The 55854-nt window shown below is 72.4% G+C and carries 56 protein-coding genes (1 of these 56 only partly in view); 23 read left to right on the forward strand and 33 right to left on the reverse strand.

What is annotated here, in order from left to right:
* Positions 1-145 precede the first annotated feature (145 nt).
* Together ACWD4O_RS23745 and ACWD4O_RS23750 are read right to left on the reverse strand one after the other, a co-directional pair.
* Positions 146-2101, reverse strand: a complete 1956-nt coding sequence (locus tag ACWD4O_RS23745; protein ID WP_451282594.1) for an alpha-1,4-glucan--maltose-1-phosphate maltosyltransferase — start codon at positions 2099-2101, stop codon at positions 146-148.
* Positions 2102-2173: 72 nt separating this feature from the next.
* Positions 2174-2473, reverse strand: a complete 300-nt coding sequence (locus ACWD4O_RS23750; protein ID WP_450947506.1) for a DUF5133 domain-containing protein — start codon at positions 2471-2473, stop codon at positions 2174-2176.
* Positions 2474-2780: 307 nt separating this feature from the next.
* Here ACWD4O_RS23750 and ACWD4O_RS23755 point away from each other — a divergent pair, with 307 nt between their 5' ends.
* Together ACWD4O_RS23755 and glgX are read left to right on the forward strand one after the other, a co-directional pair.
* Positions 2781-3293 (forward strand): pep a2, encoded by a 513-nt coding sequence (locus tag ACWD4O_RS23755; RefSeq protein ID WP_451282596.1) that lies wholly within the window; start codon positions 2781-2783, stop codon positions 3291-3293.
* Positions 3294-3328: 35 nt separating this feature from the next.
* Positions 3329-5446 (forward strand): glycogen debranching protein GlgX, encoded by a 2118-nt coding sequence (glgX, locus tag ACWD4O_RS23760; RefSeq protein WP_451282598.1) that lies wholly within the window; start codon positions 3329-3331, stop codon positions 5444-5446.
* Between the two features lie 29 nt (positions 5447-5475).
* Here glgX and ACWD4O_RS23765 read toward each other — a convergent pair whose 3' ends face one another.
* Both ACWD4O_RS23765 and ACWD4O_RS23770 read right to left on the reverse strand, forming a co-directional pair.
* Entirely contained in the window at positions 5476-6279 is an 804-nt protein-coding gene (locus tag ACWD4O_RS23765) for a VOC family protein (RefSeq protein WP_451282599.1), read from the reverse strand.
* A gap of 99 nt (positions 6280-6378) precedes the next feature.
* Positions 6379-7197, reverse strand: coding sequence for a SigB/SigF/SigG family RNA polymerase sigma factor (locus ACWD4O_RS23770; protein ID WP_451282601.1), 819 nt, complete (start codon positions 7195-7197; stop codon positions 6379-6381).
* Between the two features lie 189 nt (positions 7198-7386).
* Here ACWD4O_RS23770 and ACWD4O_RS23775 point away from each other — a divergent pair, with 189 nt between their 5' ends.
* The 4 genes from ACWD4O_RS23775 (at position 7387) to ACWD4O_RS23790 (ending at position 10254) form a co-directional block, all read left to right on the forward strand.
* Entirely contained in the window at positions 7387-7854 is a 468-nt protein-coding gene (locus ACWD4O_RS23775) for a MarR family winged helix-turn-helix transcriptional regulator (RefSeq protein ID WP_450947511.1), read from the forward strand.
* Positions 7851-8720 carry an ATP-binding cassette domain-containing protein gene (locus tag ACWD4O_RS23780; RefSeq protein WP_451282603.1) on the forward strand — a complete coding sequence of 290 codons (870 nt, stop codon included), beginning with the start codon at positions 7851-7853 and terminating at the stop codon, positions 8718-8720. Before ACWD4O_RS23775 ends, ACWD4O_RS23780 begins: the two co-directional genes overlap by 4 nt.
* Complete coding sequence (locus ACWD4O_RS23785; protein WP_451282605.1) at positions 8680-9540, forward strand: ABC transporter permease; 861 nt, start codon at positions 8680-8682, stop codon at positions 9538-9540. Before ACWD4O_RS23780 ends, ACWD4O_RS23785 begins: the two co-directional genes overlap by 41 nt.
* Before the next feature lie 192 nt (positions 9541-9732).
* Complete coding sequence (locus tag ACWD4O_RS23790; RefSeq protein WP_351920348.1) at positions 9733-10254, forward strand: hypothetical protein; 522 nt, start codon at positions 9733-9735, stop codon at positions 10252-10254.
* A gap of 39 nt (positions 10255-10293) precedes the next feature.
* Here the strand turns inward: ACWD4O_RS23790 and hemC are convergent, their stop codons facing one another.
* The 11 genes from hemC to ACWD4O_RS23845 form a co-directional block, all read right to left on the reverse strand.
* Positions 10294-11229, reverse strand: coding sequence for a hydroxymethylbilane synthase (gene hemC, locus ACWD4O_RS23795; protein WP_451282607.1), 936 nt, complete (start codon positions 11227-11229; stop codon positions 10294-10296).
* A 61-nt stretch (positions 11230-11290) separates the two neighbouring features.
* Positions 11291-12139, reverse strand: a complete 849-nt coding sequence (locus ACWD4O_RS23800) for a hypothetical protein (RefSeq protein ID WP_451282609.1) — start codon at positions 12137-12139, stop codon at positions 11291-11293.
* A gap of 11 nt (positions 12140-12150) precedes the next feature.
* Positions 12151-12615, reverse strand: coding sequence for an N-acetyltransferase family protein (locus tag ACWD4O_RS23805; protein WP_451282611.1), 465 nt, complete (start codon positions 12613-12615; stop codon positions 12151-12153).
* Positions 12612-13130, reverse strand: coding sequence for a hypothetical protein (locus ACWD4O_RS23810; RefSeq protein ID WP_451282613.1), 519 nt, complete (start codon positions 13128-13130; stop codon positions 12612-12614). The genes ACWD4O_RS23805 and ACWD4O_RS23810 overlap by 4 nt, the downstream gene beginning before the upstream one ends.
* A gap of 134 nt (positions 13131-13264) precedes the next feature.
* Positions 13265-14041, reverse strand: coding sequence for an NPP1 family protein (locus ACWD4O_RS23815; RefSeq protein ID WP_451282615.1), 777 nt, complete (start codon positions 14039-14041; stop codon positions 13265-13267).
* A gap of 144 nt (positions 14042-14185) precedes the next feature.
* Positions 14186-15166, reverse strand: a complete 981-nt coding sequence (locus ACWD4O_RS23820) for an ATP-dependent DNA ligase (RefSeq protein ID WP_451282617.1) — start codon at positions 15164-15166, stop codon at positions 14186-14188.
* Positions 15167-15248: 82 nt separating this feature from the next.
* On the reverse strand, positions 15249-15938 hold the full coding sequence (locus ACWD4O_RS23825) for a response regulator transcription factor (RefSeq protein WP_451282618.1): 690 nt from the start codon (positions 15936-15938) through the stop codon (positions 15249-15251).
* The gene (locus ACWD4O_RS23830) at positions 15935-17146 is read right to left on the reverse strand and encodes a sensor histidine kinase (protein ID WP_451282620.1); all 1212 of its coding nucleotides are present in this window, start codon (positions 17144-17146) and stop codon (positions 15935-15937) included. The genes ACWD4O_RS23825 and ACWD4O_RS23830 overlap by 4 nt, the downstream gene beginning before the upstream one ends.
* 61 nt (positions 17147-17207) lie before the next feature.
* A complete protein-coding gene (locus ACWD4O_RS23835) occupies positions 17208-18371 on the reverse strand; it encodes a histidine kinase (RefSeq protein WP_451282622.1) in 1164 nt (387 codons plus the stop codon).
* Between the two features lie 161 nt (positions 18372-18532).
* Positions 18533-19573, reverse strand: coding sequence for a zinc-dependent alcohol dehydrogenase (locus ACWD4O_RS23840; RefSeq protein WP_451282623.1), 1041 nt, complete (start codon positions 19571-19573; stop codon positions 18533-18535).
* A 65-nt stretch (positions 19574-19638) separates the two neighbouring features.
* Positions 19639-20589, reverse strand: coding sequence for an SGNH/GDSL hydrolase family protein (locus ACWD4O_RS23845; protein ID WP_451282625.1), 951 nt, complete (start codon positions 20587-20589; stop codon positions 19639-19641).
* A 461-nt stretch (positions 20590-21050) separates the two neighbouring features.
* On the opposite strand from ACWD4O_RS23845, the gene ACWD4O_RS23850 reads away from it, so the two are divergent.
* The 6 genes from ACWD4O_RS23850 (at position 21051) to ACWD4O_RS23875 (ending at position 26207) form a co-directional block, all read left to right on the forward strand.
* The gene (locus ACWD4O_RS23850) at positions 21051-21569 is read left to right on the forward strand and encodes a MarR family winged helix-turn-helix transcriptional regulator (RefSeq protein ID WP_451282627.1); all 519 of its coding nucleotides are present in this window, start codon (positions 21051-21053) and stop codon (positions 21567-21569) included.
* 223 nt (positions 21570-21792) lie between these two features.
* On the forward strand, positions 21793-22539 hold the full coding sequence (locus ACWD4O_RS23855) for a response regulator transcription factor (protein ID WP_451282628.1): 747 nt from the start codon (positions 21793-21795) through the stop codon (positions 22537-22539).
* 320 nt (positions 22540-22859) lie between these two features.
* Positions 22860-24092 (forward strand): cytochrome P450, encoded by a 1233-nt coding sequence (locus ACWD4O_RS23860; protein ID WP_451282630.1) that lies wholly within the window; start codon positions 22860-22862, stop codon positions 24090-24092.
* A gap of 55 nt (positions 24093-24147) precedes the next feature.
* Positions 24148-24351 (forward strand): ferredoxin, encoded by a 204-nt coding sequence (locus ACWD4O_RS23865; protein WP_451282632.1) that lies wholly within the window; start codon positions 24148-24150, stop codon positions 24349-24351.
* A complete protein-coding gene (locus ACWD4O_RS23870) occupies positions 24348-25517 on the forward strand; it encodes an NAD(P)/FAD-dependent oxidoreductase (RefSeq protein WP_451282634.1) in 1170 nt (389 codons plus the stop codon). Before ACWD4O_RS23865 ends, ACWD4O_RS23870 begins: the two co-directional genes overlap by 4 nt.
* A 177-nt stretch (positions 25518-25694) precedes the next feature.
* A complete protein-coding gene (locus ACWD4O_RS23875) occupies positions 25695-26207 on the forward strand; it encodes a MarR family winged helix-turn-helix transcriptional regulator (protein WP_451282636.1) in 513 nt (170 codons plus the stop codon).
* On the opposite strand, the gene ACWD4O_RS23880 is transcribed toward ACWD4O_RS23875, so the two are convergent.
* Positions 26197-27339 (reverse strand): MFS transporter, encoded by a 1143-nt coding sequence (locus tag ACWD4O_RS23880; protein ID WP_451282926.1) that lies wholly within the window; start codon positions 27337-27339, stop codon positions 26197-26199. The two genes, ACWD4O_RS23875 and ACWD4O_RS23880, sit on opposite strands and share 11 nt — an antisense overlap.
* An 81-nt stretch (positions 27340-27420) precedes the next feature.
* On the opposite strand from ACWD4O_RS23880, the gene ACWD4O_RS23885 reads away from it, so the two are divergent.
* The 4 genes from ACWD4O_RS23885 to ACWD4O_RS23900 all read left to right on the forward strand — a co-directional run bounded on the left by ACWD4O_RS23885 (position 27421) and on the right by ACWD4O_RS23900 (position 31555).
* Positions 27421-28218, forward strand: coding sequence for an AraC family transcriptional regulator (locus ACWD4O_RS23885; protein ID WP_451282638.1), 798 nt, complete (start codon positions 27421-27423; stop codon positions 28216-28218).
* Positions 28219-28249: 31 nt separating this feature from the next.
* Positions 28250-28651 carry a DoxX family protein gene (locus tag ACWD4O_RS23890; RefSeq protein ID WP_451282640.1) on the forward strand — a complete coding sequence of 134 codons (402 nt, stop codon included), beginning with the start codon at positions 28250-28252 and terminating at the stop codon, positions 28649-28651.
* Positions 28648-29115 carry a peroxiredoxin gene (locus ACWD4O_RS23895; protein WP_451282642.1) on the forward strand — a complete coding sequence of 156 codons (468 nt, stop codon included), beginning with the start codon at positions 28648-28650 and terminating at the stop codon, positions 29113-29115. Before ACWD4O_RS23890 ends, ACWD4O_RS23895 begins: the two co-directional genes overlap by 4 nt.
* A gap of 88 nt (positions 29116-29203) precedes the next feature.
* The gene (locus tag ACWD4O_RS23900) at positions 29204-31555 is read left to right on the forward strand and encodes a SpoIIE family protein phosphatase (protein ID WP_451282928.1); all 2352 of its coding nucleotides are present in this window, start codon (positions 29204-29206) and stop codon (positions 31553-31555) included.
* A gap of 18 nt (positions 31556-31573) precedes the next feature.
* Here the strand turns inward: ACWD4O_RS23900 and ACWD4O_RS23905 are convergent, their stop codons facing one another.
* The gene (locus ACWD4O_RS23905) at positions 31574-32404 is read right to left on the reverse strand and encodes an aldo/keto reductase (protein ID WP_451282644.1); all 831 of its coding nucleotides are present in this window, start codon (positions 32402-32404) and stop codon (positions 31574-31576) included.
* Between the two features lie 129 nt (positions 32405-32533).
* Here ACWD4O_RS23905 and ACWD4O_RS23910 point away from each other — a divergent pair, with 129 nt between their 5' ends.
* Positions 32534-33502, forward strand: a complete 969-nt coding sequence (locus ACWD4O_RS23910; RefSeq protein WP_451282646.1) for a TauD/TfdA dioxygenase family protein — start codon at positions 32534-32536, stop codon at positions 33500-33502.
* A 3-nt stretch (positions 33503-33505) separates the two neighbouring features.
* Here ACWD4O_RS23910 and ACWD4O_RS23915 read toward each other — a convergent pair whose 3' ends face one another.
* From ACWD4O_RS23915 to ACWD4O_RS23925, 3 genes are all read right to left on the reverse strand, one after another.
* Positions 33506-34534, reverse strand: a complete 1029-nt coding sequence (locus tag ACWD4O_RS23915; RefSeq protein WP_451282648.1) for an LLM class flavin-dependent oxidoreductase — start codon at positions 34532-34534, stop codon at positions 33506-33508.
* Positions 34535-34637: 103 nt separating this feature from the next.
* On the reverse strand, positions 34638-36143 hold the full coding sequence (locus ACWD4O_RS23920; RefSeq protein ID WP_451282651.1) for a metallophosphoesterase family protein: 1506 nt from the start codon (positions 36141-36143) through the stop codon (positions 34638-34640).
* Between the two features lie 122 nt (positions 36144-36265).
* Positions 36266-37102: an MHYT domain-containing protein gene (locus ACWD4O_RS23925; protein ID WP_358804924.1), complete on the reverse strand. Its 837-nt coding sequence runs from the start codon at positions 37100-37102 to the stop codon at positions 36266-36268.
* Positions 37103-37283: 181 nt separating this feature from the next.
* On the opposite strand from ACWD4O_RS23925, the gene ACWD4O_RS23930 reads away from it, so the two are divergent.
* The 4 genes from ACWD4O_RS23930 to ACWD4O_RS23945 all read left to right on the forward strand — a co-directional run bounded on the left by ACWD4O_RS23930 (position 37284) and on the right by ACWD4O_RS23945 (position 42613).
* Positions 37284-37862, forward strand: a complete 579-nt coding sequence (locus ACWD4O_RS23930) for a hypothetical protein (protein ID WP_451282653.1) — start codon at positions 37284-37286, stop codon at positions 37860-37862.
* 40 nt (positions 37863-37902) lie between these two features.
* Positions 37903-39150 carry a sensor histidine kinase gene (locus tag ACWD4O_RS23935; protein WP_451282655.1) on the forward strand — a complete coding sequence of 416 codons (1248 nt, stop codon included), beginning with the start codon at positions 37903-37905 and terminating at the stop codon, positions 39148-39150.
* Complete coding sequence (locus tag ACWD4O_RS23940) at positions 39147-39836, forward strand: response regulator (protein ID WP_451282657.1); 690 nt, start codon at positions 39147-39149, stop codon at positions 39834-39836. The genes ACWD4O_RS23935 and ACWD4O_RS23940 overlap by 4 nt, the downstream gene beginning before the upstream one ends.
* Positions 39837-40213: 377 nt before the next feature.
* A complete protein-coding gene (locus ACWD4O_RS23945; RefSeq protein WP_451282659.1) occupies positions 40214-42613 on the forward strand; it encodes a M4 family metallopeptidase in 2400 nt (799 codons plus the stop codon).
* A gap of 81 nt (positions 42614-42694) precedes the next feature.
* Here the strand turns inward: ACWD4O_RS23945 and ACWD4O_RS23950 are convergent, their stop codons facing one another.
* The 3 genes from ACWD4O_RS23950 to ACWD4O_RS23960 all read right to left on the reverse strand — a co-directional run bounded on the left by ACWD4O_RS23950 (position 42695) and on the right by ACWD4O_RS23960 (position 45555).
* Positions 42695-43930, reverse strand: coding sequence for a glycoside hydrolase family 64 protein (locus tag ACWD4O_RS23950; protein ID WP_451282930.1), 1236 nt, complete (start codon positions 43928-43930; stop codon positions 42695-42697).
* A 148-nt stretch (positions 43931-44078) separates the two neighbouring features.
* Positions 44079-44834: a dienelactone hydrolase family protein gene (locus tag ACWD4O_RS23955; RefSeq protein ID WP_451282661.1), complete on the reverse strand. Its 756-nt coding sequence runs from the start codon at positions 44832-44834 to the stop codon at positions 44079-44081.
* A gap of 97 nt (positions 44835-44931) precedes the next feature.
* A complete protein-coding gene (locus ACWD4O_RS23960; RefSeq protein WP_351907179.1) occupies positions 44932-45555 on the reverse strand; it encodes an L-threonylcarbamoyladenylate synthase in 624 nt (207 codons plus the stop codon).
* A 223-nt stretch (positions 45556-45778) separates the two neighbouring features.
* Between ACWD4O_RS23960 and ACWD4O_RS23965 the strand changes: the two genes are divergently transcribed.
* Positions 45779-47350 carry a helix-turn-helix domain-containing protein gene (locus ACWD4O_RS23965; protein ID WP_451282932.1) on the forward strand — a complete coding sequence of 524 codons (1572 nt, stop codon included), beginning with the start codon at positions 45779-45781 and terminating at the stop codon, positions 47348-47350.
* A gap of 119 nt (positions 47351-47469) precedes the next feature.
* Here the strand turns inward: ACWD4O_RS23965 and ACWD4O_RS23970 are convergent, their stop codons facing one another.
* The 6 genes from ACWD4O_RS23970 to ACWD4O_RS23995 are packed head-to-tail and all read right to left on the reverse strand — an operon-like array spanning position 47470 to position 52800.
* Positions 47470-48696, reverse strand: a complete 1227-nt coding sequence (locus ACWD4O_RS23970; RefSeq protein ID WP_451282664.1) for a cytochrome P450 family protein — start codon at positions 48694-48696, stop codon at positions 47470-47472.
* Positions 48693-50003: a cytochrome P450 gene (locus ACWD4O_RS23975; RefSeq protein ID WP_451282666.1), complete on the reverse strand. Its 1311-nt coding sequence runs from the start codon at positions 50001-50003 to the stop codon at positions 48693-48695. Before ACWD4O_RS23975 ends, ACWD4O_RS23970 begins: the two co-directional genes overlap by 4 nt.
* Complete coding sequence (locus tag ACWD4O_RS23980; RefSeq protein WP_451282668.1) at positions 50000-50653, reverse strand: GTP-binding protein; 654 nt, start codon at positions 50651-50653, stop codon at positions 50000-50002. The genes ACWD4O_RS23975 and ACWD4O_RS23980 overlap by 4 nt, the downstream gene beginning before the upstream one ends.
* Positions 50622-50987, reverse strand: coding sequence for a DUF742 domain-containing protein (locus ACWD4O_RS23985; protein WP_451282670.1), 366 nt, complete (start codon positions 50985-50987; stop codon positions 50622-50624). Before ACWD4O_RS23985 ends, ACWD4O_RS23980 begins: the two co-directional genes overlap by 32 nt.
* The gene (locus ACWD4O_RS23990; protein WP_450947549.1) at positions 50984-51406 is read right to left on the reverse strand and encodes a roadblock/LC7 domain-containing protein; all 423 of its coding nucleotides are present in this window, start codon (positions 51404-51406) and stop codon (positions 50984-50986) included. Before ACWD4O_RS23990 ends, ACWD4O_RS23985 begins: the two co-directional genes overlap by 4 nt.
* On the reverse strand, positions 51403-52800 hold the full coding sequence (locus ACWD4O_RS23995) for an ATP-binding protein (protein WP_451282671.1): 1398 nt from the start codon (positions 52798-52800) through the stop codon (positions 51403-51405). Before ACWD4O_RS23995 ends, ACWD4O_RS23990 begins: the two co-directional genes overlap by 4 nt.
* A 277-nt stretch (positions 52801-53077) precedes the next feature.
* Between ACWD4O_RS23995 and ACWD4O_RS24000 the strand changes: the two genes are divergently transcribed.
* Positions 53078-53275: a hypothetical protein gene (locus ACWD4O_RS24000; protein WP_451282673.1), complete on the forward strand. Its 198-nt coding sequence runs from the start codon at positions 53078-53080 to the stop codon at positions 53273-53275.
* Positions 53276-53279: 4 nt separating this feature from the next.
* Here the strand turns inward: ACWD4O_RS24000 and ACWD4O_RS24005 are convergent, their stop codons facing one another.
* The 4 genes from ACWD4O_RS24005 to ACWD4O_RS24020 form a co-directional block, all read right to left on the reverse strand.
* On the reverse strand, positions 53280-53747 hold the full coding sequence (locus ACWD4O_RS24005) for a hypothetical protein (RefSeq protein WP_451282675.1): 468 nt from the start codon (positions 53745-53747) through the stop codon (positions 53280-53282).
* 180 nt (positions 53748-53927) lie between these two features.
* Positions 53928-55214, reverse strand: a complete 1287-nt coding sequence (locus ACWD4O_RS24010; RefSeq protein ID WP_451282676.1) for a DUF3500 domain-containing protein — start codon at positions 55212-55214, stop codon at positions 53928-53930.
* A 109-nt stretch (positions 55215-55323) separates the two neighbouring features.
* A complete protein-coding gene (locus ACWD4O_RS24015; protein WP_450947554.1) occupies positions 55324-55692 on the reverse strand; it encodes an ArsR/SmtB family transcription factor in 369 nt (122 codons plus the stop codon).
* 152 nt (positions 55693-55844) lie between these two features.
* A protein-coding gene (locus tag ACWD4O_RS24020; protein WP_351907201.1) for a roadblock/LC7 domain-containing protein crosses the window boundary here: on the reverse strand, positions 55845-55854 show its 3' portion. It continues 365 nt past the right edge of the window; 10 of the gene's 375 nt are visible here — the last part of the coding sequence; its start codon lies off the right edge, out of view; its stop codon occupies positions 55845-55847.

A 55854-nucleotide genomic window follows, 5' to 3' on the forward strand; every position in this document is an offset into this window, starting at 1 on the left:
TGGAAGGAGCGGACGAGGACTTCGTAGAACACGGCGCGTTTGAACCACTCGGGGTCGCGGTCCTTGGCGGGAGTGTCCTCGAAGGTGTCCGGAACGGGCGAGTTGACGGTCATGGCGGTCTGGAGCCTCCGATCGGCGGTGCGGGTCACCGGACGTGGAACACGTGGGCAGGCGTCCGGCCGGGCTCCAGGCGCACATAGTTCGTGCTTCCCCAGGCGTATGCGGTCCCTGTCAGTTCGTCGCGGACGGACAGAGCTGTGCCGTGGTCCAGGCCGAGTTGCGGCATGTCCAACGAGACCGTGGCCTCCTGGGTGTGGTGGGGGTCGAGGTTGACGACCACCAGAACCGTGTTCGAACCCGCGCGCTTGCTGTACGCGATGACGGCAGGGTTGTCCGTGTCGTGGAAACGGAGGTTGCGCAGCCGGTGCAGCGCCGGGTTGGCCCGCCGGATCGCGTTGAGCTTCGTGATCAGGGGCGCGAGGCTGCGGCCCTCACGTTCGGCTGCCGCCCAGTCGCGCGCCTTGAGCTGGTACTTCTCGGAGTCGAGGTACTCCTCGCTCCCCGGCTCGAGCGGGGTGTTCTCGCAGAGTTCGTAGCCGCTGTAGACGCCCCAGGCAGGGGAGAGGGTGGCGGCCAGGACGGCACGGGACTCGAAGGCGGGGCGTCCGCCGTGCTGGAGGTGGGCGTGCAGGATGTCGGGGGTGTTGGGGAAGAGGTTGGGCCGCATGTAGGCGGCGGCGTCCCCCGACAGCTCCGTGAGGTACTCCGTCAGTTCCTGCTTGGTGTTGCGCCAGGTGAAGTACGTGTAGGACTGCTGGAAGCCGATCTGGGCGAGGGCGTGCATCATCGCGGGCCGGGTGAAGGCCTCGGCCAGGAAGATCACGTCGGGATCCGTGCGGTTGACGTCCGCGATGACCCGCTCCCAGAACACGAGCGGCTTGGTGTGCGGGTTGTCGACGCGGAAGATCCGCACCCCGTAGGACATCCAGTGCCGCAGCACGCGGACGGTCTCGGAGATCAGCCCCTTCATGTCGGCGTCGAAGGCGAGCGGGTAGATGTCCTGGTACTTCTTCGGCGGGTTCTCGGCGTAGGCGATCGTGCCGTCGGGGCGGTGGTGGAACCACTCGGAGTGCTTGTGCACCCAGGGGTGGTCGGGGGAGCACTGCAGGGCGAAGTCGAGGGCGATCTCCAGCCCGTGGCCCTTGGCCTGTTCCACGAACCAGGCGAAGTCCTCCAGCGTGCCCAGCTCCGGGTGGACGGCGTCGTGCCCGCCCTCCGGCGAGCCGATCGCCCACGGCACGCCGACGTCGTCCGGCTCGGCGTTCAACGTGTTGTTGCGGCCCTTGCGGAACGTCGTGCCGATGGGGTGGATCGGTGGCAGATAGACGACGTCGAAGCCCATCGCGGCGATCGCGGGCAGTCTGCGCGCGGCGGTGCGGAAGGTGCCGTGCGGGCGCTCGGGGGTGCCCTCGGAGCGCGGGAAGAATTCGTACCAGGCCCCGTACAGGGCCCGTTCCCGCTCGACCAGCAGCGGCAGCGGCTCGGCGGCGGATACCAGTTCCCGCAGCGGGCGACGGGCGAGGAGCGCGGCCACCTCCGGCGTCGAGGCCGCCGCGTAGCGCTCGTCGACCGGCGCGGAGTCGTCGAGCAGCTTCTTCGCCGTCTCCCGCAGGAGGGTGCGCTCCGGGCCGCGCGGGGCCTTGGCGGCGGCGCGCTCGAAGAGGCGGCCGCCCTCCTCCAGGACCAGACCCGGGTCGATCCCCGCCGGGATCTTGATCTCCGCGTGGCGGCGCCAGGTGGCGATCGGGTCGCTCCAGGCCTCCACGACGTAGGTCCAGCGACCCATGGTCTCCAGGGTCACATCGGCGCCCCAGCGGTCGCTGCCGGGGGCGAGTTCGCGCATCGGCGTCCAGGGCCCGCGGTCGCCGTCCGGGCTCTTGAGGACCACGTTGGCGCCGATGGCGTCGTGGCCCTCGCGAAACACCGTCGCGGAGATCCGCACCGTCTCCCCGGTCACGGCTTTCGCCGGCCGCCTGCCGCACTCCACGCGCGGTTCGACGTCCCTCACCGGGATACGGCCGATCGCCCTGGTGGACTTCACGCTTGCACCTCCGCTTGCTGAAAATGGCGTTGTTCGCCCGGTGTTGGGCCAACGACCTGCACCCGCGTGGCGTTACGTCTCCGCGGGCAGGCAGCGCAGCGGGCGGGTCACGGCGAGCGTTGCGACCCCGTTCCGCCGGCTCGGCGCCCTGCGCTGCAGCAGGCGGGCGTCCGCACCGGCCCGCAGATACTGTTCGGCGGCCTCGGCGGCCTCCCGTGCGCAGCGCTTGCCCATCAGCACGCACAACGTGTAGCCGCAGTCCTCGAAGGTCGCCCGCGCCGCGCGGTCGCCGGGGCGCGCGAGCATGGCCCGCTCCCAGGCGCGGTAACTGCGCAGGGTTCTGGCGACTTCGGTCTTCGCTGGTTGCAGCATCGCGCGGTTCACCTTCCGGGAGTTCAAGAGGTACGTCGCTCGAGGCGAGCGGGTCGGCTCATGCAGCGAGGCCCTTCACACAGAGGCGCGAAAGCGTCCAACCTCCCGAGGCCTTCACTTATGGTGCACGGCGCATCACCCAACGTCCTGTTGGATCTTGGTTGTGGTGTGCTCGTGTTGCACGAATGGCGTAGCAGCCCCACTGTGGTTGTGACTCAGAAGCGATTGCCGCTCACGCTTCGTGTCGGGTAACTCGACCTGTCGGGCCGAGGAGGAGCGGGAGCCTCGCCGGTGAGGAGCGAACGAGATGAAGACCGCAGTCCCCTGCTACTACCACCTCGACGTGGACGTGAGTCCGGAACGGGTCGCCCAGGTCAGGCGCATACTGGCCGCTCATCTGAGGTACTGGGACCTCGAGACGCTCGTCGAGCCCGTCTGCCACGGCGCCGAGATGCTGCTGAGGGCCATCGACGAACACGCCACGGACAAACGCATCTCGATCGAGATGTGGTGGAACGGCCAGCATCTGATCACCGCCGTCGGCGGCGACGACCGCCGGCTGCGCCCCGACCAGGACCTGCGCTCCTGTCTGGAGCGGATCGCCGCGATGAGCGACGGCTGGGGGTGCTGCGCCACCGACACCGGCAGCAAGGTCATCTGGTTCTCCCAGCGGGCCCGTTCCGGCGAACGTGTGCCGCTCGTGCCCACCGCGCCGACGCCGAGCCTGCGCGAGGTGCTGCGGGTGCCCAGGGAGCTGCCGGCAGCGGCCCTGGCCGCCCCGGAGCGCGAGGCGTGCGGCGTCCTGGCGGCCGCCCGGTGACCTCACGGCGGAACCGGACACACCGCAGTGCAGGGGTGCCCGCCTGGAGCGGGCACCCCTACCCGTTGGGCGCCGACTTCGACGGACAGGGCACCAACTTCGCGCTGTTCAGCGAGGTCGCCCAGCGCGTCGACCTCGTCCTCGTCGACGACGACGGCACCGCCCGCGAGGTCCCGCTGACCGAGGTCGACGGCTTCGTCTGGCACGCCTACCTGCCCGGGACCGGTCCCGGGCAGCGCTACGGCTTTCGGGTGCACGGGCCGTGGGACCCCGATGCCGGCCACCGCTGCAACCCGGCGAAACTGCTCCTCGACCCCTACGCACGGGCCGTCGACGGGCAGATCGACAACCACGCCGCGCTCCTCGAACGGGCCGGCGAGAGCCCCGACCCCGCGGACAGCGCCGGACACACCCTGCTCGGCGTGGTCACCGACCCCGCCTTCGACTGGGGCGACGACGAACCGCGCCGGCGCCCCTACGCCGACACGGTGATCTACGAGGCCCATGTGCGCGGGCTGACCCGCACCCACCCCGACGTGCCGCCCGCGCTGCGCGGCACCTACGCCGGTCTCGCGCACCCCGCGGTGACGGAGCACCTCACCTCGCTGGGCGTGACGGCGATCGAGCTGATGCCCGTACACCAGTACGTCCAGGACGGCGTGCTGAAGGACCGGGGGCTGTCCAACTACTGGGGCTACAACACCATCGGCTTCTTCGCCCCGCACAACGCCTACGCCGCCCACGGCAGCCGCGGCGGGCAGGTCACCGAGTTCAAGACCATGGTGAAGGCGCTGCACGCGGCCGGACTCGAGGTGATCCTCGACGTCGTCTACAACCACACCGCCGAGGGCAGCGAGAAGGGCCCCACCCTCTCCTTCCGCGGCATCGACAATGCCTCCTACTACCGGCTCGTGGACGGCGACTGGTCGCACTACTACGACACCACGGGCACCGGCAACAGCCTGCTCATGCGGCACCCGTACGTCCTTCAGCTGATCATGGACTCGCTGCGGTACTGGGTGACCGAGATGCACGTCGACGGCTTCCGCTTCGATCTCGCCGCCACCCTCGCCCGGCAGTTCCACGAGGTGGACCGGCTGTCCGCGTTCTTCGACCTCATCCAGCAGGACCCGGTGATCAGCCGCGTCAAGCTGATCGCCGAGCCCTGGGACGTCGGCGAGGGCGGCTACCAGGTGGGCAACTTCCCGCCCCTGTGGTCGGAGTGGAACGGCCGCTACCGCGACGCCGTACGGGACTTCTGGCGCGCGGAACCCGGCTCGCTGGGCGAGTTCGCCTCCCGGCTGACCGGCTCCTCCGACCTGTACGACCACAGCAGGCGCCGGCCGCGCGCCAGCGTCAACTTCGTCACCGCGCACGACGGTTTCACCCTGCGCGACCTCGTCTCGTACAACGACAAGCACAACGAGGCCAACGGCGAGGGCAACCGGGACGGCGAGAGCGTCAACCGGTCCTGGAACTGCGGGACCGAGGGCCCCACCGACCGCCCGGCGGTCCTCGCACTGCGCGCCCGGCAGCAGCGCAACCTGCTCGCCACGCTGCTGCTGTCACAGGGCATCCCGATGCTGTCCCACGGCGACGAACTCGGCCGCACCCAGCGCGGCAACAACAACGCCTACTGCCAGGACAACGAAGTCTCCTGGACCGACTGGCGGTTGACCGACGAGCAGCGGGCCCTCACCGACTTCTGCCGAAGCCTCGTCGCGCTGCGCGCCGCCCACCCCGTGCTGCGGCGGCGGCGCTTCTTCCGCGGCGCGACCGTCAGAACCGCCGGGCAGCCCCTGCCCGACCTGGTCTGGCTGCTGCCGGACGCACGCGAGATGACCGCCCGTGACTGGCAGCGCGCCGACGCGCACAGCGTCGGCGTCTTCCTCAACGGCGACGCCATCGCCGAGCCCGACCCGCGCGGCCGGCCCCTCGTCGACGACTCGTTCCTGCTGCTGTTCAACAGCTACTGGGAACCGGTCGTCTTCCGGCTGCCCGGCGCCGCGTACGGCGAACGCTGGACGGTGTGCGCCGACACCGTGGATCCGGACGGCGGGCCCGACGAGACCGAGTACAAGGCGGGCGCGCAGGTGACGCTGGAGGCCCGCAGCCTGATCGTGCTGGCGCGGCCCCCGAAGCGCTCGGAGTAGGGGAGGAGCAGGGGAGCGGGAGCCGGAGTTCAGTGCTCCCGGCGCGAGGTCACCGTGAACTGGGCGCCGTCCGGATCCCGCAGGACCGCCTCGTGTTCGGTCTCGACCAGCACGCTGCCGCCGTGCTTCTCCGCCGCCCGCGCGCACGCCGCCACGTCCGCCACGGCGAAGTGGACCTGCCAGTGCGGACGGATCGTCGGGTCGGGCGCCGCCTCCAGCGCGCCCGACTCGATCCGCGCCACGACATCGCCCCGGCTGCGCAGCACGACCTCACCGCCCTCGTAGCGGACCTCGCAGGCGCCGGGACGGTCCGTGGCCCAGTCGAGGAGCTCGCCGTAGAAGATGGCGGAGTCGAACGCGTCCCGCGTGTGGAGTCTGATGAAGGCGGGCGCCGCCTGCCGCCAGGCCTCCCAGTTGCCGATCAGCTCCCCCTCCCAGACGCCGAAGGTCGCGCCGTCCCGGTCGGCCAGCAGCACCGCCCGGCCCGGCGGGAGCGAGATCGGCCCCACGGCCACGGTCCCGCCGCGCTCCCGGGCCCGGGACGCCGCCTCGTCCGCGCTGGGCACGGCGAAGTACGGCGTCCAGGCGACCGCCATCTGCCACATCGACGCGACGGCGGCCACCCCGGCGACCGGGACGTTGCCGACCAGTGCCGTGCGGAAGTGGTCGCCGAGCACACCCCGACGCCACTCCCAGCCCAGCACGGCGCCGTAGAAGTCCTGAGTGGTCTCCAGATCGCGGCTGGTCAGGCTCACCCAGCAGGGCGCGCCGAACACGGACTGCGTGGAGACGGCTCTCCGCGCACCGGAGGCGGGGGTCGGGCGATGGTTCATGGCACTCGCGTTCCTGGTCTCTCGGTCGGCGGGCGGGCGGTTCACCACCAGTGTCCGGCCGGAACCGTCCGAGGCGCCTGCCGAGTGATCCGGGCGAGGTCAGTTCGGGGCCGGCGGGTTCGTCTCGGCGGCGATCCCCTCGATCTCCTCGCGCAGCCGTGCGAGGAGACCGCTCAGCAGCCGCGAGACGTGCATCTGCGAGATGCCCAGCTGCTCCGCGATCCGGCTCTGTGTCATGCCCGCGAAGAACCGCAGGTAGAGGATGGTCCGTTCGCGTTCGGGCAGCGCCCGCAGACAGGGTGCGACGGCCACCCGGTCGACGACCGTGTCGAAGCCGGGGTCGGGGACGCCGAGGGCGTCCTCGAGGGCGTAGCCGTCGGTGCCGGGCAGCTCGGCCTCCAGCGACAGCGCGGTGAAGCACTCCAGCGCCTCCGCGCCGGTGCGCACCTCGTCCTCGGTCAGCTGCGCGTACGCGGCGATCTCGGCGTCGGTCGGCGACCGTCCCGGAGTCGTCTGGGCCAGCTCCTTCGCGGCGTGCCGGACCCGGTTGCGCAGGTCCTGGACCCGGCGCGGCACGTGCAGCGTCCACATGTGATCGCGGAAGTGGCGCTTGATCTCCCCCGTGATCGTCGGCACCGCGTATGCCTCGAAGGCGCGGCCGCGGTCCGGATCGTAGTGATCGACGGCCTTGACGAGACCCAGGGCCGCGACCTGGTACAGGTCCTCCAGGGCCTCGCCGCGTCCCCGGAACCGGACGGCTATCCGCTCGGCCATGGGCAGCCAGAGGCGGACCAGCTCGTCCTTGAGCGCCTGGCGCTCCGGCCCGTCGGGCAGCCCGGTCAGCCGTACGAAGGCATCGGTGGTGTCCGGGGCGTCGTCGTGGGGGTGCTGCCTGGATCGGACGGTCGTCGTACGCATGATGCGCGCCTCCCTCAGGAGGGTGCCGGGTCCCACGGACGTGCCTCCTGTCCGAAGCACTTCGTGCCCGATTCCCGGCATCGAGCATTTTGAAACGGTATTCACCTATTTATACAGCGTTGCTCTTGACCCCCGCTCTTGACCTTCCCTTGAGCCGATTACCTCTGACACAGAGGTAATGTCGGATGTGTGGCAGGAGACGCGGAGGACGAGACGTTCCCGGAAGAGCTCGCCGACGCGCTCGTCGGCGTCCAGCGGCTGCTCAGGAGGCGGCTGCGGGCCGGGCTGACCGTGCCGCGGCTGCGGGGCGCCGAGGTCGAGCTGCTCCGGCTGGTCGAGACCCGGCCCGGGATCGGCGTGTCGGAGGCCGCGAAGGAGCTGTACCTCGCGGGCAACTCCGTCTCGACCCTCGTCAACCAGCTGGTCAAGGACGGCTACCTGGTCCGGGAGCAGGACCCGGCCGACCGGCGGGCCGCCCGACTGCTGCTCACCGAGGCGGCCGAGACCCGGCTGCGGGCCTGGCAGGCACGGCGCGCCGCGCTCGTCGGCCGACACGTCGCCCGGCTCGACGCCGCCGACCGGGAGGCCCTGCGCGCGGCGCTCCCGGCCCTGCGCGCACTCGCCGTCGATCTGCACGAGGAGGCCGAGGACTCATGACGACCGACACCGACACCGACGCTGACACCGCCCCGGACGCCGTCGCCTGTACGCGGCTCGCGTACGCGTTCGGCGACACCCGGGCCGTCGACGGGCTGGAGCTGACCGTCCGGGAGGGCGAGGTCTTCGGCCTGCTCGGGCCCAACGGAGCCGGCAAGACCACCGCCATCCGCTGCATCACCACGCTGCTGCCGGTCCCCTCCGGCATGGTGCGCGTCTTCGGCCACGACGCCGCCGGGGACCGGATGGCCGTACGCCGACTGCTCGGCTATGTGCCGCAGCAGCTCTCCGCGGACGCGGGCCTGACCGGCCGGGAGAACGTCGCCCTGTTCGCCCGGGTCTTCGACGTGCCCCGGCGCGAACGGGCCGCACGCGTCGGGCAGGCGCTGGCCGCCGTCGACCTCTCGGAGGCCGCCGACCGGCTGGCCGGCACCTACTCCGGCGGCATGGTCCGCCGCCTCGAACTGGCCCAGGCCCTGGTCAGCGCGCCCCGGCTGCTGATCCTCGACGAGCCGACCATCGGCCTCGACCCGATCGCCCGAACGAGTGTCTGGGAGCACATCACGGCCGTCCGCGAGGCCACCGGCATGACGGTCCTGGTGACCACGCACTACATGGACGAGGCCGACCAGTACTGCGACCGGGTCGCCCTGATGCACCGCGGCCGGATCCGCGCCCTCGGCACCCCCGTCGAGCTCCGGCAGGGGCTCGGCGAACGCCGACGGGCCGAGGGCGCGGCGGCCACGGATCCGCTGCCGACCCTGGAGGACGTCTTCCGGGAGGTCGCCGGCAGCGGCCTCGACGAGCAGGCAGGAGGTTTCCGCGATGTCCGAAGCACCCGCCGCACCGCCCAGCGCGTCGGCTGACCGCGCCCGTGCCCAGGGCATCGAGCTGCTGCTGGTGCCGCCCCGGCCCCGCGCCGGCCGGCTGCTGCTGCCCGCCAGGATCGCCGCCCTGTGCGCCGTCGAACTGCAGAAGCTGCGCCACGATCGCACCGAGCTGTACACCCGGGCCGTCCAGCCCGCCCTGTGGCTGCTGATCTTCGGCCAGACCTTCACCCGCATCAAGGCGATCCCGACCGGCGGCATCCCCTACATCGACTACCTGGCGCCCGGCATCATCGCCCAGTCCGCGATGTTCATCGCCATCTTCTACGGCATCCAGATCATCTGGGAGCGGGACGCCGGCGTGCTGAACAAGCTGCTGGTGACGCCCACTCCGCGCTCCGCGCTGATCACCGGCAAGGCGTTCGCGGCCGGGGTGAAGTCGGTGATCCAGGCGGTCGTCGTGGTCGTCATCGCCGCCCTGCTCGGCGTCGCCCTGACCTGGAACCCGCTCAAGCTGCTCGGGGTCGCCGCGATCGTCGTCCTCGGCTCGGCCTTCTTCTCCTGTCTGTCGATGACCATCGCGGGCATCGTCCTGAGCCGCGACCGGCTGATGGGCATCGGCCAGGCGATCACCATGCCGCTGTTCTTCGGCTCCAACGCCCTCTACCCGGTCGACATCATGCCGGGCTGGCTCCAGGCCGTCAGCAAGGTCAACCCGCTCAGCTACGAAGTGGACGCCCTGCGCGGGCTGCTCCTCGGCACGCCCGCGCACCTCGCCCTCGACTTCGGGGTGCTGATCGTGGCGGCGGCGCTCGGCATCACCGCGGCCTCCTCGCTCCTGGGGCGGCTGGCCCGCTGATCTTGGCCGGGGACGTGATGTGCGGCACGCCCCCGGCAAGCCCTTTCCCGGCCTGTCGGCGGATTGTCCCTGCGCACGGCTTGATCAGTGATCAAAGGGGTTGAATTCCCTGGCCACAGCGCATTCTGCTCATTTGACAGTGCGCTCGGCACACGGATAGGAAGCAGCCGGTAGCAAGTCGAGAGGTGGACTGTGTACGAGCCGAACGTGGTCGGGGACTGGCATGAGTACGACGAGTACGCCGGTCTGCGGGTCCGCGTCCACCGCATGGAGCAGAGCGAGCCGCCGCGGGGGCGCGACGACGCAGCCGAGGGGCTGACCTATTTCAGCCTGCGGGTGACCGTCGAGAACCGGGGCAGCCTGAACCCCACGATCCATCTCGAGGACGGCCAGATCGACGTACGGCTCGGGCCGGACGGCGAGAGCGCGTTCATCGACTGGCGCAACTCGCAGTTCATCGAGGGCTTCGACGTCTATCCGCTGCGCCGGGTCACCGCCGTGCTGTACGCCGCGGGACCCGAGGCGTCCCTCGGGCAGGTGGACGTCCAGATCCAGCTGCGGGTCGACGACGACTGGGCCGACCGACGGCTGTGGACGGGCGGCATGGGGCTGCACGAGGGGGCCTGCGGGGCTTCGGCCGGGGCCGCCCGCGACAGCCTGGCCCGCCAGGTGAGCAACTTCCTGCGCGACCAGGCCGAAGAGGGCACCGCCTGACCGGCGACGCCCTCTCCCGTACGTGCGGCTGTCGAACGGTCAGTGCGGGATGCCGTCGATGATCTCGCGCGCGCCCTGACGCAGCAGCGACACCGCCACCGAGGTGCCGAGCGTCGCCGGGTCGAGGCGGCCCGCCCACTCGTGGGCGTTCAGCCGGGTCTTGCCGTCCGGGGTGAACACACAGGCCCGCAGGGACAGTTCGCCGCTGCGGTCGACCCGCGCGAAGCCCGCGATCGGGCTGTTGCAGTGCCCCTGGAGGACGTGCAGGAACATGCGCTCCGCCGTGGCCTCCCGATGGGTGGCCGGATCGCCGAGCCCGCTGACCGTGTCGATCAGCTCGCTGTCGCCCTCACGGCACTGCAGGGCGAGGATGCCCGCGCCGATCGGCGGCATCATCGTCTCCGGCGACAGCACCTCGCTGATCACGTCACGCCGGTCGATGCGCTCCAGGCCGGACACCGCGAGCAGCAGCGCGTCCGCCTCGCCCGTCGCGAGCTTCTCCAGCCGCCGGTTGGCGTTGCCGCGGAACGGCACGCACTCCAGGTGCGGGTGGGTGGCGGCGAGCTGGGCGATCCGGCGCACCGAGGAGGTGCCGATGCGGGTCCCGGCCGGCAGCTCGTCCAGGGTGAGGCCGCCCGGGTGCACCAGGGCGTCCCGGATGTCGTCGCGCTGCAGGAACGCGGCGAACACCGTGCCCGCGGGGAGCGGCCGGTCGGCGGGGACGTCCTTGACGCAGTGCACCGCGAGATCCGCCTCACCGGCCAGCAGCGCGGCGTCGACCTCCTTGGTGAACGCGCCCTTGCCGTCGACCTTGGACAGGTCGCCCATCCACTTGTCGCCGGTGGTCTTCACCGGGACGACCTCGGTGCGCACGGCGGGATACAGGACGGTCAACTCCGCGCGGACCCGCTCCACTTGGGCCAGGGCCATGGGCGAGTCGCGGGAGACGATGCGGATCAGTTCCGGAACGGACATGCGGGACACGATAGACCCTCGCGGCCCGTGCCCCGCACCGCTTGCAGGTTTCGGCCACGTGTCACCGCTTCGCCCGCCAGTCGAAGGGGTAGAGGTCCGTGGCCCAGTCCGGCGAGACGGCGTCGAGCTCGGCGACGCGCGCCGGCGTGCGCAGCAGACAGCGGTGGCGCAGCAGGTCGATCCGCTCGGCGGGCGTCAGCAGGGCCGTGTGGGGGTCGTCCCGCACCGAATGGGCGTCGTCGCGGCCCTCGGCGTTGAGCAGGTCGCCCTCGGCGGTACGGACGTCCACCCTGAAGTCCGTACGCCACTGGGAGTTGTGCCCCCAGCCCAGGGACTCGTCGACGGTCGGGCGGTGCCGGCGCAGAAACGTCCAGTACAGGGGCGAGCGGTCGGCGACCCCGCGTTCGGCGTGCCGGACGCCCGCGCGCACCCGGACCCCGGCACGGCCGAACAGGACGGGTCCCAGCCGGAGCCCCGGCCAGACCACCCCGGTGATCCGCACCGGCTCGTCCGGGTCCTCGGCCTGCTCCACCGCCACGATCTCGTGCCGGAACGGGTCGAACGCCCCGCTCTCCTCGAAGGGCGTCATCCCGAGCCCGGCGAAGAGGGTCGCGTACTCGTCCGGTCCCACCGTGGGCCAGTGATGGAGGCGGTCCTCCTCGCCGGGGGCGGGCGGCGGCTGGCGGGACAGCAGCAGCACATCGCTGACCCGGCTCAGCGCGTACAGCTCCCAGAGCAGTTCCGCCCGCCGGTCCTGCGGGCCGGTGCGAGCGGCCAGCACACCGGCGCCCGCGAGGAGTTCGGTGCGGTAGGCGCCCTCGGCGCGGGCCAGCCAGGCCGCCATGACCGGGGCGGGGTCGCGGTCCGCCGTTCCGTCGCGCAGCGCCTCGTACAGCCGACGGGCGCCCATCCCCTCGCGTCTCAGGGGTTCACCCGCAGGCTGAAGCGCCGTTTGTCGGTGCCCAGGGCGCCGTTGCGGGCGTAGAAGCGGATCGCGCCGTGGTTCCAGGCGGGGGTCTGCCACTGCACCTCGGCCAGGCCCAGGCTGCGGGCCCGGTCCGCGACCGCGTCCAGCATCAGCGGGCCCAGTCCGAGGCCGCGGTGGCCGGGGGCGAGGAACAGACAGTCCATGTGGAGGTACTCGCGGCCCTCCCAGGTGGAGAGCTCGGGCGCGCAGGTGGCGTAGCCGACCAGCTCGCCGTCGGGCAGTTCGGCGACCAGACAGCACAGCCGGGGGGCGGGGTCGTCGAAGAGCAGCACGGCCAGCCGCCCCGCGAGGTCGGGGGCCGGCGGGGCGGCGCGCTCGTACTCCGCGTGCTGGGCGGCCAGTTCGGCGACCCGCGGCAGATCCGACCGCTCGGCGTGCCGGACCCGGGCGGCGCTCACCTGACGTCTCCCTCGACGATGTCCGCGCCCCACGCGGCGAGCCGCTCCGGGAGGGAGCCGGCGCCGTCGAGGACCTGCCGTGCGAAGGCGTCGCGTTCATGGGCCAGGACGGCGGCCTCCCACACGCACGGGGCGAGCCCCGCTCTCGCGGGCCGCAGGGCCTCCGGTCGGCCGGCCGGACCGGTGAACACCGCCAGGTCCGACATATGGCCCTCGATCCAGTTGTGGATCAGGAGGTAGTCCCCGTCGCCGCCCGCGTGCACCAGCACGACGGCCAGGCCGAGCGAGCCCCGCAGCACGCCGAGCGCCAGGTGGCCCTCGGCGACCCGCAGCGCCTCCCGGGCGTCCCGCTCCGTCACCGTCCGCCCCGGCGCCTCGATCGCGTACGCCTTGACCAGGTGTCCGGCGACCTCCTGGGCGCCCAACGGGCGGACGGCACGGGCATGGTGACCCTCGGCGAGCGCGCGCAGCTCCTTCGCCGGGACGGCCGACGGCAGTTCGTCGTGAAGATCCATCCGAACATCATGCGGCGTACGTGCGCCGCCGTCCACGGTCGAGGTACGGACCGGTCGGTTCAGTGTGGCCGAGGACCGGCCCCGGGACGGCCCCGAACACGGGGTGCTGCCTCGGGGCCGATCCCGGCCCGGGGTCACGCGTTGGGGTCGAAGGAGATCCCGGACGGCTTGGCCGACGACAGGTTGCCGGCGAAGCTGGCGTCCTTCAGACCGAAGTTGGCGCTGCCGAAGTCGTACGCGCTCAACTTGTCCCGCAGGCCCGACGGGTAGCCGTTCCAGCCGACCAGCGGCGGGTACTGCCAGGTGCCCTTGGCGTTCTCCGGCGGCTCGTCGTTGGAGTTGCCCAGCCGGAAGCAGTGCGTGCTGATGCCGTCCTTGTGGTAGACGGCCTTCGCGTGGGTGCCCTCGAAGCGCACCGTGGACGCGGCGTGCACGGTGAACGAGCCGTGGTTGGACGTCGAGACGTACTGCACCGCGCCGTTCTGCACCCAGACCACGACGTGCTCCCAGTCGTGCCGGTGCCCGCCTATGCTGCTGTTCGCCAGCGCCTGGTCCTTCTCGAAGTACAGGCTGTACATGTACGCGCACCAGCCGTTGTTGCACTTGTAGCGCGAGTAGCTGTTGGTGTTGTCCAGGTCGGAGGCGTCGTGGCAGTCGCCGCTGAGCGAACCGGTCGGCTTCAGACCGCCGTTGATCGAGCCGTCGGGTCCGATGGCGGGCGTGGGGTAGCACCCGTCCGTGTCGTAGTCGAAGGCGGGCTGGTACGTCAGCTCGGCGGCCTCGGCGTTCTGCGGGAGCGCCTGGGGAGGAGCGGCGAAGGCGGCCGAGGGGACGGCGAGGACCAGCGCGGCGGCACCGGCGAGACCGGTGAGCCATCTCCTGCGGTGGGCCTTGAACGTGGCTGAGGACACGGCGTTCTCCTCGTGAGGGGGGCGCAGCCGAACGGCTGTGGGGGAAAAGGAAGTTCAGCTTCCAGGGTTTTCACTTCCGCGCCAAGAGGTCGCAGGCGTATCAGTGATGAAGGACAGCCCAATACTTGGTCACCTGATGCCGGGTCAGGCGGAAGTGTCCGGAAGGTCCGCCGCCGACTCCTCGGGCGTCAGGTCGACACGTAGCCGCAGCCACGACGGCTGGCGCAGCAACCCCGCCCGGGTGCGCGTGCGGTAGCGGACCTCGCCGACCAACCGGGGCACGACCCAGTGCGCGCCCGCCGCCGGCGGCACGGAGTCGAAGGGGCACACCCCGGTCTCGGCGGTCCGCAGCAGCGCCGCGAGCTCGACGCGCTCGGCCTCGCTCCAGCCGGTGCCCACGTTGCCGACGTACCGCAGACCCGTCGCGGCGCGCTGTCCGACGAGGACGGCGCCGGGCAGCCCGGTCAGCCGCCCCTTGCCGGGCAGCCAGCCGCCGACCAGGACGTCCGCGACCGACATGTTCCGGATCTTGATCCAGGACCGGGAGCGCACCCCCGGTTCGTACACCGAGTCGAGCCGTTTGCAGACCAGCCCCTCCAGCCCGTGCGCGCGGGTCGCCTCCAGCGCCTCCCGCCCATGTCCGACCAGGGCGCCCGGCGTCGACCAGCACGGCCCGTCCAGCTCCAGCGCCTCCAGCCGGGCCCGGCGCCGCAGGTAGGACACGGGGAGCAGGGAACGCCCGCCCAGGTGCAGCACGTCGAACAGGACGAGGTGCACCGGAGCTGCCGCCGCCAGCCGCGCGGCCTTGCCCGGCGCCTGCACCAGCCCCATCCGGGACTGCAGCAACTGGAAGTCGGCGCGCCCGTGTTCGTCCAGGGCGAGCACCTCCCCGTCCAGCACGGCCGGCGTCGCGCCGAGCGCCGCGCCCAGCGGCCGCAGCTCGGGATAGGCGCCGGTGATGTCCTCCCCCGAACGGGCGCGCAGGGTGATGCTCCCGTCCCCGGCGAGGTACACGACGGCCCGCTGCCCGTCCTGCTTGGTCTCGTAGGCCCACCGGGCGTCCTGGGCGGCGGGCGGCAGCCGGCCCGGGGAGGCGAGCATGGGGGCGATGCGCGGGAGGGTCACGGGTGAGTTGTGGACGCCGCCGGGCCGCCGCACGCGGCCGACGCCCCGGTTTCGCCTGAACGGCGCTGTGCCCGACGAGCCGTCAGCAGTCGCCGGTCGGCGGCGCGGGCGCCTGGACCAGGCCCGTCCGGTAGGCGACGACGACCAGCTGGGCGCGGTCGCGGGCGCCGAGTTTCGTCATGGCGCGGTGCACATGGGTGCGGACCGTGAGCGGGCTGACGAAGAGCTTCTCGGCGATCTCCTCGTTGGAGCAGCCCTCCGCGACCCAGGCCATCACCTCGCGCTCGCGGGCGGTCAGCGCCGTCAGGTCGTCGGGGGCGGCGAGCCGGGCGCCCTCCGCCGGGGAGGCCAGGAAACGGGTGATCAGGGAGCGGGTGGCGAGCGGGGAGAGGAGGGACTCGCCGCAGGCGACGGTGCGGATGCCGTCCAGGAGGGCGTCGGCGGTGACGTCCTTGCCGAGGAAGCCGCTCGCGCCGGACCGCAGCGCCCGCGCGACGTACTCGTCTATCTCGAACGTCGTCAGGATCAGCACCCGGGTGCCGGACAGGTCGGGGTCGGCGCACACGGTGGAGGTCGCAGCGAGGCCGTCGGTGCCGGGCATGCGGATGTCCATGAGGACGACGTCCGGACGGTGCAGCCGGGCGAGTTCGACGGCCTCGGCGCCGTCGGTGGCCTCGCCCACCACCTCCATGTCGTCGCAGGAGTCGACGAGGATCCGGAAGGTGGCCCGCAACAGGGCCTGGTCGTCGGCGAGCAGCACGCGGATGGTCATGGGGTCCGTTCTCGGGGCGCGGAAGTGTCGGGGTAGAGGGGAAGCCGGGTGGTGACCTGGTAGCCGCCCTCGGGACGGCGCCCGGCCCGCAGGACACCGCCCACGGACTCGGCGCGCTCGCGCATGCCGATCAGGCCGAAACCCCGGCCGACCGGGGCCGCGGCGGGCACGGCGGTCCCGTCGTCGGTGACGGTGATCGTCAGCCGGTCGCGGCCGAAGTGCAGCCGCACCCGGGCCGTGCGCGCGCCCGCGTGCTTGCTGACGTTGGTCAGCGCCTCCTGCACGATGCGATACGCCGTCAGGTCCACGCCCGGGGTGAGCGGCCGCGCCGTGCCCTCGGTCGCGATCCGGACGTCGAGGCCCGCGCACGCACAGGCCTGCATCAGTTCGGCCAGCTGCGCCAGACCGGGGCTCGGCGCGAGCGGCGCGTCGCCGTCGCCCGCCTGACGCAGCAGACCGACCGTGGCCTTGAGCTCGCGCAGCGCCGAGGAGGTCGTGCCGGCGAGGTCGGTGAGCAGGCCCTGGACGCGGTCGGGGTGGGTGCGCGCGAGGTGGGCCGCCGTGCCCGCCTGGGCGTTGGCCAGCGCCAGGTGGTGGGCGACGACGTCGTGCAGCTCCCGGGCGATGCGCACCCGCTCCTCGACGACCCGGCGCTGCGCCTCCTCCTCGCGGCCGTGCTCGGCGTGCTCGGCGCGGGCCTGCACGGCGTCGACGTAGGCCCGTTGCAGGCGGACCAGGTTGCCGATGACGACCGGGAACAGCAGCCAGACCGCGGGGCTGATCGTCTTCAACGGCCAGGGGTGGTGCCCGGAGGGGTCCGCGACCAGGGCGGTCGGCACGATCAGGGCGAGGACGGCGAAGTAGTGGCGGCGGGACGTCCGGCGGCCGGTGCTCACGGTCAGCCGGTAGAGGGCGAGCATCAGGGGCCCCAGCAGCAGCGGGGTGACGAGGTCGCCGCACGCGATCGCGACGGTGACGCAGACCGCCGTCACGGCCACCGCCCCACCGGGACGACTGCGCTGCCACAGCAGCAGCGCACCGCAGGAGACCAGCCCGAGGGCGATCGTCGGACCCGCCGCCACCGGCGGTCCGCCGGCGGGCACGCGGATCTCGCTGCCGAACAGGAAGGCGGCGAAGAGCAGGACGGCCGTCATCGTGTCGACGGTGCGGGCGTGGTCGTCCGCATAGCGCTGCCAGGGGATGATCATCGGCCCTCCGGTCGGGGCCCGGGCCGCGCTTCGCGCCGGGAAGGCCCGACGGGGGCGCCGCTCACCACACGCACGGCAGCTCGACCTCGATCACCGTCGGCCCGCCCACGGGGCTGCTCACCCGTACCGTCCCGTCGAGCGCGGCGACCCGGCGGCGCATGCCCAGCAGCCCCGAGCCCGCGCTCTCGTCGGCCCCGCCGCACCCCTCGTCGCGCACCCGCACGCCGAGTCCGGTCCGGGTGCGGGCCAGCACGACCTCCGCCCGGTCGCAGCCGCTGTACTTCGCGGCGTTGGTCAGCGCCTCGGCGATCACGAAGTAGGCGGCCGCCTCCACGGCGGCCGGCGCCCGGGGCCCGTCCGCCGGCCTGTCCTCCAGGTCGTCTGCCCGGACGGCCACCTTGAGGCCGCTGCCGGCCGCGAGGGCCCGGACGGCTCCCACCAGGCCTCGGTCGGTGAGGATCGGCGGATGGATGCCGCGCACCACGTGCCGCAGCTCCGTCAGCGCCTCCTCGGCCTGGTCCTGCGCGTCGGCGAGCAGCTTGCGCGCCGCCTCGGGGTCGGCCCCGTACGCCCGCTGGGCCAGCCCGATCCGCATGGAGAGCGAGACGAGGCGGGCCTGCGCGCCGTCGTGCAGGTCCCGTTCGATCCGGCGCAGTTCGGCTCCGTGCGCGGCGACCGCGTCCGCCCGGGTCGCGGTGAGCTGCTCCACCCGCCTGGCCAGCAGCGCCTTGGGGGAGGGCCGCAGCAGGGCGGCCGACCAGCGCGCCTCCAGGTCCGCGAGCCTGACGATCAACGGCAGGACGAGCGCCTCGCGCCCCAGCAGCCCGCTCCACACACCGTCGACGACGAGCCCCGCCGGCCACAACGGCAGCATCAGCACCGTCAGCCAGCCGTAGGCGTAGTACGCCGCCAGCCAGCGCACGTCGGTCAGCGTCCCGGGGTCCGTGACGGCCGTCCGCACCCGCTCGCGCACGGGCCCGGTGATCGGCCGGTACGCCTCCGGGATCTCCCGGCCGGTCCGGTCGGCCGTCAACCGCCGCTTGGCTCCGGCGATCCGACGGATCAGCAGCACGGTCTCGGGCAGCAGCCAGATCCCGACGACCGCGACCGTGCCGGTGGCGGCGATCAGCAGGACGGTGATGAAGAGGTACGACCCGAAGGCCATGACCGCGGCGAGGAAGAGGTGGACCGTGGCCCGCGCCGCCTGTCGCAGGGTCGCGCGCATGGAGTGCCGTTTCCGGTGAGGGGGGCGGGAGAGCGGGGGAGAGGGGCGGATGAGATCCGCTGTGGTTCGGCCGCGCCCCGAAGGGCGCGGGGAACCGTGCGACCGGCCACGACGGCGCCGCGGAAGAACGGCGGCGCCGTCGTGGCACGTCCGACGGAGCGTCAGTCGTCCAGCGTGACGACGATCTTCTCCGCCGCGCCCGGCGTCCGGGCCAGCTCGAAGGCGTGCTCGGCCTCGGCGAACGGGACGCGGTGGCTGATCAGCTTGGCGAACCGCTCCTGGTGCTCGACCAGTTCCGGGGTCACCTCGAAGATCTCGGTCGGGTAGCCCTGGGAGGCGACCAGGGTCAGCTCGCTGCGGAGCATGCCGCCGAGGTCGATCTCGCCCTTCTTCTGCACGGCCACCATGACCAGCTTCGCGTGCCACTTCGCCGACTGCACCACGGTGTTGAACACGACCGGGGCACCGGCCGCGTCGATGAAGATGTCGGTGCCCGGCCGGGGCTGGCCGAGGGCGTTGGCGCTCTGGCCGTGCAGCTCGGTCAGCCGCGCGGCCACGTCCTCCTCGGCGGAGTTGACGACGGCGTCCGCACCCACGGCCAGTGCCTTCTCCAGCCGGGAGGGGATGACGTCCACGACGACCACGTGCTGCACACCGCGCAGCTTCAGCCAGATCGCCGCGCCCAGACCGATCGGCCCGGCGCCGAACACGACGACCTTGTCGTCGGGCCCCGCCTCGGAGCGGTTGACGGCGTGCCGGGACACGGCCATCGGCTCGTTGAGGGAGGCCACGTCGAACGGCACGGTGTCGGGGAAGACAGCGACGCTCCTGCCGACCTCCGCGTTCTCGATCAGCAGGTACTCGCTCATCCCGCCGAACCTGCCGCCGCAGCCGATGATGCCGGTGGGCGCGTCCTGCGGATTGACGACCACGCGGTCGCCCGCCTTCAGGCCCTTCACCTCGGCGCCCACCGCCACGACCTCACCGGCCGGCTCGTGGCCGAGCGGCACGGGGACCAGCTCGCCGCCCAGGTGGGCACGGGCGGGCATGCCGCCCATGTGCAGGAAGGTGACGTCGGTGCCACAGATGCCGCAGGCGCGGATCCGTACGAGGGCGTCCTTGGGACCGGGCGTCGGTCGCTCGACGTCCACGACCTCGATCTTGTCGACGCCGCCGGTCCGGACGGACTTCATCGTGCTCATGGGGGCCTCTTTCAGGTAACGGATATCGGGTATCGGAATCGGTTGTGTGGACATCGGTGGGACGGTCAGGCGCCGAGAGTCTTCAGGACGGCGTCCGCCATGCCCTGCTCGCCGCGCTCGTTGGGGTGGACGGAGGCGGCCGGGGCCAGCGGAACGAGCGGCTCGATCCAGCGCACCCGACGGTCGGCGCAGGCGTCCCGCCCGACCGAGGGCGTGTACGTGTCGACGTAGTCGGCCCCCGCCTTCTCGGCCCGCTCGCGCAGCATGCCGTTCAGCTGCTGCTCCTTGTCGTGGAGGTAGGCGACGTCACCGGCGGCGAGGCCCATCTCGCTGCCGCAGCCGGTGGTGTGCGACGGCAGGATCGCGGGGTAGCCCACCACGTAGACCCGGGCCTCGGGCGCGCGGCGCCGGACCTCGGCGAGGGCCCGGTCCAGCCGTTCGTCCGCCGCCTCGATCCGCTGCTCCACCTCGTCGGCGCCGTCGGAGACATAGCGGTCCTTGCAGGGGGCGTCCCCGCCGCCGGCATCGAGGTCCTTGAGATCCTTGATGCCCTTCAGGCCGCTCAGCGCGAAGTTCAGCACCCCGGACTTCACGCAGGTCTTCACGAGCGAGGCGAAGCCGATGTCGTTGCCGCCCATGCCGAGGGTGACCAGCCGGGTCCGGTCCGACAGGGCGGACAGCTGCGCCGGGTTGGTGCCCCGGTCCGTGGACTGGGCGGCGGTCAGGTCGGCGACGGTCGCTCCGCTGCAGCTGACGTCACGGAAGTCGGCGGCGGGCAGGCCCAGCCGGCGGGCGACCAGCGCCGGGTAGTTGCGGTCGGAGCGCTCGCACCCGGCCGGGCTGCCGTTCTGGCCGGGGATGTCGGGGCCGGCGGTGTAGGAGTCGCCCAGCGCGACGTAGGGGCCGCTCGGCGGGTCGGACTCGGGGTTGTCGTCGGGTCGGCCGACCACGATCGCGGTGGTCAGCACGCCGCAGGCGAGCGCCCCGGCCAGCGCGGCTCGTACCGAGGTCTTCATGGGAGGTCCTGTCTGTCGTCCCGGGTGATCCACGCCGTGGGGCTCCGGTGGGGGAGCCCTGCTCGGCCGGGGGAGAGACGGCCGGGGCGGCCGAGCGGGCGTGGAGGGGTGGAGGGGTGGAAAGGGGTCCCGGGACCCGGCGCCGGCAGGGGGGAGTGAGCCGGCTGCCGGGCCCGGGGACGGCGCCGATCCCCGTCCCCACGGGTTCGGCGCCCGGGAGCCTGCCTCCGCTCAAGGCGGCTCCGGTCGGTGCGGTTCGGGTCGTTGCGGTTGGGTCGGTGCGGTGCGGTGCGGCGAAGTGACGTGCGGTGCAGTGACGTGCGGTGCGGGTCGGTTCGTGGTGGTTCGGTTCAGCTGCGCCACCGGATTGCTTGAGTTAGGCAAACACATCTGGATTACTTGAGTCAAGCAAACGCCGAGATTTACTTGAGTCAGGCAAGCAGAAAGGTAGGGTGAGAGTCATGTCCCCCTCACCGCCCGCAGTGCCCCCCGCCTCGCCCGCAGCGGTCGAGATAGAGCGGGCCCTCACTCAGGTGGCCTATCTGAGCGTCCGTGCGCGGCAGCACGACCGGCTGGTCGCCCTGGCGGGCGTGCCGCTCGACCGGGCGGCCGTGGCGATGCTGCGCCAGATCGCCGACCACGACCCCCTGCGCCCGGGGGAGCTCGCCCAGGTGCTCGCCGTCCAGGCCTCCCATGTCACCCGTCAGGTGCAGCGGCTGCAGAAGGCCGGATATGTGACCCGGGTGGCCGATCCCGAGGACAGCCGCTCCCGGCGCATCCGTCTCACCCCGCTCGGCGAGGACGCCGTGGCGCGGCTGGGCGACGCGGGCGCCCGGGGCATGCAACTGGTCCTGGCCGACTGGTCGCCGTGCGAACTGCGGCAGCTCGCCGACCTGTTCCACCGCATGGTGGACGTCTTCGACCGCCCTGACGGCGAAAGGCGTGTGTCCGATGCGGGCGCCGCGTCATCCAGGGCGTGACGACCGACGGTTCGGCCTCACGGACCCCATGGGCGACACGGACCTCCCCGAACCGTCGACCTGCCCGAGCCCGAGCCCGAGCCCTAGCCCGAACTTGTCCCCTAGCCCGAACTTGTCCCCTAGCCCGAACTCGTCCCCGGGCCCGAACTCGTCCCCGGGCCCGAACTTGGGCCTGAGCCCGAATCCGAACCCGAGCCCGAGTCCCCGAGGAACGGTTGCGGCCATGTACGGCGACGCGAGTGAGACAACGTCCTCTGTGAGCGGGAAGCCGTCCCTCGCCCGCGGTGCCGGACAGCATGTCCTGGTCGTCGCCGGCGAGCCGGACATCGCCGAACTGCTTGCCACCACCCTGGAGTTGGCCGGCTACCGGATCACTCTCACGGGCGCGGCGGTCGAGGCGCTGGTCCACCTCGACGCGCTGCGGTTCGACCTGTTGGTCGTCGACGCCGATCTGCCGGACCTGGCCGGGCTGGGCGCGGCCGGCCGCCCGGTGATCGTCCACCGGCCGCCGGTCCTCTATCTCACGGCCTACGACTCCCTCGGCCGCCTGCTGCCCGAACTCGGCCTGGGGGAGAAGGACTACGTCACCAAGCCGTTCCGGGTGGCCGAGGTGCTCACCCGTATGCAGCTGCTGCTGCGCGCGGCCTCGCCGGGCAGCCGCCCGGAGCGCGCCCCGGCCTACGGCGACCTGGTCCTGGACGACACCCTGTGCCGGGCCCGGCGCGGCGCCCGCGGCCTCGACCTGACGCCCGCCGAGTACCGCCTGCTGCGTCACCTCCTGGTCAATGCGCACCGGGTGCTGTCGAAGGAGCAGATCAGCCGGTTCGTCTGGGGCGACTTCCGGGGCGACAACGCGATCGAGCAACTCGTCTCGCGGCTCCGGCGCAAGGTGGACCGTGACGCGCCCGCGCTGATCCACACGCGCCGGGGCTTCGGCTACTGGCTGGGAAAGGCGGACGGCGACGGCTGAGAGTCGACGGTGCAAACGCTGAAGGCGCTGTGTACCGACGGGTGACGGGCGGTGTCGCGAGGGTGTGGCGCCGCCCGTACGCGTTCGTGGCGAACCCGTCGTGATCGGGCCAATCGGCAGACTGTGCAGGTGAGTTGAGGAAACGTTTCCTGCGTGTGACGAACCCCAACTCCCCATGTGATCCACGTCACGTCAGGCTTCTGTCAGGGAACTGACCGGAACGCGTCAGCCCCCTCTGTTTGCATGTGCTCATCGAGGCCTCGACACCTTCCCCCCGGCGCTCCGGCCTCCCCGGAGCCCCCCACCACCGAGGAGAGCCCATGGCCGAAACCCTGACCGGCGCGGTCCCCGAAGTCACGGACGCCGTCCCCGAGTTCCCGATGCCCCGCGCGGCCCGCTGCCCCTTCGACCCCCCGCCCGCCCTCAAGGACCTGCAGGAACAGGCGCCCCTGACGAAGGTGCGGCTCTGGGACGGCAGTGAGTCCTGGCTCGTCACCCGCTACGCCGAACAGCGGGCGATCCTCGGCGACCCCCGGGTCAGCGCGGACACCGACAGCCCCGGCTATCCGGCCAAGGCCAGCCCCGAGGGCGGCGAGGGCAAGCTCAGCTTCATCATGATGGACGACCCCGAACACGCCCGGCTGCGCCGGATGGTGACGGCCCCGTTCGCCATCAAGAAGGTCGAGGCCCTGCGCCCCGCCGTCCAGCGCATCGTGGACGACCTGATCGACGAACTGCTGGCCGGCCCCCGACCGGCGGACCTGGTGGAGCGGTTCGCCCTGCCGCTGCCCTCGCTGGTGATCTGCGAACTGCTCGGCGTGCCCTACGACGACCACGCCTTCTTCCAGGACAACACCAAGACGATGGTCCACCGGGACGCCACCCCCGAGCAGCGCGGACAGGCCAGCCGCGAAGTGGCCGGCTACCTCGCCGCGCTCATCGGCAAACGGCTCGCCGACCCGCGCGAGGACCTGCTGTCGAGCATCGCCGGACGCATCACCGCCGGTGAGATCGACCACCAGCAGGCGACCGAGATGGCGCTGCTCCTGCTGATCGCGGGACACGAGACGACCGCGAACATGATCGCCCTCGGCACGCTCGCCCTCTTCCAGAACCCCGATCAGCTCGCCCTGCTCCGCGAGAGCGACGACCCCAAGCTCGTCGCCTCCGCGGTCGAGGAGCTGCTGCGCTATCTGCACATCACCCACCTGGGGCGCCGCCGTGCGGCCGTCGCGGACATCGAGATCGCCGGACAGGTCGTCAAGGCCGGCGACGGCCTGATCATGGCCAACGAGATCGCCAACCGGGACCCCGAGGTCTTCCCCGACCCGGACCGGCTGGACATCACCCGCGACGCCCGCCGTCATGTCGCCTTCGGCTTCGGCGTCCACCAGTGCCTGGGCCAGCCGCTGGCCCGCATGGAGCTCCAGGTGGTCTACGGCACGCTCTACCAGCGCATCCCCACCCTGCGGCTGGCCGGCTCGCCGGCCGACGTCCGCTTCAAGCACGACGCCTTCATCTACGGCGTCCACGCCCTGCCCGTGACCTGGTGACGGCTCTCCGTCCCGAAGCGCAACCACACGACCGACCGTGAAGAAGGGGAATCCCATGAGTGCCGTCAAGGTGGAGCTGGAAGCCGACAAGTGCGTCGCCTCGGGGCAGTGCGTGGTCGCCGCCATGCAGGTCTTCGATCAGGACGACGACGGCATCGCGATCCTGCTGGAGGAGCGGCCCGCGGCCGAACTCCTCGACGACGTCCGCGAGGCCGTCGCCGTCTGTCCCGCCGCCGCGATCCGGCTGGTCGAGCAGTGAACCGGATCGTCGTCGTCGGCGCCTCGGCCGCCGGGCTCGCGGCGGTCGAGACCCTCCGCCGCGAGGGCCACACCGGCCCCCTCACCCTGATCGGCGACGAACCGCACCTGCCGTACGACCGGCCGCCGCTGTCCAAGCAGGTGCTCGCCTCCGAGTGGGAGGAGCACCGGCTCGAACTGCGTCCGGCCGGCGACCTCGCCGCTCTCGACCTCGACCTGCGGCTCGGCGTGGCGGCCACCGGACTCGACGTGGCCGGACACGGGGTGCGGCTGGCCGACGGGACCGAGGTGTCCTACGACGGACTGATCATCGCCACCGGCGTCCGGCCGCGCCGGCTGCCCGGCGAGGGCGCGCACGTGCTGCGCACCCTGGAAGACGCGCTCACCCTGCGGGAGCGGCTGACGCCCGGACGGCGCCTCGTCGTCGTGGGCGCCGGCTTCCTCGGCGCGGAGGCGGCGGCCGTCGCCTGGCGGCTGGGGGCGGAGGTCACCCTCCTGGAACCGGCGGCGGTGCCGCTGGCCCACGCCGTCGGGGAGCAGGTCGGACGGGTCCTGTCGCGGGCCCACCTCGACCGCGGGGTGAATCTGCGCTGCGGGGTCACCGTGACCGAGGTGACCGAGGACGGCGTACGGCTCGGCGACGGCGAGATCGTCGAGGCCGACGAGGTGCTCGTCGCGATCGGCTCCACGCCCAACACCGACTGGCTGGCCGGCAGCGGCCTGGCCGTGGGCGACGGTGTGGTGTGCGACGAGTACTGCGAGGCCGCTCGGAACATCTATGCGGCCGGGGATGTGGCGCGCTGGCACAACCCGCTGTTCGGGACGTCGATGCGGATCGAGCACCGCACCAACGCGGCCGAGCAGGGCATGGCCGCCGCCCGGAACCTGCTCGCCCCCGACGCCCGCAAGCCGTTCGCGCCCGTGCCGTACTTCTGGTCCGACCAGTACGACATGAAGATCCAGGCGTACGGGTTCCTGCGCGGCCACGACGAGGTGGCCGTCGTCGAGGGCGACCTCGCCGAACGCCGGTTCGTGGCGGTGTACCGCACCGGCGACCGGGTGAGCGGGGCGCTCGCGGTCGGGATGCCGCCGAAGGCGATCCGGCTGTGGCGTCAGACGATCGCCTCCGGCGCGGCCTGGGCCGAGCACGTGCGCGTGCCCGCGTAACGCGGGCGTCGGCCGACGGGCCCCGGCGGGCGGTGCGAGCCTGCCGGGGCCCGGTCGTGTCGGTACCATCCGCGTACCGCAGTCGGGCGGTGTGCGCGTCGTCCGTCCGCAGTAGATCGCCGTAAACCTACGCAGTAACTTACTTGAGTTACGCAACAAGATGGTAAAGTGGGTCGCATGTCCACCGAACCGCTCCCCCTGCCGTCCGTCGCCACTGCGGAAGTGATCGAGATCGAACGCGCGCTCACGCGCATCACCTACCTGAGCACCCGCGCCCGCCAGCACGACCGGCTGATGTCGATGGCCGGCGTCCCCCTGGACCGCGCCGCCGTGGCCCTGCTGCGGCAGGTCGCCGACACCGAGCCGCTGCGGCCCGGGGAGCTGGCCCAGCGCCTGGGCGTGGAGGCCTCCCATGTGACCCGCACGGTGCAGCAGCTCCAGAAGTCCGGGTACGTCACCCGGGTGCCCGACCCCGACGACGGCCGGGCCCAGCGGATCCAGCTCACCGAGGCCGGCCGCGCCGCGATCGACCGGGTCCGCGACGCGGGCGCCCGAGGGATGCAGCTGGCGCTGTCCGACTGGTCCCCGGAGGAGCTCGGCCAGCTCGCCGCCCTCTTCCACCGCATGGTCGACGACTTCCTCTCCTATGCGATCGAGGACGAGCCGGAGCTGCCTCCCGTCACCGCTTGACCGGGGCGACCGGGGCGACCGGGTCCGGCGCGGGATCGCGCAGGCCGCGCAGCAGGAGCCAGGCCGCCACGGGAGGCAGCAGCAGGGGAAGCAGCCCGATCCGCAGGGACGTGGCGTCCGCCAGCGCCCCGATCGCCGGCGCTGCCGCGCCGCCCACGCTCACCGTCAGCCCCAGGGTGACGCCGCTCGCGGTGCCGATGCGCCGGGGCAGGCAGTCCTGGCCCAGCGTCACATGCAGCGAGAACGGCACGTACAGCCCCGCCGAGACCAGGGCCACGAAGAGGTACAGCGGCCAACCCGGCACGAGGAGCACGCCCGCGACCGCCAGCAGGGTCACCCCGTACGAGCGGCGGACGACCGTGAGCCGCCCGTGCCTCTCGGCCAGCCGGCTCCCGGCCAGCGTCCCCGCCGCGCCGCCCGCGTACAGCACGCACAGCGCGGCCGTACCGGCGGCCTCCCCACCGCCGGTGCGCTCCCGCACGTACAGCGAGACGAACGCGCTCAGGCCGACGAAGACGATCGAGCGGCACACCACGGCGCCGGACAGCCGCAGGAAGGTCGGCCAGTCGTCCCGGCCCGCCGGCTCCGCGGCGGCCGGGGCGAGCACGGCCCGGGCGCGCGCCGAACGGGCACCGGCCACGCACAGCGCCACGCCCGCCAGCGCCGGCAGCCCCAGCAGCGGCGAGGCCCGCAGCCCCCAGGTCGCGACGACGGCCGCGACCAGCGGCGGAGCGAGCGCGAAGCCGACGTTGCCGCCCAGCGCGAACCAGCCCATCGCCGTGTGACGGCCCTCCGAGGCGGCCCTGGCCGCCCGCGCGGCCTCCGGATGGTAGGCGGCGACGCCTGTCCCGGACACGGCCACCGCGGCCAGCGTGAACGGGTACGAGCCGCCGACCCCGCTGACCGCGATGCCCGCGCCGGCGGCCGCCACGCCGAGCGGCAGCAGCCACGGCATCGCCCACCGGTCGGTCAACAGCCCGAACAGCGGCTGCGCCACCGACGACAGCAACGACGCCGCCAGGACGATCCCGGAGGCGGCGGCATAGGAATAGGCGCGCTCGGCGACGAAGAAGGGGACCAGGGCGGCCACGGCCCCCTGATACCAGTCCACGCAGGCGTGGGCGACGGACATCAAGGTGATGGATCGGTTTTTCGGCACCCTGCGATCGTCACGACCTCGGCCCTTGTCGCGCTTCCGATAAACTGCCCTCTTGTGTCGAACATCCGCCACACCCCGCAGGCCCCCACCCGCGCCCAGGTCCTGGCCGCCGGCGAGCGCATCGACGCACACCGGCACGACGACCACCAGATCGTCTACGCGGGCTCCGGCGTCCTCGCCGTCACCACCGACGCCGGCACCTGGTTCGCCCCCGGCACCCGCGCCCTGTGGGTGCCCGCCGGGACCGTCCACGCGCACCGGGCGTACGGCCATCTCGACCTGCACCTGGTCGGCCTGCCCGCCGACGACAACCCGCTCGGCCTGGACGCCCCGGGCGTCCTCGCCGTCAGCCCCCTGCTGCGGGAGCTGATCCTCGCCTACACCCGCGCCCCCGAGGACACGAGCCCCGAACGCGTCCGGCTGCTCGCCGTCCTCCGCGACCAGCTGCGCGCCTCGCCGCAAGCGCCGACACGGCTGCCCACCCCCGCCGACCCCCGGCTGGCCGCGGTCTGCGCACTCGTCCACGCCGCCCCGGCCGACCAGCGCACCCTCGCCGCCCTCGGCGTCGCGACCGGCACCGGCGAACGCACCCTCAGCCGCCTCTTCCGCCGCGAGTTCGGCATGACCTTTCCCCAGTGGCGCACCCAGTCCCGCCTCTACCACGCCCTGCGCCTGCTGGCCGACGACACCCCCGTCACCACGGTCGCCCACCGCTGCGGCTGGTCCTCCGCCAGCGCGTTCATCGACGTCTTCCGCAAGGCCTACGGATACACACCCGGCCGCCACCAGGGGCGAGTTGGGGAACGCCCGGCCCGGGACCCCGCCGCCGGACCGCCGCCTACCCTCCAGTAATCTCGGGCCCCAGGTCATCAGAGGAGGAACCGTGCCCCGGTCCGAACGCTCACCCCTGCTGCTGGCAGGCCTGCTGGCCGGCATGGGGGCAGCCCACTTCGCCGTGCCGCGCCCGTTCGACGCGATCGTCCCGCGGGCGCTGCCGGGCTCGCCCAGGGCCTGGACGTACGCCAGCGGCGTCGCCGAACTCGCGCTGGCGGCCGGAGTGGCCCTGCCGCGGACCCGGAAGACGGCCGCGCTGGCCACGGCCGCCTTCTTCGTCGGCGTCTTCCCCGCCAACGTCAAGATGGCCTGGGACTGGCGGCACCGTCCCACCCCGCTCAAGGCAGCCGCCGTCGGCCGCCTCCCCCTGCAGGTGCCCCTCGTGCTGTGGGCCCGCAGCGTCGCCGACCGCACCACCACCACCGCGAACCACATGGAGGGACGGGCATGACCAAGGCTCTGGAGACCGGCGACCTCGTCGAGGACTTCGCGCTGCCGGACGAGACCGGCACGGTGCGCAGCCTCACCGAACTGCTCGCCGACGGACCGGTGGTCCTCTTCTTCTACCCCGCCGCCCTCACCCGCGGCTGCACCGCCGAGGCCTGCCACTTCCGCGACCTGGCGGCCGAGTTCGCCGCCGTCGGCGCCCAGCCGGTCGGGATCAGCGGGGACACCGTCGACCGTCAGCAGGAGTTCGCCGGCCGGCACACCCTCGGCATGCCGCTGCTGTCCGACGCGGACGGCGCGGTGCGGGAACGGTTCGGCGTGAAGCGCGGCTTCTCGATGGCCCCCACCAAGCGGGTCACCTTCGTCATCGGGCAGGACCGCACCGTCCTGGAGGTCGTGCGCAGCGAGCTGCGGATGAACACCCACGCCGACCGCGCCCTCGAGGTGGTGCGGGCCCACCGGGCCTGACCGACGGGCACCGGACCGTACCGGTCCGACCGGCCCGGCGCGGTTGATGCACCGGGCCAAAGGGACCATTCTGGACGACATGGACGACATGGAGCATGTCGTCGCTGCGGCGGTCGTCGATGCTCGCGGCATCGTGACGGGCTGGAGCGAGGGTGCCCGTCTGCTGACGGGCCATGCGGCCCAGGAGGCCGTGGGGCGGGCCGCGGTCGACCTGCTCGCCGAGAAGCTGCCCCGACGCGCCGACGGGGAGTGGACCGGCCCCGTCGTCGTACGCCACCGCGACGGTCACCCCGTCGCCCTCGCCGTCACGGCCTGCCCGATGCTCGGCCCCGCAGGCGACCCCACCGGCTGGACGCTCACCGCCGAACGGCCCACCGCCCCGGAGCCGACCCTCGCCGGACGCGCCTTCCAACAGGCGTCCATGTCCATGTCCGTCTTCGATCCCCGGCAGCGCTATCTGCGCCTCAACGAGGTCGCCTGCAAGGTCATGGGGGTCTCCGAGGACGTTCTGCTCGGCCGCTACTTCCCCGAGACGGTCGAGGAGGCCGAGCACAGCAAGGGCTTCAACTGGCACCTCCGCCATGTTGCCGAGACCGGCCGCCCGATCCGCTACGAGAGCTGGACCGGCGCGCCCTCCCTCAACCGGGAGCACGCCTGGACCACCGAGATGTGGCCCGTGCGGAACGCCTCCGGGGAGGTCGCCGGCGTCGCCCTGGCGGCCTTCGACAGCACCGAGCAGTACCTGGCCCGCCAGCGCCTGGCCCTGCTCAACGAGGCGGCGGCCTCCATCGGCACCACCCTCGACGTGGTGCGCACCGCCGAGGAGGTCATCGAGCTGCTCGTGCCGCACTTCGCCGACTTCGCCAGCGTGGACCTCCTCGAATGGGTCCTCGGCGCGGACGAGCCGCCCCCGGTGCCCGCCGGCGAGATCGTGCTGCGCCGCGTCGCCCACGGCTCCGGCCGGGACGGCACCCCCGAGGCCGCGGTCCACCTCGGCGCCAGCGACAGTCATCCGCCGTTCAGCCCGCCCGCCCGCGCCCTGCGGGAAGGACACGCGCTCCTCAGCCAGGCCGGCGAGCCCGACTTCATGCGCTGGCTCGCCGAACGCGACGCGCGCGCCCCCGAGGGCCGCCGCTTCCGGCGCGGCGTCCACTCGATGATCTCCGTGCCGCTGCGGGCCCGCGGTACCGTCCTCGGCGTCCTGGTCGGCATCCGCATCGCCCACCCCGACGACTACGAGGCCGACGACGCCGTCTTCGCCGAGGAACTCGCCAGCCGGGCCGCCGTCTGCATCGACAACGCCCGCCGCTTCGCCCGCGAGCGCACCACGGCGCTCGCCCTGCAGAACAGCCTGCTGCCCCGCGGCCTGTCCGGACAGGCCGCCGTCGACGTCGCCCACCGCTATCTGCCCAGCGGCTCCACGGCGGGCATCGGCGGCGACTGGTTCGACGTCATCCCGCTCTCCGGCAGCCGGGTCGCCCTCGTCGTCGGCGACGTCGTCGGACACGGCATCCCCTCCTCGGCGACCATGGGACGGCTCTGCATGGCCGTGCGCACCCTCGCCGACGTGGACCTGCCGCCCGACGAACTCCTCACCCACCTCGACGACCTCGTCACCCACCTGGCGGCCTACGACGAAGGCGGCGAGAGCGGCGAAGAGGTCGCCGAACTTGGCGCGACCTGCCTCTACGCGGTCTACGACCCCGTCAGCCGCCGTCTCACCGCCGCCGCGGCCGGCCACCCGGCGCCGGCCGTCGTCCTGCCCGACGGCACGACCCGACTGGTCGACATGACCCCCGGACCGCCGCTCGGCGTCGGCGGACTGCCCTTCGAGGCCGTCGAGCTGGAACTGCCCGAGGGATCGGTCCTCGCCCTGTACACGGACGGCCTCATCGAGGACCGCGACCGCGACGTCGACCGCGCCACCGGCGAACTGTGCAACGCCCTGACCGCACCCGCCGCCACCCTCGACGCCCTGTGCGACACCGTCCTCAAGGCGGTCCTGCCGGAGGAGCCCGGCGACGACGTCGCGCTGCTGCTCGCCCGCACCCACGCCCTCGGCACGGACCGGGTCGCCACCTGGGACGTCACCCCGGACCCCGCCCACGTGGCCGCCACCAGAGCGGCCGCCACCGAGCAACTCGCCGCCTGGGGCCTGGAGGAGGCCGCGTTCGTCACCGAACTCGTCGTCAGCGAACTCGTCACCAACGCCATCCGCTACGGCGCGACCCCCATCCAGCTCCGCCTGATCCGCGATCGCACCCTCATCTGCGAGGTGTCCGACGGCAGTTCCACCTCCCCCCACCTGCGCCGCGCCCACGCCTTCGACGAGGGCGGGCGCGGCCTGCTGCTCGTCGCGCAGCTCACCCAGCGCTGGGGCAGCCGGCAGACGGGCCGGGGCAAGACGATCTGGGCGGAGCAGACGCTGGAACCCGGGTGAGCCGACAGCGTGAGGTGCTCAGAACTCCTCGTGCACCTCGGGGTCGCCGCCCAGCCGCCGATGCGCCCGGTCCGCGATCGCCGTCATCTGGGCCGGGCCGAGCTCGAAGCCGAAGACGTCGAGGTTGGCGCGCCGGCGTTCGGGGCTGGACGACTTCGGGATGGGCACCGCGCCGAGCTGGACGTGCCAGCGCAGCACGACCTGGCCGGGGGTCACGCCCAGCGCCTCGGAGACCGACACCACGGCCGGATCCTGCAGCAGCGCCGAACCGCGGCCCAGCGGGCTCCAGCTCTCCGTGCGGACGCCCTTGGCCTCGTGGAAGGCGCGCAGCTCGTCCTGCGGGAACAGCGGGTGCAGTTCGATCTGGTTGACGGACGGCAGCACGCCGGTCTCCTTCTCCAGCCGCTCGATGTGCCCGGCGGTGAAGTTGGAGACGCCGATCGACCGGACCAGGCCCTCCTCACGGAGCTTGATCATGGCCCGCCAGGAGTCGACGAACCTGTCGACCCGGGGGAGCGGCCAGTGGATCAGATACAGGTCCACGTACTCGAGACCGAGCCGCCGACGCGACTCCTCGAAGGACGCGAGCGTCTCCTCGTACCCGTGGTGGCGGCCGGGCAGCTTCGTCGTCACCACGAGCTCCTCGCGCGCCACCCCGCCCCGGGCCACGCCCAGGCCGACGCCGGTCTCGTTGCGGTAGTTCGTCGCCGTGTCGACGAGTCGATATCCGAGGCCGAGCGCCTCGGCCACCCCCTGCTCCGCCTCCGCGTCGTCCATCGGCCAGGTGCCCAGACCCAGGGCCGGGAGCTTCGTGCCGTCGTTGAGCGTGTGCTGCGGGATGCTGATCACGATGGGACCTTCCCTCGACTGTGTCGTCCCTCCAGCCTCGGGGACAGGAGGCGGATTGATCAACCGGACACCCGGGCAGGGGTGGCTTCGGACAGCCACGACGAGCCACGACGAGCGAGCGGAGCGGGCATGACGACGGACTTCGACGGCCAGGTGACGGAGTCGGCCGCAGTGGAGGTGAAACCGGTCGCCGGGCACATAGGCGCCGAGATCGGCGGCGTCGACCTGGCCGCCGGCCTCGACGACGCCCAGGTCGCCGCGATCAGGGCGGCGGTGCTGCGCTGGAAGGTGGTGTTCTTCCGCGGTCAGCGCCTCGACCACACGGGGCACGTGGCGTTCGCCCGGCGGTTCGGCGAACCCGTCGTCCTGCGCAGGCGCGGCAGCGCCTCGCCGCCGGACTTCCCGGAGATCGAGACGACCGCCGACCGGCTGGAACTGGGCGGGAAGTTCGGCATGGAGCACGAGGAGTGGCTCCGGCGCCGCCGGCACACCCTCCTGCGCGGCTGGCACTGCGACCACGGCGCCCGTATCGACCCGCCGGCCGCGACGATCCTGCGCGCCGAGACTGTGCCGCCCTACGGCGGCGACACCACATGGTCCAACCTGGCCGCCGCATACGCCGGACTCTCCGCGCCGATGCGGGAGTTCGCAGCCGGGCTGCGCGCCGAACACCGGCTCGGCGTCGGCTACCAGCCACGCCCCGGCGACGACGCGTATCTGCGCCACCTCCTCGACCACCAGGTCGCCTCGGTGCACCCGCTGGTCCGCGTGCACCCCGAGACCGGCGAGCGGGTGCTGTACGTCAACGGCTACTACATCGAGCAGATCACCGACCTCTCGCGCGCCGAGAGCCGGGCGATCCTGGACATGCTCCTGGAGGAGGCGACCCGCCCCGAGTACACGGTCCGCTTCCGCTGGGAACCCGGCAGCGTGGCCTTCTGGGACAACCGCGCCACCATTCACCTCGCCCCCGGCGACAACGCCCACCTGGGATTCCCGCGCACCATGCACCGGGTGATGCTCACCGGCGACGTCCCCGTCGGCGTCGACGGCAGGCCGTCGGAGCCGGTGACGGGGACCGAGCCCGGCCGCTGGTGAACCTCAGGCGCTCGGCGCCCAGCCGAGCGCCGGGCCGAGCTTCGTCGCCATGTCGGTGAGGATCTGCACATAGTCCTCGTGCTCGAAGGTGAACGGCAGCGCGAAGGCGACCTCGTCGATCTCACGGAACGCGGCGTGCGCATGCAGGCGTTCGGCGATCTCGGCCGAGGTGCCGACCAGGTCCGGCGCGAACAGCAGCCGCGCCGGGCCCTGCGGGGAGGTGGTGCGCGGGAGCCGCTTGGCGGCGAACTCCTCGTACCTCGCGCGCTGTTCGGGCGAGGCGGAGTCGGTGGGGATGACCACGAGCCCCTGGGAGACCCGGGCGGCCTCGCCGTCGGGGTGCGCGGCGCGGAAGGCGCGGACGTGCGAGAGCTGGATCTCCGCGAAGTCCCGTGTGTCGTCGGGCCCTTCGGCCTTGACGACGCTGCTGGTCAGGAAGTTCATCCCGTGCTCCCCGGCCCACTGCGCGGAGCCGACGCTGCCCCCGCCGTACCAGAGGCGGCGGCCCAGGCCGGGGGAGTGCGGCTGGACCCGGTCGGAGAACACCTCGAAGCCCTCGACCCCGCTGAAGTCGGTCGCGGACTTGCCCCGCACGAGATCGAGCAGCCGTCGCACCCGCTCGTAGCCGAAGTCCTCCGCGTCGGCCGTGTCCGGGTACAGGGCCTCCTTGACCTGGTCGTAGTGCATCGGCGGGCCCACGCTCACCCCCGGGTTGAGCCGGCCCCCGGAGAGGACGTCGACCGTGGCGAGGTCCTCCGCGAGGCGCAGCGGGTTCTCCCAGCCCAGCGGGATGACCGCGGTGCCGAGCTCGATGCGGCGGGTGCGCTGCGAGGCCGCCGCCAGGACGGCGACGGGGGAGGAGATGCCGTACTGCAGATGGCGGTGGCGCACCCATGCGCTGTCGAAGCCGAGCCGCTCGCCCAGCTCGATGATCTCCAGCGTGGTCTCGTGGCCTCGGGCCGGGTCGTCCCCGTCGAACAGCCCGATGGTGAGGAAGCCCAGCTTGCGCAAGGGGCGTGAGGTCGACGACAAGAGCTCCTCCATGGTGCGCGGCACGTACGGCGTACGGTCGATACAGCTCGTACAAGTCGTGCGGGCCGCGCCGCATTCCCCCGTGTCGTCCCAGGTGGTGGCGTCAGCCCAGCGGGATGACGACCTCGTCCTCGACCGGCGGGCTCAGCTCCTGCGCGAGATTGCCGGTGGCCGCGAAACAGCGCAGCCGGACCGACTCCGGTGAGACGTCCAGCCGCAGGAAGCACTTGAAGAACGGCGGGCTGTAGGTGGCCGAGCTCGGCGAGAAGAGCTGGGTGTAGATCTTGCGCACGGGCAGCCGGAACCGTCTGCGGCGGTCCGGGCGGCTCCCGGTGCCCAGCAGGCCGGCGATGAGCCGGATCCGCCGTGTCACCCGCACCTGCGGACCCGGGGTGCGCGTCGCCGGGATGCCCAGCCGCTCGGCGACGACCGCTTGGCCCTCCGCCTCGGTGAGGGAGAAGAAGCGGCGCAGGCGCAGCCGGCGGCCGTAGAGCCCGCTGTAGAAGGCCAGGGAGTCGCCGCGCAGCGGATAGCAGCGGAAGTCCTGCTCCGTCACGCCGGCGACGGACACCCGCGGGATGGTGTGCGTGGCGTGCATGAAGGCGCCCCCGCCGCCCGAGACGACGTACTGGAGGGTCCGGCCGTCCGCCAACCGCACCGGGTAGCGCTGGTAGTTGTGGATGTCGCCGCCGATCGCCGCCACATAGCGGTGCTCGGGCGCGCTGACGATGTCGTCGACGGTGCCGCCCCCGTCGATGGGGCACGGGTGGTGCTCGCCGTCGACGTACAGCGGCGAGCCGGTGATCAGGATCTTCGGCCGCGGCCCCTGGGACACCTCGCGCAGCCATGCGCCCTGTTCGGCGTCGAGGGAGCCCAGGAGACCGGTGTCGATGCCGATGATCCGCACCGGTCCGGTGTCGATCGCCCAGTACGGCCCGGGCTGCACGGCGCGTTGCCCCGTCCCCGACCGCAACGTCCGCGCCTCGGCGAGACGTTCGCCGTCCGTCGTGCTCGGTCGGTGCCACAGCCATGAGCGCAGCCGGGCGCCGCTGAACAGGCGCGGCGCGGGCTCGGCGGGCAGCGCGGGGGCGTCGTCGCAGAAGACCCGCATGAACGCGCCGAGGTCCTCGTACCAGTCGTGGTTGCCCGGTATCGCGTAGATGGGGGCCTGGTAGTCGCGGTACGGGCGGAAGAACTTGCTGTCGTAGTCGTCGGCGCTGCCCACCGGGTAGATGACGTCACTGGCGAGGACCGCGAAGGACGTTCCCTGACTGGCCCTCAGAAAGCCCGGCACGACGGCGTACTGGGGATCGTCGCCCTCGCCCGTGTCGCCGATGACCATGAAGGAGAAGTCGTCCGGGTCGCTGCGCCGGATCACCTTGTCGGCGGGTGCGCCCGCAGCCGTCCGCTGCGCGACCCACCGGCCGCGGGTACGGCCCGTCGGGTCGCCGAACCAGGAGGCGAGCACGCCGTTGCGGGCGGCCCACAGGGTCCTGGGATTCAGCCACGAGATCTTCTCGACCCTGGCCGGCATGAGCCGCTGGTACGCGCCACGGTCGGCGCCGCCCCAGCCGGCGCCTTCGGCGGTATCGCGTGAGGAGTCAGACACCGGTGCACCGTAGCAATCATCCCGAACATGTCAGGACTCGGGTGACCGGCGACGAAGGCGGCCTCCGACGGTGAACTGGAGCCGTACGTCGCCCTGTTGCCCTCACCGACCCCCGGGGGGCCTCACCGTGGCCCGGCGCTCCACGACCGGCCGGCGGCAGGCCGGCCGACCGGCTCCTCCGCCGCGGCCGCGGCCCGCCCCGCCCGGGCGGCACGGTTCCACTCGCCGTCGCCGAGCACGAGCAGCGGGTCGAACATCACCACCACACCGGCCAGCAGCAGGAAGATCACCGGGCCGATCAGCATCGGCAGCAGCAGCGAGGTCGGGGTGTCGCCGGCCCACGACGAGGTCGCGCCGTGCACATGGACGCTGACCGCGGCCATCCCCGTGTAGTGCATCCCGGACACCGCTACGCCCATCACCAGGCTCGCGCCCAGGCTGGTCAGGAACCCGCGGATCGTGACGGCGGCCCACAGAGCGGCGGTCGCGGCGATCACCGCGATCAGCACGGAGAGCGCCACCGTGGACGGGGCGTACTCGATGTCCCCGTTGAGCTGCATCGCCGCCATGCCCAGGTAGTGCATCGCGGCCACCCCGAGGCCGGTGACGACGCCGGCGAGCGACAGCGACCCGCGGCCGGCGCCCCGGTAGCCCACGATGAACACGCCGACCCCGACCACCGCGATCGCGACGGCGAGGCTGAGCACGGTCAGACCGACGTGGTAGCCGATCCGGGTCTCCTCCACCTGGAAGCCGATCATCGCGATGAAGTGCATCGTCCAGATGCCGCAGCCGATCGACGCGGCCCCGAGCGCCAGCCAGCCGGGCTTCCACGAATCGGTGCTGAGCAGCGTCCGCACGATGCAGCGCAGCCCGAGCGCCCCTCCCAGACAGGCCATCACAAAAGCCGCCACCGGAGTGACCAATCCGTACCGAAACCCGTCGATCGTGCCTTCCACGCCAACTCCCCCCAGAGTGACGGATGTTCGTGGGAGCCATGTCTACGGGTAAGGGAGATGTGAACGCAAGCGATTCCTGCGGACTCGTCCGTACTCGTCGTTCCTCCCTCTTCCGAGGGAGGCCGCAGATGGGTCACGTCGGCGATGTCCGGGGGGTGCCGCCGCGGCGAGGATCCACGGCATGGACAAAACCATCGCCTTCGCCGCCGCCCCCCTCCTCGTCATCGTCTACGCGGGCCTGCGCATCCTGGACGGCCTGGACGGCGAGCGCGGTCCCGGGCCCGCCTGGACGACCGGGCACCTCGCGTTCCTCGCCGCGCTGATCCTGTTCGTCCCGGTGTTCCTGGCGCTGCGCCGACTGGCGGGCCGCGGCCCGTTCGCCACGGGCACGGCCGTCGTCGGCATCGTCGGCGCCGGCTGCTCCATGGCCCAGATCTCGATCGACATCGTCGTCGGGGCGCGCGCCGCCGACCACGCGGCCATGCGGGGGATGTTCGCCGACGTGCAGAGCGTCCCCGGGGTGGACGTCGTCGTCTACACCGTGGGCCCGGTGCTGCTCTTCCTCGGTCTGCTCGTCATGTTCTGCCGGCTCGCCGTGGCCCGTGCCGTTCCCGGGTGGCGGGCGGTCGCGGTGGCGCTCGCCGTGCTGGTCTCCCTCCTGGGCCTGGACGCGCTGCCGGCCGTCGGCCTGTTGCTGTACGTCGGACTCGCGCCGTTGCCCGGTCGCCGCGGCGCCGCTCCCACCGCCGCCCGCAGCTGAACGACCGCCGCCGAACGCCCCCGTGGAAGAATCCGTCGCCATGCCCGCACTGCCCGTACCCCCCTCGCTCCGCCGCCTCGCGGGTTCGCCGTGGTCGGACGTCGCGCTCGCCGTCGTCACCGCCGTCGCCCAGTCGGCGCCCCTGCTGTTCGCGCACAGCGACAGCGGACGCCCCTGGCACTGGTGGGGGTATGTCGTGGCGGTCGGGGCATCGCTCCCCCTGGCGCTGCGGCGGCGCGCGCCGGTGCCGGTCCTGCTGGCCTGCTCCGTCTTCTCCAGCCTCTACGACCTCGTCGAACCGGTCGCTCAACAGCCGCTCTGGTACGGAGTCCTCATCGCGTTGTACGGGATGGCGTCGGTCTCCCCGCCCCGGGTGCGGATCGCGGTGTTCCTGGCGATGTGCGCCGCCGGCCTCGCCACGGTGGGCTCGCCGGACACCGCGACCCGCGGAATCGTCCTGTACGTCGCCGCCTATGCGCTCGGGCGGGCCTCCGCCGGGTTCCGCGCCGAGGCGGCCGTGCTGGCCGAACGCGCCGCCCGCCTCGAACGCGACCGCCGGATGGACGAGGAGCGCGCCGCCGAACGTGAACGCGCCAGGATCGCCCGGGACATGCACGATGTGCTGGCCCATTCGATCAGCCTGATGGTCGTCCAGGCCGAGGCCGGGCCGGTCGTGCTGGACACGGACCCCGTCCGCGCCTCGGCCGCGTTCGGCGCGATCGCCGGCACCGGCCGCGACGCCCTCGACCAGCTGCGCTCGATGCTGGCCGTCCTCAGGGACGACAAGGACGACGACAAGGCCGACGGCAAGGCCGACAGGAAGGGCGGCGGCATGGACGGATACGACTCGCGCGCCCCGCGGCTGACGATCCGCGACCTGCCCGCGCTCGCCCGCCAGGTCGCGGGGGCCGGCCTGGAGGTGTCCTGCACCGCCGAGGGCGAGCCGCGTCCGATGCCCGACGACGGCGACACCGCCGCGTACCGGATCGTGCAGGAGGCGCTGACCAACGTCGTCAAGCACGCCGGAGCCGACCGCGCCGAGGTACGGCTGCGCTGGCGGGACGACGGTCTGGAGATACGGGTCGTCGACGACGGCCGCGGCGACGGCCGCGGCGCGGGAAGGGCCCTTCCGTCCGGCGGGAACGGCCTGACCGGCCTGCGCGAGCGGGCCGCGGCCTGCGGCGGGAGCGCGACGGCCGGCCCCCGGGAGGACCGCCTCCCGGGATTCGAAGTGCGGGCACGGCTGCCCCTGGCCGCGCCGGAAGCGGAAGCGGGAGCGACGGCATGACGATCCGTGTGGTGGTGGTCGACGACCAGGAGCTGGTGCGTGCCGGATTCGCCATGATCCTTGCGGCACAGCCCGGCATCGAGGTCGTCGCGGAGGGCGGGGACGGGTTCGAGGCGGTCGGCGCCGCCCGGGCCCACCGCCCGGACGTCGTCCTGCTCGACATCCGGATGCCGGGGATGGACGGCATCGAGGCCGCCAGGATCGTCTGCCGGGAAACGGACAGCCGGGTGATCATGCTGACCACCTGGGGGCAGGACGACTATCTGTTCGACGCCCTGTGCGCCGGCGCGAGCGGCTTCCTGCTCAAGGACGTGCGGCGGGACGACCTCGTCCACGCGGTCCGTGTGGTCGCGGCGGGCGACTCGCTGCTCGCCCCCTCCGTCACCCGGACCCTGATCGCCGCCTTCACCTCGGGCGCCGCCGTGCCGCCGCCGCGGACCGAACGCCTGGACGTCCTCACCGCCCGCGAGCGCGAGACGATGCGGCTGCTCGGCGGCGGCCTGTCCAACGCGGAGATCGCCAGGGCGCTGGTGGTGAGCGAGCACACGGTGAAGACGCACGTCAGCAACGTCCTCACCAAACTCGGCCTGCGCGACCGGGTCCAGGCCGTCATCGCCGCCTACGAGACCGGACTGGTGGTCCCCGGGCAGCGCCGGGCGGAGGGCTTCCAGCAACTCTCGACCTGACCCGCCCCTGCTGCGGCGCCGCGTGCACCGAAGAGGTCCTGCGCCGCCAAGTGAACTTCCTGCAGAGGCACTTGGCGCACCTGCGGCCGCACGGGCGGACCGCTGGTCCGGACAGTGAACGCACAGACCGCTCACAGTCCGGCCGCGGGTGACGACTCCAGCGCCCTCAGGTACCGAGGGATAACCCTCGAAGCACCCCGCTGTGGCTGACATGCAACTGTCAAGCCTGCCATTCTCCCTCCCAACTGCCGCACAAGCAGCGGCACGTTGCCTGCACACCCTCACGGTCCCGCACAACTCAGCTCGTCCCGGACAGCACACCCGTCTGTCCGGTCTGTCACCGGCCGTACCCCGCGGCCGCCGCAGTAGGAGAACGAGTGAGACCCAACCCCCGCAAGCGGACCTCGGTCGGAGCAGCCCTGCTCTCCACCGCCGCCCTCCTGGCCGTCGGCGTCTCGACGGTCCCGGCAGCCGCGAAGCCCGCAGCCCCCCACCCCAGCCCCCTGCGCGCCGGCGGCCTGCCCGCCGACCTCACGCCCGCCCAGCGCACGACGCTGATCAAGAGCGCCGAGGCGAAGACGACGCAGACGGCGGACTCCCTCGGCCTCGGCGCCCAGGAGAAGCTGGTCGTCAAGGACGTCGTGAAGGACAACGACGGCACCGTGCACACGCGCTACGAGCGCACCTTCGCCGGTCTGCCCGTCCTCGGCGGCGACCTCGTCGTGCACACGCCCCCGGCCTCGCTGGCCGCCGGCACCGTCAGCACGACCTTCAACAACAACCGCCGTACCGTGTCGGTCAAGTCCACGACCGCCACGTTCAGCAAGTCGGCCGCCGAGACCAAGGCCCTGACCGCCGCCAAGGCCCTCGACGCGGAGAACCCCGCCGCGCAGAGCGCCCGCAAGGTGATCTGGGCGGGCGCGGGCACGCCGAAGCTGGCCTGGGAGACCGTGGTCAGCGGTCTGCAGGACGACGGCACGCCGAGCAAGCTGCACGTCGTCACCGACGCCGCCACCGGCGCCGAGCTCTCCCGGTTCGAGGGCATCGAGACCGGCACCGGCAACAGCCAGTACAGCGGCACCGTCACCATCGGCACCACGCTGTCCGGGTCGACGTACCAGCTGAACGACACCACGCGCGGCACCCACAAGACGTACAGCCTGAGCAACGGCACGTCCGGTACCGGCACCCTGATGACGGATGCCGACGACACCTGGGGCACCGGCTCCGGGTCGAACACCCAGACCGCCGGCGTCGACGCCCACTTCGGCGCCCAGACGACCTGGGACTTCTACAAGAACACCTTCGGCCGCAGCGGCATCAAGAACGACGGCGTCGCCGCCTACTCGCGCGTCCACTACAGCACGGCGTACGTCAACGCCTTCTGGGACGACGACTGCTTCTGCATGACGTACGGCGACGGCACGAGCAGCACCCACGCGCTCACCTCGCTGGACGTGGCCGGCCACGAGATGACCCACGGCGTCACCTCCAACACCGCGGGCCTGAACTACACCGGTGAGTCCGGCGGTCTGAACGAGGCCACCTCCGACATCTTCGGCACCGGGGTGGAGTTCTACGCGGCGAACTCCTCCGACGTCGGTGACTACCTCATCGGCGAGAAGATCGACATCAACGGCGACGGCACCCCGCTGCGCTACATGGACGAGCCCGACAAGGACGGCGGCTCCGCCGACAGCTGGTACTCCGGCGTCGGCAACCTCGACGTCCACTACTCCTCGGGCCCCGCGAACCACATGTTCTACCTGCTCTCCGAGGGCAGCGGCAGCAAGACCATCAACGGCGTCACCTACAACAGCCCGACCTCGGACGGCGTGGCCGTCGCGGGCATCGGCCGGGCCGCCGCGCTGCAGATCTGGTACAAGGCGCTGACGACGTACATGACGTCCAGCACCAACTACGCCGGCGCGCGCACCGCCGCCCTCAGCGCGGCCACCGCGCTGTACGGCTCCAGCTCGACCCAGTACGCCGGGGTCGGCAACGCCTTCGCCGGCATCAACGTCGGCAGCCACATCACGGTCCCGTCGACCGGCGTCACGGTCACCAACCCGGGCAGCCAGTCCACCACCGTCGGCACCGCGGTGAGCCTGCAGATCTCGGCCAGCAGCACCAACAGCGGCACCCTGACGTACGCCGCGAGCGGACTGCCCACCGGACTGTCGATCAGCTCCACCGGTCTGATCTCCGGCACGCCGACCACCGCCGGCTCCTACAGCACCACCGTCACGGTGACCGACTCCACCGGCGCCACCGGCACCGCGTCCTTCACCTGGACGGTCAGCTCGACGGGCGGCGGTTCCTGCACCTCGACGCAGCTCCTGGGCAACGCGGGCTTCGAGTCGGGCAACACCACCTGGACCGCGACCAGCGGGGTCATCACCAACTCCAGCAGCCAGGCGGCCCGCACCGGTTCCTACAAGGCCTGGCTCGACGGCTACGGATCGACCCACACCGACACGCTGACGCAGTCGGTGACGATCCCCAGCGGCTGCACCAGCACCACGTTCACCTTCTACATCCACATCGACACGGCCGAGACCACCACCAGCACCCAGTACGACAAGCTGACGGTCACCGCCGGGACCACCACCCTGGCCACGTACTCCAACCTCAACGCGGCCACCGGCTATGTCCAGAAGTCCTTCAGCCTCGGCTCCTTCGCGGGCAGCACCGTCGCCCTGAAGTTCTCCGGCGTCGAGGACTCCTCGCTCCAGACCAGCTTCGTCATCGACGACACCGCCGTCACGACCGGCTGATCGGCCCCTCCTGACCGGCGTCCCGCACCCGGGCTCCCCCCTGGTGCGGGACGCCGTCGTGTGCGCCCGGTTCGGTTCCCTTCAGTTCATCGGGTCGAGGGTCAGGTACGCCTGGCGCGGCGAGCCGTCGTGGACGAGGGACTCCTGCTGTCCGACGTCGTCGAAGGCGAACGCGTACGCCTTGCCGTCCGCCATCTGCGCGTGGATCTTGCGGGCGTAGTGGTTGGTCACCGTGTCCTGGTAGAAGTTCGCCGTCGTGGTGTCCGGCTGGTTGGGGTTGACCAGGAGCGTGGAGCGGTTGAAGCCCGCGCACAGGGTGCGGGAGATCGGACCGCGCACGGCGTCGTTCGGCGCGTCCAGCAGCCGGTGGCAGCCGAAGATGCTGGACGCGTCCGGCTTCTGGAAGCTGGTCACGACCGCGCCGGCGGAGTTGGTGAAGTTCATGACCCCGCCCGAGACCCGGCCGTAGTACTTCGTGCCCGGCTGGTCGGCGAACGGGGTGACGGTCAGGGTGGTCGTCGCGTACTTCTGCCAGACGCGGTTGACGTAGTCGTCCATGACGTTCGCCGGGAGGGCTCCCGTCTCCACCCCGTACAGCGGGGCGAGAGCCCTCAGCACGGTGCCGTCGGACCGGGTCTGGACGAGGTTCGCCCAGCCGCCGGGCTGACCGCGCAGGGCGTTGAAGAAGCCGTTGTAGCCGCCCGCCTTGAGGTGCCCGGTGCTGATGGCAGTCCCGTCGGCGCGCTGCACGCCGACCGCGTACGGAGCGGAGAACATGTCGACCTGAGTGCTGTTCAGCCACAGCCCGGAGTCGTTCAGCGTGTACTCCGACCAGTTGAACAGGATGTTCCGGTTCGGGTCGGTCGGGTTCTGCACGGCCGGCTGCACCAGCCCGCCGGTGGTCAGCCGGAAGTCGAGCTTCTGTCCGTAGGAGAAGTAGACCCGGCCGGAGAACTTGGGCATCCGGATGGTGGCGGACTGTCCGGCGGCCGGGCCCGCGATCGAGGCGTCGGGCGCCGGGGTGGGCGGGTTGCCGCCGGCGGGCCAGGCGTGGAAGGCGCCGCCCGCGTCCGCCCAGCCCTGCCGGCCCGTCGACAGCTGGGTGCCGAGGTTGTAGACGTAGAGGGCTTCGCCGCGCCCCGAGTTGTTGGTGATCTTCAGCGGGATGGTGTCGGGGACGGCCGCCTGAGCCGGGGGGCCGAGGGAGAACAGTGCGCCGACGAGAGCGGCGGCTCCGGCGATTCTGAGCGCGAGCGTGATCCTTGAGAGCACTCTCCACCTCCGTGCGGGTAGGCCTGTGGGGTTGGTCCGTACCATGTTGAGAGCGCTCTCAAAGTCGCACCGGGGTGTGCCCATGTCAACAATATGAACGGAAACGGCAGTGGAAAGGACGCCCTCGGCACGGCTCGTGCCAGGGGCGTCCCGTCGCCCGGTCCCGGTGCTCGGCCCGTCGGGGTCCCTGCGCTCAGAAGGTCCGCTTCAGCAGATCCAGCAGCGCGGCCCAGTGCCGCTCGGAGCCCTTCTCGTCGTACGCGGAGGTGTCGGCCTGCGTGTAACCGTGCTGCGCGCCTTCGTAGACCTCGCAGGTGTGGCGGACGCCGGCCGCGGTGAGGGCCTGCTCCAGGCGCTCCATCTGCTCGGGCGGCAGGGCCGAGTCGTTGTCCGCGTGGCCCAGGTAGACCTCGGCCTTGATGTGCTCGGCCGACAGGTGAGGGCTGTCCGGCGCGTCGGTGGCGAGACGCCCGCCGTGGAAGCCGGCCGCGGCCGCGACCCGGTCCGGATGGCCGCCGGCGGTCCACAGGGTGAGCCGGGCGCCCATGCAGTACCCGGTCACCGCGACCGGGCCGGCCGCGACCAGCTCGCTCTCCGCCATCCACCGCAGATAGGCGCCGGCGTCCCGCACGGCCAGTTCGGAGGTGAGGGAGAGCATGATCGGGTACAGCTCTTCGAAGATCTCCGGACGCGCAGCCGGGTCGATGAACTCGGGCAACTCCACGACGGGAGCGCGCCCGTGACGGTAGAAGACATTCGGGACCAGCACCGTGTAACCGGCCTCGGCGAGCCGGTCGGCCATCGCCCGCAGATGCGGACGGAGTCCGAAGGCGTCCTGGTAGAGCAGTACGCCCGGCCGTGGCGCCCCGTCCCCCGGATGGGCCAGATAGGCGTCGGCGACGCCGTCCTCGGTGCGAATGTCGACGGCTGTTCCCTGTACGGAGGTCATCTGGGGGTGCCTCTCTGACGCGGTTCACGGTGTACGGCGAGCGTCATCGTTGCATGCACCATCCACCCGGCCGCGAGGACCCCCGGTGCAGGGCGCGCTACTCGAACCGGGAGGTGTCGCCGGCCCCGTGCCGCACGATCTCCGCCTCGCCCTCGGAGAAGTCGATGACCGTCGTCGGCTCGGTGCCGCAGTCCCCGGAGTCGACCACGCCGTCCACCACATGGTCGAGCCGGTCCTTGATCTCCCAGCCCTGGGTCATCGGCTCGTCCTCGCCGGGCAGCAACAGGGTGCTGGACAGCAGGGGTTCACCGAGCTCGGCCAGCAGGGCCTGGGTGACGACATGGTCCGGGATGCGCACGCCCACCGTCTTCTTCTTCGGATGCTGGAGCATGCGGGGCACCTCCTTCGTCGCCGGGAGGATGAAGGTGTAGCTGCCGGGCGTCGACGCCTTGATCGCGCGGAACACGTCCTTGTCCACCCGCACGAACTGGCCGAGCTGCGCGAAGTCCTGGCAGACCAGGGTGAAGTGGTGCCGGTCGTCGAGATCGCGGATGGCCCGGATCCGGTCGATGCCGTCCTTGCTGCCCAGCCGGCAGCCCAGCGCGTAGCAGGAGTCCGTCGGGTACGCGATCAGCGCGTCGTCCGCCCGGATGGCGGCCGCGATCTGGGAGATGGTGCGCGGCTGGGGGTTCTCGGGGTGCACGTCGTAGTACTTGGCCATTCGCTGAGCTTATGCCGTGCCACCGGGCGCCGCCGCGCAAGCCCGCCGCCCCGCCCCGCGGACCGGCCGGCCGGGTGGAATCGGCCGACACGGTGACCTTCGCGGGACCGTCCCGGCCCACCCCGCTCGCCGGGCCTGGTCTCCAAGGCGGGTGAGGTAACGTCCCCGACCGATATGGCTGGTTCGGCTCACAGGGGCCGTGAGCGACGAGGAGAGCGCCGACATGGGCGGCCGGGACGACGAGAACCTCCACACCGAAGCGGCGGACGGTGCCGGATCGACGTGGGCCCAGGCACTCCTCGATCACCTGCGCCCCACCGGGCGGGACGTCGGCCGCATCGTCGACTGGCTCGGGAGGACGCTCGACGCGACGGTCTCCCTGCGCGACGACGCCGGCGCCTCCCTCGCCGGACCGCCCACCCCGCTGGACGAGGCCCTGACCGCCGACATCACCGGCGGCCGCCTCGCCTCCGCGGCCTGGGAGGGCGACGGCCGGTACGTACGCCTGACGAGGGTCGAACTCACCCGGCCCGGCTCGGTCGGCGTGCTCGCCGTGACCCGCACCAGCCCCTTCGACCGGCGCGCCGCCGACATCCTCACGCACACCGTGGGCGTCCTGGAGCTCCTCCTGCGCGCGCAGCAGACCGCGGCGACCGGACACCGACTGGCCCGCGCCACCGCCGATCTGCGCCTGGCCATCCTGCAACTGCTCATGGTCGAGGACACCATCGCCGCCCGCCGCGTCGCCGCCGGTCTGTGGCCCGGCCTCCTCGACACCGACACCGCCTGCGTCTACGTCGTCGAGGTCAGCCCCGAGGAACGCGACCGCCTCGCCGCGGCCTGTGTGGCGGCGACCCGGGACGAGGCACTGGTCGTGCGCTGCCCCGCCCTGGACGGCCACGTCATCGTCGTCGTTCCGGACGACAGCGCGGGCAGCGCACTGCGCGCCCTGTGCGATCGCAACCCCAGCGCGTTTCTCGGGGGCAGCTCCCGGCAGAGTCTCGCCCACACCGCCACCGCCTACGGGCAGGCCGTCAGCGCGCTCGCCGTCGCCCGCTTCCGCCCCGACAAGACGGCCGTCTACGCCGAACGCACCCACCCCGAACGCCTGATGGACCCCGAGGTCCTGCGCACCTGGACGACCCGTCTGCTGCGCCCCCTCGACACCCTCCCGCACCACACCCGCGCCGAACTCCTCGCCACCACCCGGCTCGGCCTGGAGTTCACGGCAGTGAACGCGGCGAAAGTGCTCGGCGTCAGCCGCAACACCGTCCGCGCCCGTATGGAACGCGTCGAGAACCTGCTGCGCACCGACTTCTCCGACCTCACCGTCCGGGCCGCCGTCCATCTCGCCCTCAACGCGCAGGTCGGCACAGCGGAGGAGCCCACCGGCGCCACGGCGGCCTCCGGCCGGTTCGGCGAGCTGCTCACCGGGCCCGCGCTGCTCGCCTGGGCGCAGGATCTGCTGGCCCGCCTCGACACCGACGGCCGAGACCTGCGCGGCACCCTGCGCGCCTGGATCGCCGCCGGCGGCAACGCCGAACGCGCCGCCCAGCGGTTGAGCGTGCACGCGCAGACCGTCCGCGAACACGTCCGCAGCGCCGAACCCGTCCTCGAACGCCAGCTCCTCGCCGGCGGCAGCGACCTGTACGAGGTCGTGCTGGCCCATCTCGCGGCGGGCGACCTCGACCAGCCCGACCTGCAGGGACATCCCCATCAGGATCCCCGCCAGGGTTCCCGACAGGATTCCCACCGGGCGGAATCGGGCCATCCGGACTCACCTGTGCACGGGTGAGTCCTCCGGCCCCGCGAGCGGGCACGGCCACGATTCACAAGCCGCCCGCGGGGCCGTTAGGTTCAAGGAACCGCGGGGGTACGACCGGTACGGGGGACTGGTCGCACCCCCGTGTGCGTTCAGCCCCGGAGCCGCACCGGGATCTCCTGCCAGCCGCTCGCGATGAACGAGGGCACCTGCTGCAGCTCCTCGCCGCCGGTGTCCAGCCGCAGCTCGGGGAACCGGTCGAAGAGCGCCGTCAGCGCCGTCAGCGCCTCCATCCGGGCCAGCGGAGCCCCGATGCACCGGTGCACACCGAGCCCGAAGGCCAGATGGTCGTCGGCCCTGCGTGCCGCGTCGAACACCTCCGCGTCCGGCCCGTAGTGCGCCGGGTCCACGTTCGCTGCCGCGTACGTGGTGACGATGGCGTCCCCGGCCGGGATCGTCACGTCACCCACCTTCAGGTCGCTGACGGCGAACCGCAGCGGCAGCGTGGCGATCGACGGGTACAGCCGCAGCGTCTCGTCCACGACGGCGTCCCAGGAGATCTCGCCCCGCCGCACGGCCGCCAGCTGCTCGGGCCGGCGCAGCAGCGCCACCGTCGCGTTCCCGATGAGGTTCACGGTCGTCTCGAAGCCCGCCCCGATGACCAGCAGCAGCGTGTACACCAGCTCCTCGCCGCTCAGCCGGTCGCCGTCCTCGTCCCGCACCCGGATCAGCTCGGTCGTCAGGTCGTCGCCGGGGTGCTCGGTCCGGTGGGCGATGAGCGCGCCCAGCACCGTGCCGATCTGCTCCTGGACGAACGCGGCGTGCTCCGGGGTCGGGTCGGACGTGTCCATGATCGCGGCGATCAGCCGGGCGGTGGCCTCCCGCAACTCCTCGGGCACGCCGAAGAGTTCGCAGATGATCCGCATCGGCAGCGGATGCGCGAACCCGGCCTTGAGGTCGACGACCTCTGCGCCGTCCTTGTCCAGGGCGTCCAGCAGCTCCGCGGTGATCGCCTCCACCCGTCCCCGCAGCACCTCCGTGCGCCGGTGGGTGAAGCTCGGCGCGACCAGCTTGCGCAGCCGCGCATGGTCGGCGCCGTACGTGGAGAGCATGTTGACCACGCCGACCCAGCCCAGGATCCAGCCCCAGGACGGGTGCTCGCCCAGCTCCGGCCACTGCCGCCAGTGCCGGCGCGGGTCCTTGCTGACCTGGGGGTCGAGGATCAGGTCCTTGAGCGTGTCGTACCCGGTGGGCGCCCAGGCCGGGATGCCGCCGGGCAGCTCGACGGGCACGATCGGCCCCAGGGCGCGCAGCCGGGCGCTCTCACCGGGGATGTCGGCGCCCAGCGGGTCGAGGGCGATGCGGTCGGTCACGGTCACGAAGGAGCTCCTGGCTGTTCGGGAGAGGCAGACGGAGAGGCAGACGCAAGGGAAGAGACAGAGCGGGACGCGGAGGAAGACGCGGAGGGAGCGGGCGTGCGGGGGCTGAAGCGGACGGGCAGCGCGGTCAGCGAGCGATGGAAGGGACCAGGCCGCCAGTCGAGCCGCTCACGGGGCAGGACGGGATCGAGATCGGGCAGCCACTGGGTGAGCCGCTCGATCGCCTCGGTGACCAGCAGCAGCGTGTGCTGCTTCACCGGACAGGCGTGCGCGCCCGCGCCCCACGACAGATGCGAGGCGTCGTTGGGATGCCGGCCGCGGGTCACCTCCTGCTCCGCGAACAGCCCGAGCGCCCCGTACGACACCACCACCGGCACCGCGTCGCGCAGCCACACCCCGTGGAAGGCGACGGGCCTGCGGGCGTAGTAGATGCCGTAGTTGGCCAGCGGCGTCTCGTGGTGCAGCACCTCGACCACCGCGTCCATGACCGGCCGGGCGCCGCTGGTGAGCGTGGAGTAGTACTCCGGGTTCCCCAGGATCCGGGACAGGGTGTTGGACACCAGGTTCGCGGTCGGCTCGTACCCGGCCCCGAGGGTGAGGAACACCTGCCAGGTGACCTCCTCCGGGGTCAGCCCGGCCGGGTGGTCGAGGAGCCAGCTGGGCAGGTCGTCGCCGCGCTGCGCGGCCTTGGCGGCGATGACGTCCAGGACGTACTGGGCGTACAGCGCCTCGCCCTCGGCGGCCTGCGCGCCGCCCTCCATCATCTTGCCCAGGCCCGCCTCGAGCCGGTCGCCCTGATCGTCCGGCAGCCCGAACAGGTCGTTGAAGACCAGCGCCATCAGCGGCCGGGAGAAGTCCGCGACCAGGTCCGCCTCACCGCGGGGGCCGATGCGCGCGGCCAGCAGCCGCACCGCCCGGTGCACGCGTCCCCGCAGGTCGTGCGGTTCCACCAGGTCGAACACATCGATGAGGGTGGTGCGGTAGCGCACGTGCGCCGCGCCGTCGGCGAACAGCGCGTTGGGCCGCCATCGCATCATGCCGAGCACCGGCGAGTCGACGGGGACCGTCGTCTCCCAGGCCCGCGGGTCGTGCGAGAACGTCTCCTCGTCGTGCAGCACGTCCAGCGCCGCCCGCCGCTCGGTGACCACGTACGCCGGCACCCCGGGCGCCAACTCGGCCCAGCCGATGGGACCTTGGGCGCGCAGGGCGGCGTAGTAGCGCTGCGGATCCGGCGCGAAGCCGTCCTCCCACAGCCGTACGGGCACGGAGCGGGAGAAGTCGCGCCGGTCCGGGGGATAGGTCGTCACCGGGCCTCCACCGGGTCGCGGCCGATCAGATGGTCGACCAGCGCGAGCAGCGCGTCGATCGAGGAGTTCGGGTCCCGGGCGTCGCAGGTCACCATCGGCGTCCCCGGCTCCAGGTCCAGTGCCCGGCGCAGCCGCTCCTCGCCGTAGTGGCGGGGCGTGTCGGGGAAGGCGTTGAGGGCCACCGCGTACGGCAGCCCGCTCTCCTCCACCAGGCCCAGCACGTCGAACGACGCGTCGAGCCGACGGCTGTCGACGAGGACGAGCGCGCCGAGCGCCCCGTAGGCGATGTCGTCCCACAGCGCCCGGAAGCGCTCCTGCCCGGGCGTGCCGAACAGGTACAGCACGACGTCGCCGGACAGACTGATCCGGCCGAAGTCGATGGCGACGGTCGTCGTGGACTTCTCCCGCACCCCGGCCAGGTCGTCGACCTGCGCGGACGCCTCGGACAGATGCTCCTCGGTGTGCAGCGGCCGGATCTCGGACACGGAGTCGATCAGGGTCGTCTTGCCCACCCCGAACGGCCCCGCGACCAGGATCTTCACCAGGTCGCGAGCGGTGTCGGGGAGGTGGACGACGCCGGGCGCGGCGTCAGGTGCTGCGGTGCCGGGCGCTGCGGTGCTAGGGGCTGAGCTTGAGGGCGCGGAGGCCATCGGCCACTCTCTTCAACAGGTCGGGGTCGAACCGTTCGGCGGGCGGGATCGGCGCACGGGCGGTGATCAGGTTCCGGTCGACGAGACCGGCCGCCAGCACCCGCACCGCGGAGAACGGCAGCCTGAGCAGCGCGGCGGCCTCCACCGTCGCCAGCGAACCGCCCTCCAGGGTGTCCAGCAGGGCGAGTTCGGCGGCGGGGAGGCCGACGGGCAGCGGCTCGTCGCTGCGGGTCAGCACCGACAGCCGCTCCAGGTGGGGGCGGCTGGGCCGGGCCACCCCGCCGGTCGACAGGTAGGCGGGAACCAGGGGGCGGCCGGCCGGGCGGCCGGTCATGCCGACGCGTTGTCGTCGGCTCCTCGGGGCGCTGCCGCCATGGCCTTCTCGCCCAGTCGCGCCACCTGGGAGTGCACCCGGTGCGCCAGCAGGTCCAGCCGCACCTCGCCGTCGCCGTACGCGGCCACACAGGTGCCGTGGTCGGTCGGCACGATCAGCACGTATCCGAGGTCGGACTCGATGACGATCTGCCGGATCTCGGCCCGCTCCCGGTCGGCGAACGCGGCCGCCGCGGTACGGCAGGCCCCCTGCACCGTGCTGGTGATGGCGGCCACCCGCTCGGCCGACGGCTGGGACAGGGCGTCGGTGTACCCCGTCACGAGGCCGTCCCGGGTCAGCATGACGGCGGCCAGCACGTGCGGCACCTGCAGGACCGGTTCCAGCACCCATGCCGTGTCGCCCGTGTTGCTGCTGGTCATCTGTCCGTACCCCCTTCGTTGTCGGTCGGGTCGATGTCGTCGGCCGGGGTGTTCCCGGCGGCGTTCTGCGCGCGGGCGGCGGCCGTGCCGGACTGCAGTGCGCCGAGCGAGGCCGCCGCCTCCTCCGGGCGGCGCGCGGGGCGCCGCGTCGGGGGCGGCGGCGGTGCGGCGGCGGCCCGGGTGCGGCGCCGGCGCTGCGGCAGGCCCTCGGCGTCCTCCGGCTCGTGGTGCCCGGGAGGGGCCTCGGGGGCGCCGGCCTCCGTCCCGTACGCGTGGGCGTGGGCGGAGGCGGGGGTGGGTGCGGGCCGGTCGGGCACCGCTCTGCGCGTCGTGCGCGGGGCGCTCGCGGCCGGGGGCCGGTCGACCGGGTCGAGGTGGCTGAGCAGATGACTGTGCACCCGCAGCACCGCGCGCACCCCGCCGTACGGCGAGGCCGAGGAGACGTCGACGCCAAGGTCGAACTGCCGGGTCAGCCGGCCGATCGCGGCCAGCCCCATGCGCGGCGGATCGCCCAGGTCGGTCAGCAGGATGAGGTCGTCGCCGGCCACCAGCCGCTGGGCGCGGTCGCGTTCGTCGCGGGTCATGCCGAGACCGGCGTCGTCGACGGTGACGCACACCCCGTGGTGGACGTGCTCCAGGCTCACCACCACGTCCGTGTCCGGGGACGAGTGCCGGAGCGCGTTGTCGAGCAGTTCGGCGACGATGATGGCCACCGGCTCCACGGCGTGCGAGACCAGGGCCGTACCGGCCTCGAGGTGGTTGTGGACCTGGACCCGCTGGTAGCCCGCGAGCCGGGCCTGGCCGCCGGTCACCGCGTCCACCAGATGGGACTCCTCGCGGGCCAGCCCGACCCAGGCCCCGCACACCACGGCGGCGACCTGCGCACGGCGCAGCGACTGCTCGTTCTCATGGTCCAGCCGGAACAGCGTCTGCGCCAACTCCGGGTCGTCGTAGCGCTGTTGGAGCCCGCGCAGGGCGTCCTGCAGTCGGTAGAGGGCGGCCTGGATCTCCCGGACCGCGCCCCGCATCCCGGCCTGTGCCGCGGCGTCGACCCGGGTGCGCTGGGCGGCCACCTCGGACTGCAGCGCCAGCAGCACGTTCTCCAGGGCGATGCCCAGTGGGGTGCCGACGGTGAGCGGCTGGAGCGGGCCCGGCACGGCAAGGTGCGGATGCGCCACGTGACGGGCGGCGGCGGGCACCCGCTGCGCGGCCAGATGCTCGACCTCGGCGGTGAACGCCCGCAAGGAGCCGTCGAGTCGGGTGCGCAGCGCGGCGATCTCCGCTCGCTGCCGGGTCTGTTGCCGCCGCAATCGCAGCACCCCGCCGCCGAGGGCGAGCGCGGACAGTGTGCCGGCGGCCAGGCCGCCGGCCACCAGATCCGGTAATTCGATCATCGCTTGGGTTCCAGAAAGGTCGGGCGTCGTCACGGAGTTCAGGGCAGGGGTGGGTCCGACGGGCTCGGACCGGGCACTCGCAGCACAGTACACACCGTCATCGATCGCTCCCGCACGGTTGAGCGATACTTGGGTCCGAAAGTGCCAGCCTTCTGTTCGCTTCTGCGTCGACTGTCGGGAATGCCGTAGGACTCCGAACGGGCGTTGCGCTCACCCGTGCCGGTGAGCGCGCGCTGCCCGCGCGTACCACCGGCGTGCCCCCTCGCGTTGGTCCGGCATGGACCGAACTCCTCCCGTGGGGCCCCGCGACGACTGCCCGTCCGGTCTTCTCCACGCCCGGTGGGCGGGCGGCCCGCACTGCCGGGTGCCGATCTACGCCGGGCTCGTCGCGGAGTGGCGCGCCCGCGGCCGGACCGTGCCCGCCCGCCCGGACCTGCACTGGGTGTCCCTGGTCCGGCCCTCCCGCCGTCCGTGACGGGTCACGGACGGCACGCCGGGGTCAGCACGGCCAGCGTGCCGTTGGCCTGGCGCAGCGCGAACTCCAGCGTGACGGGCGCGTGCAGCGAACCGGTCCCGTCCGGCGGGACCAGCCACTCCAGGGACCGCGCCGCCCGGTACGGCGGCGGCACCGCCACCCAGGAACCCCGGCTCGCGCGCCGCAGTCCCGCGCCGATCCACCGGCTGCCGGGATCGGGCGGCAGGAAGAAGCCCACCCGGTGCGCCGCGGTGTCCACCAGCGTCGGCCCCGGCGCGGGGCGCGAGGCCTGCCACAGCAAGTCCAGGGTGAGCAGGCCCAGCCGGTCGGGCACGCTGAGCACGTCCCAGTAGCGGCCCGCCTCCAGGAGGGCGATCCCCTCGCCCTGGTCCCACTCCCGCTTGCACGTCCGTGGGTCCGTCGCCGCGGCGGCGAGCCACTCCACGCCGCGCATCCACATCGCATCGCTCATGTCGGCTCCGTGTGACCTCCCCGGCGGCCGCATGCCGACCGGGCATATGCATGCTGGTGGATATTTCTATGGGGTGGAAGGGGTGGCGAACCCTGGCGTTTCGGTCTCTTTCGTTCGACTTTCGCGCCGTTGTTCCATGTTCTGTGTCGTTCTGGGTTCCCTGTCGTTCTGGTGGCCGTTCTAGTGGTCGTTCTCCAGGTGCAGTTTGAGCAGGTCCACGCCGTAGTCGCCGCCGTTGGGGGTGCGGATGATGGTGTGGATGTGCTGCTGGGTGGGCGTGCGGCCGGTGCCGTAGGCGATCGGGGACTGGGCGTCGTACTCGATGAGCACGACCGGGCTGTGCACGCGGTAGTAGAAAGCGGAGCTGTCCTCGGTCTCGCCGATCCAGTAGAAGTACGTGTCGTCGAGGTGCTCCTCGACCTCCGTCATCTTCACCTCGGCGTGACCGTCGTTCATGTTGCCGACGTACACGCGGACCAGATCGAGGAGGCTGTTCTGCTGGGCGGCGGTCCACCCCTTGGCGGCCAGGCCCTGGTAGGCGAGCTGGGCGTTGTCCTGCCCCGCGCCGGCCTTGAAGTTGTCGCCGGCCTTGCTCTCGGAGGAGACGACCTTCTTCTGCTGCGCGGAGGTCAGGGACCGCAGCACGGTCAGCCCCGCCGTGGTCTCCTTCTTGAAGAGGGTGATCTTCTCGCCGTTGTAGGTGGCCGAGGTCGGCTCGGAGCCCATGAAGGTGGGCGTCATGACGACCTGGTCGCCGAGCACGAAGTAGTTGATGGCCACATGGTGACCCTCGTACTGGAAGCCCCATGGCTCGGTGGTCGACGGCGTGCCCATGAAGGTGAAGAAGTAGGCGCCCTCGGTGAGGGTGTCCCGGCCGCCGCCGCTGTAGTCGCCCAGGAACGCGTTGAGCTTCATGATGTTGCGGGTCTGGGTGAGCCCCTCGGCGGAGAGTGCGACGCCGAGCAGCGCGTAGCCGAGGTTGCGCTGCTTCTCGGTCAGGTCGCCCATCCGGGCGCCCTCGCGCTGGTAGCCGTCGACGTTGCTCCAGGCCAGCCACTCGTCGTCGTCCACCTCGAAGACGGACGCCTTGCGCTCCGCGGCGGTCAGCCCGTCCAGGAAGGCCTGGGCGGCCTTGACCACCTTGTCGGTGGAGACGTCCGTGGCGTGGATCGAGTACAGGTCGTCCACCACCTTGCCGTCGGTGGTGACCCCGACGAAGTCGGCGTACTTGACCTCGCTCGCGCCGGGGCCCATGCCTCCGGCCCCGCCGCCGGGGCCGCCGGAGGGGCCCCCGGACGGCATCCCGCCCGGGCCGCCGTACGAGGCGGAGGCCGCGGCGTCGGAGGAGCTGGACGAGCAGCCGGTCATGGTCGCCATCGCGGCGACTCCGCCGGCGAGCAGCGCCTTGTTCATGAACCAGCGACGGCTGCGCTCGGTTTCGGGGGTGCGTGGTCGGTGTCCGTGCATGAAGCCCAAGCTTCACGACGTACCTGAAGGAAACCTGAAGCCCGTCGAGCCCGTCCCGGCAGGTCCTCCAGGTCCTCCAGGTTCCCCCTCCGGGCCGCCGCAGGTCCCGTCAGGCCCCGCCGGGGCCGCCCTGGGGCACCGACAGCGGCAGCTCGGCCTGGCGCAGCTCGGCCAGCAACTCGTTCTGCCCCGCGAGGAGTTCGGTGAGGATGCGGCGGGCGGCCCGCAGCAGCTCTGCCACGTCACCGCCCGCCAGCGCGTAGCTGACCGTCGAGCCCTCCCGGATCGACACCACGATCCCGGACCTGCGCAACACCGCCAGCTGCTGGGACAGGCTGGACGGTTCGATCTCGATCTCGGTGAGCAGGTCCCGCACGGCCACGGGGCCGCCCTGCAGCAGTTCGAGGACCCTGATGCGCACGGGGTGCCCGAGCATGCGGAAGAACTCGGCCTTGGCCTGGTAGAGGGGAACCTGCATGGTCGGTCGCTCGCTCCCTGCCGCGTTCGGTGCCTGGTTCTCGATCCTGGTGGCTGGGGGCTCCGCACACCCGTGTGATGCGCTGATCTGGATGTGTCGAGATGAAGAAACCTTCAATTCGACGGCATGCGAAGCCGCGGACCTCCGGTCGTCTACACCTCG

It is taken from the genome of Streptomyces sp. NPDC002623, assembly GCF_053592635.1.

Coding starts and splice junctions, on each gene's coding strand:
- ACWD4O_RS23855 (WP_451282628.1), top strand. CDS start 21,793: ATGTACGGCGACGCGAGTGAGACAACGTCCTCTGTGAGCGGGAAGCCG.
- ACWD4O_RS23900 (WP_451282928.1), top strand. CDS start 29,204: ATGGAGCATGTCGTCGCTGCGGCGGTCGTCGATGCTCGCGGCATCGTG.
- ACWD4O_RS23990 (WP_450947549.1), bottom strand. CDS start 51,406: ATGACCAGCAGCAACACGGGCGACACGGCATGGGTGCTGGAACCGGTC.
- ACWD4O_RS23875 (WP_451282636.1), top strand. CDS start 25,695: ATGTCCACCGAACCGCTCCCCCTGCCGTCCGTCGCCACTGCGGAAGTG.
- ACWD4O_RS23980 (WP_451282668.1), bottom strand. CDS start 50,653: ATGGCCTCCGCGCCCTCAAGCTCAGCCCCTAGCACCGCAGCGCCCGGC.
- ACWD4O_RS23930 (WP_451282653.1), top strand. CDS start 37,284: ATGGACAAAACCATCGCCTTCGCCGCCGCCCCCCTCCTCGTCATCGTC.
- ACWD4O_RS23850 (WP_451282627.1), top strand. CDS start 21,051: ATGTCCCCCTCACCGCCCGCAGTGCCCCCCGCCTCGCCCGCAGCGGTC.
- ACWD4O_RS23860 (WP_451282630.1), top strand. CDS start 22,860: ATGGCCGAAACCCTGACCGGCGCGGTCCCCGAAGTCACGGACGCCGTC.
- ACWD4O_RS23765 (WP_451282599.1), bottom strand. CDS start 6,279: ATGAACCATCGCCCGACCCCCGCCTCCGGTGCGCGGAGAGCCGTCTCC.
- ACWD4O_RS24000 (WP_451282673.1), top strand. CDS start 53,078: ATGGACCGAACTCCTCCCGTGGGGCCCCGCGACGACTGCCCGTCCGGT.
- ACWD4O_RS23960 (WP_351907179.1), bottom strand. CDS start 45,555: ATGGCCAAGTACTACGACGTGCACCCCGAGAACCCCCAGCCGCGCACC.
- ACWD4O_RS23910 (WP_451282646.1), top strand. CDS start 32,534: ATGACGACGGACTTCGACGGCCAGGTGACGGAGTCGGCCGCAGTGGAG.
- ACWD4O_RS23865 (WP_451282632.1), top strand. CDS start 24,148: ATGAGTGCCGTCAAGGTGGAGCTGGAAGCCGACAAGTGCGTCGCCTCG.
- ACWD4O_RS23830 (WP_451282620.1), bottom strand. CDS start 17,146: ATGATCATCCCCTGGCAGCGCTATGCGGACGACCACGCCCGCACCGTC.
- ACWD4O_RS23845 (WP_451282625.1), bottom strand. CDS start 20,589: ATGAAGACCTCGGTACGAGCCGCGCTGGCCGGGGCGCTCGCCTGCGGC.
- hemC (WP_451282607.1), bottom strand. CDS start 11,229: ATGTCCGTTCCGGAACTGATCCGCATCGTCTCCCGCGACTCGCCCATG.
- ACWD4O_RS24015 (WP_450947554.1), bottom strand. CDS start 55,692: ATGCAGGTTCCCCTCTACCAGGCCAAGGCCGAGTTCTTCCGCATGCTC.
- ACWD4O_RS23840 (WP_451282623.1), bottom strand. CDS start 19,573: ATGAGCACGATGAAGTCCGTCCGGACCGGCGGCGTCGACAAGATCGAG.
- ACWD4O_RS23755 (WP_451282596.1), top strand. CDS start 2,781: ATGAAGACCGCAGTCCCCTGCTACTACCACCTCGACGTGGACGTGAGT.
- ACWD4O_RS23895 (WP_451282642.1), top strand. CDS start 28,648: ATGACCAAGGCTCTGGAGACCGGCGACCTCGTCGAGGACTTCGCGCTG.
- ACWD4O_RS23965 (WP_451282932.1), top strand. CDS start 45,779: ATGGGCGGCCGGGACGACGAGAACCTCCACACCGAAGCGGCGGACGGT.
- ACWD4O_RS23835 (WP_451282622.1), bottom strand. CDS start 18,371: ATGCGCGCGACCCTGCGACAGGCGGCGCGGGCCACGGTCCACCTCTTC.
- ACWD4O_RS23995 (WP_451282671.1), bottom strand. CDS start 52,800: ATGATCGAATTACCGGATCTGGTGGCCGGCGGCCTGGCCGCCGGCACA.
- ACWD4O_RS23800 (WP_451282609.1), bottom strand. CDS start 12,139: ATGGGCGCCCGTCGGCTGTACGAGGCGCTGCGCGACGGAACGGCGGAC.
- ACWD4O_RS23770 (WP_451282601.1), bottom strand. CDS start 7,197: ATGCGTACGACGACCGTCCGATCCAGGCAGCACCCCCACGACGACGCC.
- ACWD4O_RS23940 (WP_451282657.1), top strand. CDS start 39,147: ATGACGATCCGTGTGGTGGTGGTCGACGACCAGGAGCTGGTGCGTGCC.
- ACWD4O_RS23985 (WP_451282670.1), bottom strand. CDS start 50,987: ATGACCGGCCGCCCGGCCGGCCGCCCCCTGGTTCCCGCCTACCTGTCG.
- ACWD4O_RS23750 (WP_450947506.1), bottom strand. CDS start 2,473: ATGCTGCAACCAGCGAAGACCGAAGTCGCCAGAACCCTGCGCAGTTAC.
- ACWD4O_RS24010 (WP_451282676.1), bottom strand. CDS start 55,214: ATGCACGGACACCGACCACGCACCCCCGAAACCGAGCGCAGCCGTCGC.
- ACWD4O_RS23935 (WP_451282655.1), top strand. CDS start 37,903: ATGCCCGCACTGCCCGTACCCCCCTCGCTCCGCCGCCTCGCGGGTTCG.
- ACWD4O_RS24005 (WP_451282675.1), bottom strand. CDS start 53,747: ATGAGCGATGCGATGTGGATGCGCGGCGTGGAGTGGCTCGCCGCCGCG.
- ACWD4O_RS23955 (WP_451282661.1), bottom strand. CDS start 44,834: ATGACCTCCGTACAGGGAACAGCCGTCGACATTCGCACCGAGGACGGC.
- ACWD4O_RS23785 (WP_451282605.1), top strand. CDS start 8,680: ATGTCCGAAGCACCCGCCGCACCGCCCAGCGCGTCGGCTGACCGCGCC.
- ACWD4O_RS23825 (WP_451282618.1), bottom strand. CDS start 15,938: ATGACCATCCGCGTGCTGCTCGCCGACGACCAGGCCCTGTTGCGGGCC.
- ACWD4O_RS23810 (WP_451282613.1), bottom strand. CDS start 13,130: ATGGATCTTCACGACGAACTGCCGTCGGCCGTCCCGGCGAAGGAGCTG.
- ACWD4O_RS23880 (WP_451282926.1), bottom strand. CDS start 27,339: ATGTCCGTCGCCCACGCCTGCGTGGACTGGTATCAGGGGGCCGTGGCC.
- ACWD4O_RS23780 (WP_451282603.1), top strand. CDS start 7,851: ATGACGACCGACACCGACACCGACGCTGACACCGCCCCGGACGCCGTC.
- ACWD4O_RS23950 (WP_451282930.1), bottom strand. CDS start 43,930: ATGGTACGGACCAACCCCACAGGCCTACCCGCACGGAGGTGGAGAGTG.